53 protein-coding genes (2 of these 53 running past the window's edge) are annotated in these 57,671 nt (G+C 61.9%); 25 read left to right on the forward strand and 28 right to left on the reverse strand.

Going from position 1 to position 57,671, the window contains the following annotated elements:
• Nucleotides 1-690, reverse strand: the 5' portion of a protein-coding gene (locus AC1Q61_RS00285; RefSeq protein WP_039973226.1) for an ATP-dependent DNA ligase. It extends 357 nt beyond the left edge of the window; only the first 690 of its 1,047 coding nucleotides appear in the window; its start codon is at nucleotides 688-690; its stop codon lies beyond the left edge, outside the window.
• Nucleotides 691-799: 109 nt separating this feature from the next.
• Between AC1Q61_RS00285 and lppU the strand changes: the two genes are divergently transcribed.
• Nucleotides 800-1,417 carry an LppU family putative lipoprotein gene (gene lppU / locus AC1Q61_RS00290; RefSeq protein ID WP_007731384.1) on the forward strand — a complete coding sequence of 206 codons (618 nt, stop codon included), beginning with the start codon at nucleotides 800-802 and terminating at the stop codon, nucleotides 1,415-1,417.
• 88 nt (nucleotides 1,418-1,505) lie between these two features.
• Here the strand turns inward: lppU and AC1Q61_RS00295 are convergent, their stop codons facing one another.
• Nucleotides 1,506-2,657, reverse strand: a complete 1,152-nt coding sequence (locus tag AC1Q61_RS00295) for a magnesium and cobalt transport protein CorA (RefSeq protein ID WP_007731382.1) — start codon at nucleotides 2,655-2,657, stop codon at nucleotides 1,506-1,508.
• A gap of 302 nt (nucleotides 2,658-2,959) precedes the next feature.
• Nucleotides 2,960-3,577 (reverse strand): TetR family transcriptional regulator, encoded by a 618-nt coding sequence (locus AC1Q61_RS00300; RefSeq protein WP_007731377.1) that lies wholly within the window; start codon nucleotides 3,575-3,577, stop codon nucleotides 2,960-2,962.
• A gap of 100 nt (nucleotides 3,578-3,677) precedes the next feature.
• On the opposite strand from AC1Q61_RS00300, the gene AC1Q61_RS00305 reads away from it, so the two are divergent.
• From AC1Q61_RS00305 to AC1Q61_RS00360, 12 genes are all read left to right on the forward strand, one after another.
• A complete protein-coding gene (locus AC1Q61_RS00305; RefSeq protein ID WP_007731375.1) occupies nucleotides 3,678-4,592 on the forward strand; it encodes an SDR family NAD(P)-dependent oxidoreductase in 915 nt (304 codons plus the stop codon).
• Between the two features lie 49 nt (nucleotides 4,593-4,641).
• A complete protein-coding gene (locus tag AC1Q61_RS00310; protein ID WP_007731373.1) occupies nucleotides 4,642-6,243 on the forward strand; it encodes a PucR family transcriptional regulator in 1,602 nt (533 codons plus the stop codon).
• Nucleotides 6,244-6,387: 144 nt separating this feature from the next.
• Nucleotides 6,388-7,986 carry an ABC transporter substrate-binding protein gene (locus AC1Q61_RS00315; protein WP_007731371.1) on the forward strand — a complete coding sequence of 533 codons (1,599 nt, stop codon included), beginning with the start codon at nucleotides 6,388-6,390 and terminating at the stop codon, nucleotides 7,984-7,986.
• A 227-nt stretch (nucleotides 7,987-8,213) separates the two neighbouring features.
• Nucleotides 8,214-9,815, forward strand: coding sequence for an ABC transporter substrate-binding protein (locus tag AC1Q61_RS00320; RefSeq protein ID WP_030535172.1), 1,602 nt, complete (start codon nucleotides 8,214-8,216; stop codon nucleotides 9,813-9,815).
• A gap of 62 nt (nucleotides 9,816-9,877) precedes the next feature.
• The gene (locus AC1Q61_RS00325; protein WP_003940249.1) at nucleotides 9,878-10,891 is read left to right on the forward strand and encodes an ABC transporter permease; all 1,014 of its coding nucleotides are present in this window, start codon (nucleotides 9,878-9,880) and stop codon (nucleotides 10,889-10,891) included.
• Nucleotide 10,892: 1 nt separating this feature from the next.
• A complete protein-coding gene (locus AC1Q61_RS00330; RefSeq protein WP_225320135.1) occupies nucleotides 10,893-12,773 on the forward strand; it encodes a dipeptide/oligopeptide/nickel ABC transporter permease/ATP-binding protein in 1,881 nt (626 codons plus the stop codon).
• Nucleotides 12,770-13,561 (forward strand): ABC transporter ATP-binding protein, encoded by a 792-nt coding sequence (locus tag AC1Q61_RS00335; protein ID WP_003940215.1) that lies wholly within the window; start codon nucleotides 12,770-12,772, stop codon nucleotides 13,559-13,561. Before AC1Q61_RS00330 ends, AC1Q61_RS00335 begins: the two co-directional genes overlap by 4 nt.
• Nucleotides 13,558-16,917 (forward strand): serine hydrolase, encoded by a 3,360-nt coding sequence (locus AC1Q61_RS00340; RefSeq protein ID WP_042925001.1) that lies wholly within the window; start codon nucleotides 13,558-13,560, stop codon nucleotides 16,915-16,917. The genes AC1Q61_RS00335 and AC1Q61_RS00340 overlap by 4 nt, the downstream gene beginning before the upstream one ends.
• Nucleotides 16,914-18,077, forward strand: coding sequence for a M20/M25/M40 family metallo-hydrolase (locus AC1Q61_RS00345; protein WP_042925004.1), 1,164 nt, complete (start codon nucleotides 16,914-16,916; stop codon nucleotides 18,075-18,077). The genes AC1Q61_RS00340 and AC1Q61_RS00345 overlap by 4 nt, the downstream gene beginning before the upstream one ends.
• Nucleotides 18,055-18,876 (forward strand): GNAT family N-acetyltransferase, encoded by an 822-nt coding sequence (locus AC1Q61_RS00350; protein ID WP_007731362.1) that lies wholly within the window; start codon nucleotides 18,055-18,057, stop codon nucleotides 18,874-18,876. Before AC1Q61_RS00345 ends, AC1Q61_RS00350 begins: the two co-directional genes overlap by 23 nt.
• Nucleotides 18,866-19,999 (forward strand): o-succinylbenzoate synthase, encoded by a 1,134-nt coding sequence (menC, locus tag AC1Q61_RS00355; protein ID WP_030535169.1) that lies wholly within the window; start codon nucleotides 18,866-18,868, stop codon nucleotides 19,997-19,999. The genes AC1Q61_RS00350 and menC overlap by 11 nt, the downstream gene beginning before the upstream one ends.
• 123 nt (nucleotides 20,000-20,122) lie before the next feature.
• Complete coding sequence (locus AC1Q61_RS00360) at nucleotides 20,123-20,803, forward strand: 3'-5' exonuclease (protein ID WP_003940028.1); 681 nt, start codon at nucleotides 20,123-20,125, stop codon at nucleotides 20,801-20,803.
• 28 nt (nucleotides 20,804-20,831) lie between these two features.
• On the opposite strand, the gene AC1Q61_RS00365 is transcribed toward AC1Q61_RS00360, so the two are convergent.
• Together AC1Q61_RS00365 and AC1Q61_RS00370 are read right to left on the reverse strand one after the other, a co-directional pair.
• Nucleotides 20,832-22,259 carry an amidase gene (locus tag AC1Q61_RS00365; protein WP_003940167.1) on the reverse strand — a complete coding sequence of 476 codons (1,428 nt, stop codon included), beginning with the start codon at nucleotides 22,257-22,259 and terminating at the stop codon, nucleotides 20,832-20,834.
• 115 nt (nucleotides 22,260-22,374) lie between these two features.
• Nucleotides 22,375-23,241, reverse strand: a complete 867-nt coding sequence (locus AC1Q61_RS00370) for a helix-turn-helix transcriptional regulator (RefSeq protein ID WP_030535167.1) — start codon at nucleotides 23,239-23,241, stop codon at nucleotides 22,375-22,377.
• Between the two features lie 131 nt (nucleotides 23,242-23,372).
• Between AC1Q61_RS00370 and AC1Q61_RS00375 the strand changes: the two genes are divergently transcribed.
• The 6 genes from AC1Q61_RS00375 to AC1Q61_RS00400 all read left to right on the forward strand — a co-directional run bounded on the left by AC1Q61_RS00375 (nucleotide 23,373) and on the right by AC1Q61_RS00400 (nucleotide 29,426).
• Nucleotides 23,373-24,977 (forward strand): acyl--CoA ligase family protein, encoded by a 1,605-nt coding sequence (locus AC1Q61_RS00375; RefSeq protein ID WP_030535166.1) that lies wholly within the window; start codon nucleotides 23,373-23,375, stop codon nucleotides 24,975-24,977.
• A gap of 28 nt (nucleotides 24,978-25,005) precedes the next feature.
• Nucleotides 25,006-25,698 (forward strand): TetR family transcriptional regulator, encoded by a 693-nt coding sequence (locus AC1Q61_RS00380; RefSeq protein ID WP_030535165.1) that lies wholly within the window; start codon nucleotides 25,006-25,008, stop codon nucleotides 25,696-25,698.
• Between the two features lie 159 nt (nucleotides 25,699-25,857).
• Nucleotides 25,858-27,015, forward strand: coding sequence for an acyl-CoA dehydrogenase (locus tag AC1Q61_RS00385; protein ID WP_003939784.1), 1,158 nt, complete (start codon nucleotides 25,858-25,860; stop codon nucleotides 27,013-27,015).
• 87 nt (nucleotides 27,016-27,102) lie between these two features.
• Nucleotides 27,103-27,951: a 3-hydroxybutyryl-CoA dehydrogenase gene (locus AC1Q61_RS00390; protein WP_020909078.1), complete on the forward strand. Its 849-nt coding sequence runs from the start codon at nucleotides 27,103-27,105 to the stop codon at nucleotides 27,949-27,951.
• Between the two features lie 164 nt (nucleotides 27,952-28,115).
• Entirely contained in the window at nucleotides 28,116-29,009 is an 894-nt protein-coding gene (locus AC1Q61_RS00395) for an oxygenase MpaB family protein (RefSeq protein WP_492650755.1), read from the forward strand.
• Between the two features lie 24 nt (nucleotides 29,010-29,033).
• Nucleotides 29,034-29,426 (forward strand): RNA-binding S4 domain-containing protein, encoded by a 393-nt coding sequence (locus tag AC1Q61_RS00400; protein ID WP_003940158.1) that lies wholly within the window; start codon nucleotides 29,034-29,036, stop codon nucleotides 29,424-29,426.
• A gap of 3 nt (nucleotides 29,427-29,429) precedes the next feature.
• Here AC1Q61_RS00400 and AC1Q61_RS00405 read toward each other — a convergent pair whose 3' ends face one another.
• Nucleotides 29,430-30,059 carry a GyrI-like domain-containing protein gene (locus AC1Q61_RS00405; RefSeq protein ID WP_007731353.1) on the reverse strand — a complete coding sequence of 210 codons (630 nt, stop codon included), beginning with the start codon at nucleotides 30,057-30,059 and terminating at the stop codon, nucleotides 29,430-29,432.
• A gap of 123 nt (nucleotides 30,060-30,182) precedes the next feature.
• Here AC1Q61_RS00405 and AC1Q61_RS00410 point away from each other — a divergent pair, with 123 nt between their 5' ends.
• On the forward strand, nucleotides 30,183-31,367 hold the full coding sequence (locus AC1Q61_RS00410) for a metallophosphoesterase (RefSeq protein ID WP_020970747.1): 1,185 nt from the start codon (nucleotides 30,183-30,185) through the stop codon (nucleotides 31,365-31,367).
• Between the two features lie 6 nt (nucleotides 31,368-31,373).
• On the opposite strand, the gene AC1Q61_RS00415 is transcribed toward AC1Q61_RS00410, so the two are convergent.
• The 9 genes from AC1Q61_RS00415 to AC1Q61_RS00455 all read right to left on the reverse strand — a co-directional run bounded on the left by AC1Q61_RS00415 (nucleotide 31,374) and on the right by AC1Q61_RS00455 (nucleotide 41,132).
• Nucleotides 31,374-32,060, reverse strand: a complete 687-nt coding sequence (locus tag AC1Q61_RS00415; RefSeq protein WP_021332017.1) for a TetR/AcrR family transcriptional regulator — start codon at nucleotides 32,058-32,060, stop codon at nucleotides 31,374-31,376.
• A gap of 47 nt (nucleotides 32,061-32,107) precedes the next feature.
• Nucleotides 32,108-32,935 (reverse strand): potassium channel family protein, encoded by an 828-nt coding sequence (locus tag AC1Q61_RS00420; protein ID WP_428690955.1) that lies wholly within the window; start codon nucleotides 32,933-32,935, stop codon nucleotides 32,108-32,110.
• A 46-nt stretch (nucleotides 32,936-32,981) separates the two neighbouring features.
• Entirely contained in the window at nucleotides 32,982-33,899 is a 918-nt protein-coding gene (locus tag AC1Q61_RS00425) for a diacylglycerol kinase (RefSeq protein ID WP_003940547.1), read from the reverse strand.
• The gene (locus AC1Q61_RS00430; RefSeq protein ID WP_492650776.1) at nucleotides 33,896-35,476 is read right to left on the reverse strand and encodes an FAD-binding oxidoreductase; all 1,581 of its coding nucleotides are present in this window, start codon (nucleotides 35,474-35,476) and stop codon (nucleotides 33,896-33,898) included. The genes AC1Q61_RS00425 and AC1Q61_RS00430 overlap by 4 nt, the downstream gene beginning before the upstream one ends.
• A 92-nt stretch (nucleotides 35,477-35,568) precedes the next feature.
• Nucleotides 35,569-36,108, reverse strand: coding sequence for a DinB family protein (locus AC1Q61_RS00435; protein ID WP_097386903.1), 540 nt, complete (start codon nucleotides 36,106-36,108; stop codon nucleotides 35,569-35,571).
• A gap of 158 nt (nucleotides 36,109-36,266) precedes the next feature.
• Nucleotides 36,267-38,195: a molecular chaperone HtpG gene (gene htpG, locus AC1Q61_RS00440; protein WP_492650756.1), complete on the reverse strand. Its 1,929-nt coding sequence runs from the start codon at nucleotides 38,193-38,195 to the stop codon at nucleotides 36,267-36,269.
• 131 nt (nucleotides 38,196-38,326) lie between these two features.
• Complete coding sequence (locus AC1Q61_RS00445; protein ID WP_492650757.1) at nucleotides 38,327-39,460, reverse strand: acyl-CoA dehydrogenase family protein; 1,134 nt, start codon at nucleotides 39,458-39,460, stop codon at nucleotides 38,327-38,329.
• 9 nt (nucleotides 39,461-39,469) lie between these two features.
• Entirely contained in the window at nucleotides 39,470-40,642 is a 1,173-nt protein-coding gene (locus tag AC1Q61_RS00450; protein WP_492650758.1) for an acyl-CoA dehydrogenase family protein, read from the reverse strand.
• A 28-nt stretch (nucleotides 40,643-40,670) separates the two neighbouring features.
• Nucleotides 40,671-41,132, reverse strand: coding sequence for a MaoC family dehydratase (locus AC1Q61_RS00455; RefSeq protein WP_042925055.1), 462 nt, complete (start codon nucleotides 41,130-41,132; stop codon nucleotides 40,671-40,673).
• A 93-nt stretch (nucleotides 41,133-41,225) separates the two neighbouring features.
• On the opposite strand from AC1Q61_RS00455, the gene AC1Q61_RS00460 reads away from it, so the two are divergent.
• The gene (locus AC1Q61_RS00460) at nucleotides 41,226-41,864 is read left to right on the forward strand and encodes a TetR/AcrR family transcriptional regulator (RefSeq protein WP_042925028.1); all 639 of its coding nucleotides are present in this window, start codon (nucleotides 41,226-41,228) and stop codon (nucleotides 41,862-41,864) included.
• Between the two features lie 21 nt (nucleotides 41,865-41,885).
• Here the strand turns inward: AC1Q61_RS00460 and AC1Q61_RS00465 are convergent, their stop codons facing one another.
• Both AC1Q61_RS00465 and AC1Q61_RS00470 read right to left on the reverse strand, forming a co-directional pair.
• Entirely contained in the window at nucleotides 41,886-42,332 is a 447-nt protein-coding gene (locus tag AC1Q61_RS00465) for a MarR family winged helix-turn-helix transcriptional regulator (RefSeq protein WP_042925031.1), read from the reverse strand.
• 12 nt (nucleotides 42,333-42,344) lie between these two features.
• Complete coding sequence (locus tag AC1Q61_RS00470) at nucleotides 42,345-42,749, reverse strand: EVE domain-containing protein (RefSeq protein WP_019745260.1); 405 nt, start codon at nucleotides 42,747-42,749, stop codon at nucleotides 42,345-42,347.
• Nucleotides 42,750-42,894: 145 nt separating this feature from the next.
• Between AC1Q61_RS00470 and AC1Q61_RS00475 the strand changes: the two genes are divergently transcribed.
• Both AC1Q61_RS00475 and AC1Q61_RS00480 read left to right on the forward strand, forming a co-directional pair.
• Nucleotides 42,895-43,572 (forward strand): TetR/AcrR family transcriptional regulator, encoded by a 678-nt coding sequence (locus tag AC1Q61_RS00475; protein WP_042925034.1) that lies wholly within the window; start codon nucleotides 42,895-42,897, stop codon nucleotides 43,570-43,572.
• Complete coding sequence (locus AC1Q61_RS00480; protein ID WP_042925039.1) at nucleotides 43,569-44,489, forward strand: TIGR01777 family oxidoreductase; 921 nt, start codon at nucleotides 43,569-43,571, stop codon at nucleotides 44,487-44,489. The genes AC1Q61_RS00475 and AC1Q61_RS00480 overlap by 4 nt, the downstream gene beginning before the upstream one ends.
• Here the strand turns inward: AC1Q61_RS00480 and AC1Q61_RS00485 are convergent.
• From AC1Q61_RS00485 to prpD, 6 genes are all read right to left on the reverse strand, one after another.
• Complete coding sequence (locus tag AC1Q61_RS00485; protein WP_042925042.1) at nucleotides 44,447-44,962, reverse strand: MerR family transcriptional regulator; 516 nt, start codon at nucleotides 44,960-44,962, stop codon at nucleotides 44,447-44,449. The two genes, AC1Q61_RS00480 and AC1Q61_RS00485, sit on opposite strands and share 43 nt — an antisense overlap.
• Before the next feature lie 10 nt (nucleotides 44,963-44,972).
• Nucleotides 44,973-45,833 (reverse strand): SDR family NAD(P)-dependent oxidoreductase, encoded by an 861-nt coding sequence (locus tag AC1Q61_RS00490; RefSeq protein WP_492650759.1) that lies wholly within the window; start codon nucleotides 45,831-45,833, stop codon nucleotides 44,973-44,975.
• Between the two features lie 60 nt (nucleotides 45,834-45,893).
• Entirely contained in the window at nucleotides 45,894-46,676 is a 783-nt protein-coding gene (locus AC1Q61_RS00495; protein WP_042925048.1) for an enoyl-CoA hydratase, read from the reverse strand.
• A gap of 189 nt (nucleotides 46,677-46,865) precedes the next feature.
• A complete protein-coding gene (locus tag AC1Q61_RS00500) occupies nucleotides 46,866-47,987 on the reverse strand; it encodes a bifunctional 2-methylcitrate synthase/citrate synthase (RefSeq protein ID WP_020909098.1) in 1,122 nt (373 codons plus the stop codon).
• Complete coding sequence (gene prpB / locus AC1Q61_RS00505) at nucleotides 47,984-48,901, reverse strand: methylisocitrate lyase (protein ID WP_042448311.1); 918 nt, start codon at nucleotides 48,899-48,901, stop codon at nucleotides 47,984-47,986. Before prpB ends, AC1Q61_RS00500 begins: the two co-directional genes overlap by 4 nt.
• The gene (prpD, locus tag AC1Q61_RS00510; RefSeq protein WP_007732586.1) at nucleotides 48,901-50,403 is read right to left on the reverse strand and encodes a 2-methylcitrate dehydratase PrpD; all 1,503 of its coding nucleotides are present in this window, start codon (nucleotides 50,401-50,403) and stop codon (nucleotides 48,901-48,903) included. Before prpD ends, prpB begins: the two co-directional genes overlap by 1 nt.
• Before the next feature lie 167 nt (nucleotides 50,404-50,570).
• On the opposite strand from prpD, the gene AC1Q61_RS00515 reads away from it, so the two are divergent.
• Entirely contained in the window at nucleotides 50,571-51,992 is a 1,422-nt protein-coding gene (locus AC1Q61_RS00515; RefSeq protein ID WP_003939891.1) for a short-chain fatty acyl-CoA regulator family protein, read from the forward strand.
• 67 nt (nucleotides 51,993-52,059) lie between these two features.
• Nucleotides 52,060-53,055, forward strand: coding sequence for an endonuclease/exonuclease/phosphatase family protein (locus AC1Q61_RS00520; RefSeq protein ID WP_050656987.1), 996 nt, complete (start codon nucleotides 52,060-52,062; stop codon nucleotides 53,053-53,055).
• A 70-nt stretch (nucleotides 53,056-53,125) separates the two neighbouring features.
• Here AC1Q61_RS00520 and AC1Q61_RS00525 read toward each other — a convergent pair whose 3' ends face one another.
• From AC1Q61_RS00525 to AC1Q61_RS00545, 5 genes are all read right to left on the reverse strand, one after another.
• Nucleotides 53,126-54,364: an HNH endonuclease signature motif containing protein gene (locus tag AC1Q61_RS00525; protein WP_118606643.1), complete on the reverse strand. Its 1,239-nt coding sequence runs from the start codon at nucleotides 54,362-54,364 to the stop codon at nucleotides 53,126-53,128.
• A gap of 114 nt (nucleotides 54,365-54,478) precedes the next feature.
• The gene (locus AC1Q61_RS00530) at nucleotides 54,479-56,386 is read right to left on the reverse strand and encodes an alkyl/aryl-sulfatase (RefSeq protein WP_118606646.1); all 1,908 of its coding nucleotides are present in this window, start codon (nucleotides 56,384-56,386) and stop codon (nucleotides 54,479-54,481) included.
• A 63-nt stretch (nucleotides 56,387-56,449) separates the two neighbouring features.
• Nucleotides 56,450-56,776 carry an SHOCT domain-containing protein gene (locus tag AC1Q61_RS00535; protein ID WP_003939954.1) on the reverse strand — a complete coding sequence of 109 codons (327 nt, stop codon included), beginning with the start codon at nucleotides 56,774-56,776 and terminating at the stop codon, nucleotides 56,450-56,452.
• Between the two features lie 24 nt (nucleotides 56,777-56,800).
• A complete protein-coding gene (locus AC1Q61_RS00540) occupies nucleotides 56,801-57,229 on the reverse strand; it encodes a DUF6325 family protein (RefSeq protein WP_007732604.1) in 429 nt (142 codons plus the stop codon).
• Nucleotides 57,230-57,299: 70 nt separating this feature from the next.
• Nucleotides 57,300-57,671 carry the 3' portion of an MFS transporter gene (locus AC1Q61_RS00545; protein WP_003940393.1) on the reverse strand. The gene runs 900 nt beyond the window's last position, so only the last 372 of its 1,272 coding nucleotides appear in the window; its start codon lies off the right edge, out of view; its stop codon occupies nucleotides 57,300-57,302.

A 57,671-nucleotide genomic window follows, 5' to 3' on the forward strand; every position in this document is an offset into this window, starting at 1 on the left:
CGACCCGATACCTGGCTGACTCTTGTGGGGACGGTAGCCCAGCAGTACGACATCCGCGGTCCTGGCGTGTTTCACCTTGATCATCTCGCGCTTGTTCGGCAGGTACGGTCCCGCCAGCTTCTTGGCGACAACCCCGTCGAGACCCGCGCCTTCGAAGGTTTCGAACCAGGCCATTGCTTCGGCGCTGTCGGCCGTCGCTGCCGTGACGTGGCAACTCGGCCCGCCACCGACGCAATCGAGGAGCAACGCACGTCGAACCCCGAAGTCCTCGATCGAGACGTCGCGATCCCCGAGCGCCAATAAATCGAACCCGACAAATTGCGCGGGCGTCTGTTCCGACAACAATGCGACGCGGCTCGCGGCGGGGTGAATCCGCTCGGAGAGCGCTTCCCAACTCAGGCGCGTCACACCGTCGATCTCACGGGGAACCACCAGTTCTCCGTCAACCACACATTTTTCGGGCAATTCAGACTTGACGGCTTCCACCGCCTCGGGAAAGTACCGCGCCAAGTCCTTTCCTCCTCGCGATCCGAGCACCACTTCGTCACCGTCACGAAAGATGATTGCTCGAAATCCGTCCCATTTCGGCTCGTACGACCACGTCGGGTCACCGGACTCGGGCTGAGGCGGCACAGTGGCCGCAGCCTTCGCGAGCATCGGGGCAAGCGGCGGCATCAGGGGTAGCTCCACCTACCCATACTGACAGTCCGGTTGGCAATTCGACTACCGATGTATTGGAATAGGTCCCGAACAATCCACGAACCAACAGAATTATCCAAGAATCAACAAAGGGGTCCTTATGTCCGGAATCGTCCGGCGACTTTGCACTGCGGTGATCGCAACTTCTGCAATCGCCGCCTTCACCGTCGGTTGCGGTTCCGACATCGAGCCGAAAGCCATTGCGGAATCATCTTCCTCGGTTGCCGATTCGACCACTACCTCCGCGGCCCCGACCACCTCGAAGATCACCGGCCAGGAGGGCTCGGACGACGGCGGCGACGTCGACATCGACGTGTCGATCGGTGATTGCGTCAAGCTCGGAGGCACCACGACGGCCGCAGAAATCGACAACGCGGACTGCGGTAGCAAGGATTCGAACTACAAGGTGGTCGCCAAGGTTCCCACCTCTGATCTGTGTGCCTCCGACGTCGACTCGTACTACTACGAGACCCTCGCGGGTGACGAGCAGGGCGCTGTCTGTCTCGACGTCGACTGGGTAGTCGGCGGATGCATGGACCTCGGCAGCGGAATGGATGAGCCCGCCCGCATCGAATGCTCGGATACCAGCGGCACCAACGTCGTCGAGGTCGTCGAAATCCTGCAGAACTCCACGTCGATCGACGAATGCGGTTCGGGGGCAGACTCGGGATTCGAGCACCCGGAACGTAAGTTCACGGTCTGCGTCGCAACGCTCTGATTCGAGCGCCCTCCCGAAAAACACCTGTGCGCCTTGCCAACCGATCTCGGTTGGCAAGGCCCACAGCGCTTTCTACAGCCGGCGCTTTCTACAGCCAGCCCCGACGCTTGAAGATCGTGTAGAGACTTCCACAGGTCAGGAACATCATCGAGAGCGCAAACGGATAGCCCAAGTGCCAGTGCAGTTCCGGCATGTCGTCGAAGTTCATCCCGTACACGGTTCCGATGAGCGTCGGCGCGAAGAGAATTGCCGCCCACGCCGAGACCTTCTTGATCTCCTCGTTCTGCGCGTAGCTTGCCTGCGTCAGATTGCGCATCTCCTCGTTCTGGTTCTGCGACACCAGAGTTGCGTTCACCGTGAGGATGTTTCCGAGCAACTGACGAAAGCCGTCGGCCCGCTCCACCACAGTCGTCGCATGGTCGGTGACGTCGCGCAGGTATCGCTGGAGTTCCTCGTCCGTGTGGTACTTGTCGAACCCTGCCGACAACCCACGCAGCATTCCCAGCAGCGGACGCGTCGCCCGCTGGAATTCGATCACCTCACGGGTCAGTTCGTAGATGCGACGCGAAACTCCGGGATCGCCACTGAATACTTCGGTTTCGATCTCGTCGATGTCGTTCTGCAGTCCGGCCACCACCGGGGCGTACCCGTCGACGACTGCGTCGAGAATGGCATAGAGAACGGCCTCGGTACCCAACCGCAACAGGTCAGGATCGTTCTCCATGCGAGTCCGCACCGCCGACAGATCCGGCGATTCACTGTGACGGACGGTCAGAATGAAGTTCGGACCACAGAAGATGTGCAACTCGCCGAATTCGACCCGCTCGGTCTCGTCGCGGTACCGCGCAGCACGCAGCACCACGAACAGTGTCTTGCCGTAGCGCTCGAGCTTGGGGCGCTGGTGCGCGACGATCGCATCCTCGACCGCCAGTTCGTGGAGGTCGAAATGTTGTGCAGCGGCATACAACTGGGCGTCGTCGGGCCGGTACATGCCGATCCACGCCATCGACTGCGAATCCGGAAGGCATGACAGTGCTTCCGCCAGCGTGGACGGTGACGCTATCCGCTCGCCGTCGCGGTACACGCCGCTGTTGACGACGGTCGATTCGACGGGCGCCACCGCCTCGGGCGGGGCCGCCTTGACGACGGTGCGTGCGGCACGCGAGTGTCCGGGATGTGAGTCACCGAGCCCCGCGGAACGACGTGGCAGTACCGAACGTGAACGACGAAATTCGCGCATGCTGAACAGCTTTCGAGGGAAGAGTGAACGACGACGCTTGCTTCACAGCAAAGCCGAAGCCGATGAACACACGATGAAGCTGCAGCAAAATACCGGATCAACCCGGGCGGCTACAGCTTCAGTTGGTACTCGGAGGTTGGCCACGCACTACAGCCACACCTCCTCTTCCCTGAATTCCTACGCAAGTCCGCGCACGACGCCAACATGCTACCCCGACTGTCAGAGCACGACAAACCGAACGACAAGCCGCAGGACAGCACGAACCGGTCGGAGGAAACCCGCTCGACGAATGCAGCTTTCAGTCAGTTCGCAGCGCGCAATCCGCCGATCAACAGTTCGACGATCTGGTCCGCCAACGACTCCGTCTCCGCCAACGTCTGCCCTTCACGCCTTCGGTACCAGAGGTCGATGCCGTTGAGACTGCTGAGGAGGACTTTTGCCGCCATTCGAGGTGAGCCCGCACGAATGGAACCATCCGCGACACCTTCGGTCATCACGTCGACGAACAGATTCTCGTAATCGAGTCGCAGCGAATTCAGTTCCACGAGGACTTGCTGTTGTCTCGGTTTGAGCGCGGAGTTCATCTGGCCCCGGACGCCTTGGTGGATCGTGTGGTGGTACCCGAGATGTGTCATGAGATTGACCAGGTGGGCGTGCGACATCGCTTCGAGACGCGCGAGGCCGCTTTCTGCCCCGCCCATCCGAGACTCGACCTCAGCGCGGAGCAGGCTCATCCCGCGCTCGTAGATTGCCAGGTAGATGTCGAACTTGGAACGAAAGTGGTAGTAGACAAGACCTTTGGTGGCGCCGATTCGATCGGCCAGTAAATCTACAGTCGTGGCTGCGTAACCGTCTTCGGCAAAGGCGTCGGCGGCGCTGGTGATGATCGCGGATCGCACGTCCGGAAGATCACTACTCATTCGACTTCCACTCCCATTCACACTGCCTGCCGGCCCTTGACTGTTTCCACGCCATCGCATAGTAATACTGAGTAGTATCCCAGATCAGAGAGGTTTTCCAATGTCGTTGGATTTTTCCGGCAAGGTAGCGATCATCACGGGCGCAGGCGGCGGACTCGGCCGTTCACACGCATTGGCCCTCGCCGCACGCGGCGCACGCGTCGTCGTCAACGACATGGGTGGCTCGGTCAACGGCAGTGGCGGCGCTGATACCGCAGCAGCCAAGGTAGTGGCGGAAATCGTCGAGCTGGGCGGCGAGGCCATCGCGGACCACTGCGACATCACCGACGTCGACGCCGTTGCCGCCATGGTCGCGACGGCCGTGGACAAGTGGGGCCGCGTGGACATCCTGATCAACAACGCCGGAATCCTGCGCGACAAGTCGTTCATCAAGGCCGAGCTCGACGACTTCCGCAAAGTCATCGACGTGCATCTGATGGGTTCCGTCATCTGTTCCAAGGCAGTCTGGCCGCACATGGTCGAACAGAACTACGGACGCATCCTCATGACTACGTCGGCATCGGGAATTTACGGCAACTTCGGCCAGGCGAACTACGGCGCCGCGAAGTCCGGCGTCGTCGGCCTCATGAACGTTCTCGCCATCGAGGGCGAACGCAAGGGCATCCGCGTCAACTCGCTGGCCCCGACCGCCGCGACCCGCATGACCGAAGACCTCCTCGACGAGAAGACTCTCGCTCTGCTTGCACCCGAATCGATTTCACCCGGCGCACTGTTCATGGTCTCCGATGACGCACCGACGAAGACCATCCTCAGCGCCGGCGCCGGCGTCTTCGCGATCGCTCGCATGGAAGAGTCGCAGGGCGTCTACATCCCCGAAGGCGCACTCTCCCCCGAGGTCGTCGCCGAACGGTGGTCCGAGATCAGTGACATGACCGATTCCGTCCAGGTGCCCGCGGCGTTCGATCAGACCCGCCGGTTCGTCGAGAAGGCCGTGGCGGAGCAGCCCAGCAACTGAGCAGGGCAACCAGACAACTGATCGACCCCGCTCCCCCTAAGGTGTGGTGGTGACCACACCTACGGGAGTATCGATCGTCGACATCGTCGACAGACTGGGAATGACGTTCCTCAGCGGTGGCGACACCGTCGACGGCGCCCGCACTGTCAGCCGCGTGACCCTGCACGAAGGGTCCGAAGCTACCCAGGACAGTGCGGGCGCCGTCGTACTCGGCGCAGGTCTCGCAGGTTCGGCCGATATCGCAACGGCGGTAAGAGAATACGGCTCGGCAGGTGCGGTAGCGCTGATCGTCAAAGAGCCCCTGGACTTCGACGGCCTCGTCGAGAAAGCGGTGGCCGACACCGACGTCGCACTCCTCGGAATGGTCAAGGATGCAAGCTGGCTGCAAAGCGCGTCGTTGATCAACGAGATCCTCGAATCCGGCAACAACGGGGACCGCACGTCGGCCGCCGACGCCGACCTGTTCGATCTTGCCAACTCGATCGCTCAGGTATTGAACGGCCCGGTCACCATCGAGAATCAGTCGAGCCGGATCCTCGCGTTCTCGGCGGATCAAGCCTTCGGCGACGAGGCACGTAAGCAGAGTGTCCTCGGACATCAAGTGCCGCAGCACTATTCCGATCGGCTCAGGTCAATGGGGTATTTCAACAAGATCTACGGCTCTACCCTGCCGGTATTTCTACCGGGTATCGGGCCGGGCATCAGGCCCCGCGTCGGCATGCGAATACATGCGGCATCGCAGATCCTCGGTTCGATCTGGGTGATCTTGGACGAGGAGCCGAACGAATTACAGGTCAAAACGCTCGTCGAGGCTGCGGGCGTGGCCGCCATGAGTTTGCTTCGCGCCAAACTGGCCGCGGATTCGGCACGACGACTGAGGTTGGGCGAGGTGATCACGTTACTGAGTGGCGGCACTTCAGCGAAGGAAGCGGCCGAGCGACTGGGCTACGGCCGTTCGAAAGCAAACGTGCTTGCGGCCGGCTTCCGTAGCGGCGCCGGTGCATCGTTGGAGGCCGAAGCCGACGTCGATCAACTGGCCCTGACACTCAATACCTATCTCGACCAAGTATTTCCGCTGTCGGTGGCGGCAGCGATCGGCGGCACCGTCTACGCCGTAATCCCACACACCCGGCACCAGACCGACGACGACTACGTGCGTCGGATCGCGTCGGAGTTTGCAGACCGTTCCCGTTCGGAAAAGTCGGTGGTCATCGGAATCGGTGCGACAGTGGCCGACGTGATGACGCTGGAGAAGTCACGCGACGAAGCCGACCGAGCGCTTCGCGTTCTGAGGTCGACGTGGAATTCTTCGGGCCGGACCGTCGCGCGCGCCGACGACGTGCAGATCAATTCCCTACTTCTGCGCCTCTCCGACGCCCTGGCGGACGAGAACGAGACCGCATCGGGTCCGCTCGCGGTACTGCGTGAGTACGACCGCAGTCACGACATCAACCTTGTCGACACGCTCCGCGCCTGGCTCGACACGTTCGGCGACATTCCGGCTGCTGCGTCCTTGGTTCACATCCACGTCAACACGTTCCGGTACCGCCTCAAGAAGCTTGCCGGGATTGCCGGCATCGATCTCGATGATCCGGAAACTCGATTCAGCCTGATGCTCCAGCTTCGTCTCTTCCATCCGACAATGTTGTAGCGATCTACCAAGTCTCACGAAACATTCGTAAATCCGGACGATGTTCTCGTTCTTTTGTTGGGTGAAGATTCAAGCAATCGTCTTTTGCTCCTGACCCGACAGACCTCGCGTCACTCGGGCGGGACCACACCTTCCGGAGGCACCATGAAACAACGGTCCTACGCACTACTGGCTGCGGCAACTGGCACCGTTCTTGCCCTGACCGCGTGCTCAACGGGTGGCTCATCGGGTTCGGGTGGGGGTGAACCCGTCACGGACGGCACCTTCAAATTGGCTCTCGTGGCCGACCCCGGCGCTCTGAATCCGCTGATGACCGCCGCTTCGCCGGCGCACCAACTGGCGCGTCTGAGCTACGACTATCTGCTCCATCCGGATCCCGATACCGGCGTAACCAAGCCGTGGCTCGCCGAGAAATGGGAAGAGACAACCACTTCCGCGTCCTTCACCATTCGCGACGGCGTCACCTGTAACGACGGATCCGCTCTGACTGCCCAGACCGTCGCCGACAACGTCAATTTCATCACCAACGCAGCAAACAAATCCGCTCTCCGCGGGGTGTACGCACCGGCAACTGCAACTGCCACCGCCGACCCGGCGACCCGGACCGTAACGGTCACAACTCCGGAACCCTCTCCGTTCCTGCTTCTCAACCTGGCGCGAATACCGATCATGTGCGAGGCCGGGTTGAAGGATCCGACGGCGGCAAACAAGACGACCTTCGGGTCGGGCATGTTCCAGATGACCGAGGCAGTCGCCAACGATCATTACTCCTACGTTCGGCGCGACGGATACAACTGGGGACCGGACGGCACTACCTCCGACACTGCCGGTGTACCCAAGAATGTCGTCGCATCCATCATCACGAACAACAGCACAGCGGCCAACCAGGTGTTGTCCGGTGATCTGAATGCCGCTGCCGTCTCCGGCCCCGATCAGGACCGCATGAACGCCGCGAACTTGGATACCGTCAAGCAGCCTGCTCCAGCGGGCGAGATGTTCTTCAACCACAGTCCCGGCAATCCGACGAGCGATCCTGCCGTACGCAAGGCGCTGGTCCAGGCTCTCAATCTCGACGACCTCGCCGAGATCTTCACCGCCGGCCGCGGAACCCGATCGACCACGATGGTGTCCATCGAACCGCGGGCCTGCATCTACGACTCTGTCGCCGGAAACCTACCGGACTTCGATACCAGTGCGGCCGCAGCAACTCTCGAGTCTGCGGGCTGGAAGGTCGGCGCGGACGGTAAACGCAGCAAGGACGGCACACCGCTCCGAATTCGGATGGTCTACGAGACGTTCGGCGACGCGACCGATGCTGCCGCCGACGTCGCAGTCAACGCGTGGAACGACCTGGGCGCCACCGTTGAACTCACCAGTGGAGACTCGAACAAGATTCTCGATGTCGCACTCAGCGGCAAGGACAACACGGCGTGGGATGTCGCGTGGGAGCCGATCAACGTCGCGCTGCCCAGCATGCTGGTCCCCTTCCTCTCCGGTCCGGTGCCCGCTGCGGGAATGAACTTTGCGTCGATCTCCAACCCGGCCTACGACGCAGCCGTCACCAAGGCTTCCGGGCTGACGGGCGAGGACGCTTGTGCCGCTTGGGCAGACGCTGAGTCCGAGATCATCAAAGCAAACTCGGCGGTACCTTTTGCCGACAAGATCACGACTCTCTACTTCAACAATGCGGGTCTTGCATTCGGCCGCAATTTCATCGGTTCGGCCCTGCGCCTGTACCAGTAGACCGCCGGTAGCGACCGGGGAAATCGTCGTGTTTCGCCGGTCGCTGTCGGTATACGGACAGGTATTCACTGATCCTGACGGTTTTCGTGGGAGCGGACGAAAATCGACCCGATTTTCGTGAGGATCGACAGAGATGCGCGTCACGTCATGCGCCAAGATTTAGCAGTCAACACTCAACCGCGCCCTCACGTTTTTCGCTCGGGCCCCTGCTCCATCACGGAGGCACCATGAAACACCGCTTCTATCCAACACTTGCGGCAGCCGCAGGGCTCACGCTTGTGTTGTCTGCTTGTGGCTCGGGAGGCACGTCCTCGGGCGCCAGTGGCGGTGAACCGGCCACCGACGGGACCTTCCGTTTCGCCCTGCAGGCCGATCCGGGTGCTCTCAACCCGATCATGTCGGCCGCCTCGGCGACCGCCGAGTTGTCGCGTTTGGCGTACGACTACCTGATCTACCAGGATCCCGATACCAGTGAAGTCGGACCGTGGTTGGCGGAGAAGTGGGAGGAGACCCCGACCTCGGCGTCCTTCACCATCCGTGACGGGGTGACCTGTACCGACGGATCGACGCTGACACCGCAGACCGTCGCGGACAACATCAACTTCGTGGCCAACCCGGACAACGGTTCACAGTTGCGCGGGTCCTCCGTGCCGACCGGCGCCACTGCGACTGCCGATCCTGCAACGCGCACTGTCACGGTGACCACTCCGGCGCCGAGCCCGTTCCTTCTTCTCAACGTCGGTCGCCTGCCGATCCTGTGCGAGGCCGGATTGAAAGATCCGACAGCGTCGAACAAGAAGTCGCTCGGCACCGGCATGTTCGAAGTCACCGAAGTTGCCGCCAACGACCACTACACGTTCCAGCGTCGCGAGGGCTACAACTGGGGCCCCGACGGCACGACCTCCGACACCCCGGGCGTCCCCAAGACGGTCGTCGCCGCCATGTCGCCGAACGTGAGCACCGCCGCAAATCAGCTGCTCTCGGGTGAACTCAACGCAGCTCCGATCGCCGGTCCGGACAAGGACCGCGTCGCGGCAGCCAATCTGGACTCCGTCGGTCGGCCACTGCCGGCAGGCCAGATGTACTTCAACCAGATCGCGAGTAATCCCACCAGCGATCCCGCAGTGCGCAAGGCCCTGATCCAAGCGGTCGATCTCGACGACCTCACTCAGGTCATCACCGCCGGACACGGGGTCCGGGCAACCAGCCTCGTCGCCGTCGAACCGCGCGCCTGCGTTTACGACTCTGTCGCAGGCAACATTCCGGACTTCGACCTCACTGCCGCCAAGGCAACACTGGACGGCGCTGGTTGGACCGCCGGCGCTGACGGCAAGCGAAGCAAGGATGGCAAGCCGCTCAATCTCCGTCTCGTGTACGACGGCACCGACGATCCGCGCAACGCGGCGGCCGAACTTGCTCAGTCGGCGTGGTCCGAACTCGGCGCAAACGTCGAGGTGACCGGGGGCGACTCGAACAAGATCATCGACGTCATTCTGAGCGGCAAGGACAACTCTGCCTGGGACATCGCCTGGGTCCAGGTCAACTCCTCGCTGCCCAGCACCTTCACTGCGTACTTTGCCGGGCCGGTTCCCGCAGCAGGCAAGAACTTCGGATCGGTCAGCAACCCCGCCTACGAAGCAGCAGCCACCAAGGCTTCCGGTCTGACCGGTAGCGACGCTTGTGACGCCTGGGCCGACGCCGAGTCGGAGCTCACCAAGACGATCGCGGCCGTGCCCTTCGCAGACTCCGTCATGAACGTGTACTTCAACAAGGCCGGACTCTCATTCGGCAAGTCGCTCAACGGTTCTGCGCTGCGTCTCTACCAGTAGGCCGTCCGCCCACTCTGAAATATCTTCCCGCCCCAGCATCCCGCCCTCCGGAAAGACAGCCCATGAGTCAAACTATTGAAGCCGCGAAACCAGAAGCGGCGCCTCAGGCTCGAGCAAAGTGGCTCGAGTCCGACAGCTGGCCCGCATATCTTCTGCGTCGTTTCGGCACCTTCGTGATTTCACTCTGGGCGCTGGTGACTGCGGCGTTCCTGATGCTCCAACTGATTCCGGGAGACCCGGTTCGGTTGGCACTGGGAATGAACGCACCGGTCGAACTGGTCGAGACAACGAGGTCTCAGCTCGGTTACGACCTTCCCTTGTGGCAGCAGTACTTCCGATTCGTCGGCGGGTTGCTGAGCGGGAATCCCGGTGACTCGATCACCTTGAGGACTCCGGTCTTCGAGGTGATCGCGTCCCGCCTACCGGCAACACTCGAACTGGCTGTACTCACAGTCGTCACGGTGCTGCTAGTGGGCATTCCGATCGGCCTCATCTTCGCTGCACTGACCCGCAACGGTCGACGACGCGGAGTCGAGATCGGTTACACCGCAACGTCGGGCACCATCGCCGTGATCCCCGAGTTCATGTTCGGTACGGCGCTGGTCTACCTCTTTGCCGTCACGTTCCCTGTTCTGCCCGTCGCCGGCCGAGGTGGACCGGAAAGCTACATCCTCCCGGTCGCGGCCATGTCGATCGGTGCCATCGCCTCGATGTCGCGCATCGTCCGTGCAGAGGCGCTCGGCGTGTTGGACATGGACTACATCCGTACGGCGCGCGCCAAGCGAATGCCCGTGGCACGAATCTACTTCCGTCATGCAATGCCCAACCTCATGACGTCGACGCTGACGCTCGCCGGACTCCTCCTGGGTGGTCTGATTGCCGGCACCGTGCTCATCGAGAGCATCTTCGCCTGGCCCGGCATGGGCATGGCGCTGGTCAAGTCCATCACCGAGAAGGACTACCCGCTCGCCCAGACACTGGTCGTGATCTACGGCGCCATCGTCCTTCTCATCAATTTCATCGTCGACGTGGTGCTCGCTCTCATCGACCCACGATCCACAATTCGGGAGAACTGAGTTGAGCACCTCACCTACGGCCCCCACTGCGGCCCCCAAGACGCCCCCGCGACGACACTGGATCGTCGGAACGTTCCGCACCCCATTGGGAATCCTGGCCCTCACCTTCCTGACCGCTCTGATCGCCCTCGTCATCTTCGGACCGATGATCTGGGGTGACGCCGCTGTCGCAGCCAACCCGAAGGCACTCTCTCAGGGACCGAGTTCCGAGCACATCTTCGGCACCGACGCCGGCGGGCGTGACGTCTTCGCCCGCACGATGACCGCCGCGAGACTGTCGGTGCTCATGGCTCTCGGAGCCGTCGCACTCGGTGTCACAATTGGCCTGATACTCGGTACGCTCCCGACGCTCGCTCCCCGCTGGGTCGGACGAATGGTCGTGGCATTCCTCAACTTCGCCATCGCATTCCCCGGACTGCTCCTCGCGATCTTCCTGTTGGTCGTTCTCGGACAGGGTGCTGGCAGCGCGGTGATCGCCATCGGTCTCGCCCTGGCCTCGCCGTTCGCGAGGTTGACGTACGCACTGGCTTCGTCGGTCAACGGACGCGACTTCATCGACGCAGCACGCATCCTCGGGGTTACCAAGCCGGGGCTGCTGTTCCGCCACATTCTCCCCAATATCCGTGAACCACTCATCGTCAATGCCAGCATCGCTGTCGGCAGCGGCCTCGTGGTCTTCGCCGGACTCTCGTTCCTCGGCTTGGGCATTCAGCCGCCTGCATTCGACTGGGGCCGGATGCTCAACGAAGGTCTGTCGAAGATCTTCGTCAACCCGGCCACCGCACTCGCCCCCGGCATCGCCGTCGTGCTCGCCGGCTTGACCTTCACGCTGCTCGGCGAGGCCATTGCTCGCGGCGCGGGAGTTCGCAGCCCGATCAGCAGTCGCCTGCCGAAGTGGAAGCCGATCAACCGGAAAACTGCCCAGGCCGATTCGGCGCCCACCGACGAAGACGCGGTACTGACCGTCCGCAACATGTCCGTCGCAGTCCCCGCGGGTGACGACTGGCGTCGCCCCGTCGACAACATCAGTTTTACAGTTCACCGCGGCGAAACCGTGGGCATCGTCGGTGAATCCGGGTCCGGAAAGTCACTGAGTTGCATGGCAATCGCGCAGCTGACCGACCACCCCACCGTGGTCGACGCCGGGCTCATCGAGTTCGACGGCACCGTGCTGATGAAGGACGGCAAGCGGCCGGACGACGCGGCTTCGCGCAAGGTTGCCCGCCAACTCGGCACACGTATGGCGATGGTGTTCCAGGATCCGATGTCGTCCATGAATCCGTCTCTCAAGGTCGGATACCAGGTCGCCGAGATCGGTTGGCTCCACGAAGGTATGAGCAAGGCCGACGCGAAGAAGGCGGCAGTCGAGCGACTGAACGCCGTCAAGATCCCCGACGCGCCCAGGCGTGCGAAGCAGTACCCCCACGAGTTCTCCGGCGGTATGCGTCAGCGCGCGATGATCGCCATGGGTCTGATGGGTAAGCCCGCTCTGATCATCGCGGACGAACCCACCACTGCGCTCGACGTGACCGTTCAGCGTGAGGTCCTCGGGCTGCTCCACGAGGTTCGCGAAGAAACCGGCGCCGCAATCCTTCTCATCTCGCACGACATGGCCGTCATCACCGGCATGTGCACCCGTGTCCTCGTCATGTTTGCCGGCGAAATCGTCGAAGACATCGCAGTCGACGATCTGATTGCCGGCCGTGCAAAGCATCCGTACACCCGCGCGCTGATCGCCGCGGTCCCCACCATGAGCACCGATCGCGACAAGCCGCTTGCCACCGTCGACGAAGCCTGGCAGGTGGAGAGCCTCGACGCCGAGGAGAGCACCGCCGACATCGAGTTGGAAGAACTGTTGGCTGTTGCAGAGGAGATCCGATGAGCAGACTCGAATTCCGTGACGTCAACGTCCACCTCGGTAGCGGTTCGAAAAAATTCCACGCCGTCAAGAACATCAATCTCGACATCCCCTCCGGATCGGTGGTCGGTCTCGTCGGTGAATCGGGTTCCGGAAAGTCGACACTGGCGCGAGCAACTGTCGGCCTGGCCGAGCCCAGTTCCGGCCAGATCCTTCTCGACGGTGTGGACGTCGCTCACGCCCGCGGCGCGACGGCTCGTCTGCGCCACCGGATCCAGATGGTCTTCCAAGATCCGTACTCGTGCCTCGACCCGCGAATGACCATCGGCCAGTCACTCGCCGAGGCGCTGCGGTCCACCGAGCGTCGTGACAAAGCTCGGCGCAGCCGCGGCGACCGCGCCGCCGAGGTCGCTCGACTCCTCACCACCGTCCAACTGCCGGTGGAGAAGGCGCACGAATACCCATCGTCGTTGTCGGGTGGTCAGCGCCAACGCGTTGCCCTCGCGCGGGCTTTGGCAGCCGCACCGGCAGTTCTGCTTGCCGACGAAATCACCTCCGCTCTGGACGTGTCCGTGCAGGGCGCGGTTCTGAATCTGTTGGTGGATCTGCAGAAGCAGCTTGGTCTGACGGTTCTGTTCGTCAGTCACAACCTGGCGGTGATCCGCTACGTCTGTGACCACGTCGCAGTCATGCTCGGCGGCGAGATCGTCGAGCACGGGCCGGTTCTCGACGTGATCGATTCGCCCAAGGAGCCGTACACGGCAAAGCTGTTGTCCGCGATCCCGACATTCGGGGAGCCGATGTTCCAATGACAACGCCGACCACTCTCGACTCCCCCGCTGCCGTAGCCCGTGCCGAAGAACGTCGTTCGGCGAGAATCCAGGATTACGCGTCGGTGGTTACACCGACCGACATCGCCGTATCGGCGTCGGGACGCATTGCATACGTACGTACCGAAGCGAATCCGGCTGCGGATACCAACGAGCACTCGATCTGGTTGGCTTCCCCGCAACTACAGCTCACCGCGGGACCTGCCGACACCTCGCCGGCTTGGCATCCCGTTTCGACGCTGTTGGTCTTCGTTCGGCCGGATTCCTCGGGCACACCACAACTGTGGAAGGTCGACGCCACCGGGGGCCCGGCAACACAGCTGACCACCACGGCGCAGCTCCCGCTCGGCGCGGGGGCACCGGTGTTCTCTCCCGACGGCGCTCGGATCGCCTTCAGCGCCCCCGTCGACCGCACTGCCGCCGGATCGTCATGCCTCTTGGTGGCGAAGCGCCTCAACTACAAGGTCGACGGATCCGGTGTCCGGGGCAGCGTTCGGGCGCACCTGTTCGAGTTCGATCTGGCCGCCGGCTCACTACGGCAGCTGACGGACGGCGATTGGGACGCTTCGCATCCCGCGTACAGTCCCGACGGCACCGAACTGGCTTTCACCGCGGCGATGGACGGCGACGCCGATCTGACGCGGGCGAGTTCCGCCTGGACCGTATCGCTGACTGATCTCGCCTCCGCTCCGCGGATGTTGGGGCACGCACGCGGCATCGCAGGACCACTTGCATGGACACCTGCCGGCGACGCGGTCGTAGCCGTCGGTTGGCACACACCGATCATTCACAACAACGAACTTCTTGTCCTGCACCGCGACCAGCGAGTGGAAGACCGCAGCCTGACGTCCGGACTCGACCGAAACGTCATGCCGGGCGGGACCGGTTATCCCGGTGGCGCACCGAGTTTCACCGCCGACGGCGACATCGTCTTCTGCATCCGCAACCACGGCTCCACCGAACTGCACAAGGTCGATTTCGGATCAGGCTCCGTCTCACCACTTCTCACCGGCGAGCGGACAGTGGTCTCAGGCCTTGCCCTGACGTCCGGGCGAGCCGTCGTCGCGCTGGCAACGGCGACATCCTTCGGCGAGGTCGCCGTCATCGACCTCGAGACTCGTGCAGTCGAAACCGTCACCGAATTGAACACGGAACTGACAACTTCCGTCGCGTTTCCAGTCGCCTCCGAGCGTTGGTTCGACATCAGCGACGGCACCCGTGTTCAGGGTTGGATCCTGCGCGACCCGAACGTCACGGGCGCCGGTCCGCTGGTTCTGGACGTCCACGGCGGACCACACAATGCCTGGACCGGAACGCCGACCGTGATGCACGCATACCACGCGGAACTGGTCGCGCTGGGATTCACGGTCTTGATGATCAATCCGCGCGGAAGTGACGGCTACGGAAACGACTTCTTCGACGGTGTGCGGGACGGCTGGGGTGAGGCAGATCGTGCCGACCTGCTCGAACCGGTCGAAACCCTTGTCGCCGAGGGGATGGCCGATCCGAAGCAACTGGTACTCACGGGCTACAGCTACGGCGGATTCATGACGTGCGCCCTGACGTCCGTCACCGATCGGTTTGCCGTCGCAGTCGCCGGTGGTCTCGTTTGCGACATCGCGAACACAGCCGGCCCCTCGGACGAGGGCATCTTGCTGCAGACGGTCGAATTCGACCCGCAGTCATCTCGGGTACGGGAACTTTCGCCGCTGGGGCGAGTCTCCCAGGTGACGACACCGACGCTGATCCTTCACGGCGGCAGCGACGTCCGTTGCCCGGTCAACCAGGCCGAACAGTGGTTCGGTGGACTGCGTTTGGCCGGCACCCCGACCGAGTTGGTGGTTTTCCCGGACGCGTCACATGCCTTCGTGTTGACGGGTCGGCCGTCCCACCGACTGGAGTACAGCACTCGTCTCGTCGACTGGATCGAACGGCACCTCTCCCCCAAGCCCGCACTGACCACGGTCGATCCCGACTACTGGCAGTACCGACTCGACACCCTGAGTGCGAAGTACGGGGTGCCCGGCGCCTCACTGGGAATTCTGACCACAACCCGCAGCGGATTCTCCCGCACCGTGGTCACGTCCGGTGTCGTCAGTACCCGCACCGGCGTCGCGGCTACGCCCGACACGCTGTTCCAGATGGGTTCGATCAGCAAGGTCTGGACGGCCACCCTGATCATGCAGCTCGTCGAAGAAGGATTGCTGGATCTCGACTCACCTGTCCGGAACATCCTGCCGGACTTCGCAGTTGCCGACGCGGTAGCCACCGAAACGGTCACGACTCGCCACCTGTTGACTCACACCAGTGGCATCGACGGTGACGTTTTCATCGACGGCGGGCGCGGCGACGACTGCGTCGAGCGATACGTCGCATCACTGAAATCAACGGTGCAGCTCTTCGCCCCCGGCACCGATTGGTCGTACTGCAACACCGGCTTCGTGATCGCCGGACGAATCATCGAGGTTCTCCGAGGTAAGAGTTGGGACGCGGTTCTGCGCGAGCGGATCATCGAACCGCTCGGCCTGACCAAAACCACGACCCTGCCTGAGGAGACGGCACTGCACCGCGCTGCAGTCGGGCACGTCGGCGCTGCCGACGACCTCGAGCAGACACCACAATTCCTCATCCCTCGCTCGATGGGCCCCGCCGGTCTCATCAACAGCACCGCCGAGGACCTTCTTCTGTTCGCGCAGGATTCGATGCGCGAGGATCCGATTCTGCTTCAGCGGTCCACCCATCTGGCGATGCTCGAGGAGCGCCGCCAGATCGGTGACGTGTCGTCAGCGGACATCATGGGAACCACGTGGCTGCTGCATAATTGGGGCGGGGTACTGGCTCATGGCCACAATGGCGGAACTCTCGGCCAGCAGTCGTTCTTGCGAGTGGTGCCGTCGTGCGGTCTAGCCGTGGTCCTGATGGCCAACGGTGGAGCAATGGACGCTCTCTCCGGCGATCTTCTGGCTGAAGTAATCGGTTCCATAGGCGGCGTCAGTGTGACACCGGCATTCTCGCCTGGTGACCCCCACACCCGCGTCACGTCCTCACCTGAAGAACTCGATGCGCTGTGCGGCCTGTACCGCGATGCCGCAGCCGATTTCGTCTTGGAAAGGACCGGCGGTTCCCTGACCGCCCGCCGCACCGATCACATCGACCCTTCGGTCACCGCCGAAAGCGCAGAGTCCGTCTCTCTCAGCCTGATCGAAGTTCACCCTGGAGTATTCGCGACCCAACTACCTCAATCAGCGGGTTGGATCCGGATCACTTTCTCCGACAACGGGAGTACACAATTGCTACACGTCGGAAGCCGCGCGTATCCGCGAGTGAACAACCGATGACCATTCTCCGCGATCTGGCCGAGCGCCAACTTCCTCAGATCCTCGAGGACGCCATCGCGCTCATCGAAGTCGAGTCGCCGTCACACGATCTCGAAGCTGTTGCCCGCAGCGCGAAGTGGACGTCAGACCTTGTCCACGAACGACTCGGCGTGACACCGGAGTCGATAGTGACGGAAGGCCGTACCCATCTGGTGACCCGTTTCGGCAGCTCACCGACGCGGCTGATGCTGCTCGGTCATCATGACACCGTGTGGCCGATCGGCACCCTGACACGCCTGCCCGCAGCCGTCACCGACGGAGCGCTCCGAGGTCCGGGCGGACTCGACATGAAACTTGGTGTCGTTCAGGCAATCCACGCCCTCGCTATCGTCCGGGAGCTGCACGGCGACGATGCACTCGACGGAATCACACTCCTCGTGACCGGTGACGAAGAAATCGGTTCACCCACGTCGCGGTCCCTCATCGAGGAACTTGCGGCAGGCGCGGTACTGGTTCTCGAGGCCGGCGGTGACGGTGGCGAACTGAAGACTGTCCGCAAGGGAGTGTCGCTGTATCGGATCCATGTTGCCGGTCGCGCCGCCCACGCCGGGCTGGAGCCGGAAAAAGGCATCAACGCTGCAGTAGAACTGGCTCGTCTCGTGATCGCGATCAACGACTTGTCCTCGCCGGCGCAGGCAACCACCGTCACCCCGACTGTCATTTCAGCCGGAACCACAACCAACACCGTTCCGGCAGAAGCCTTCGTCGACGTGGACGTGCGCGCGACCAGCGCTGCCGAGCAGGAGCGCGTCGATGCGAATATCCGAGCCCTGCAGGCAATCCACCCCGCAGCCGTAGTCACGGTCTCGGGTGGCGTCAACCGTCCCCCTCTCGAAGCGACGATGTCCGCACCGTTGCTGGCGTTGGCGGAACGCGTTGCGCTCGAGCATGATCTGACTCCTCCCGTCGGCCTCGCCGTCGGCGGAGCCTCGGACGGAAACTTCACTGCCGGCATCGGCATCCCCACCCTCGACGGCCTCGGTGGCGTCGGCGGCGGTGCACACGCCGAGACCGAGCATGCGCTCGTGTCCGCAATCGCTCCGAGAACGGCGTTGGTTGCGGGCCTTATTCGTTCGATCACGTCTGAAGGGGGCCCTCGTGTCGAAAAGCAAAGCGGTTGAGTTTCGAGAACTGGTCGATACCCGCGAAATAGCCGATCTATCCGCCGTTTTCGACGAGATCTGGGCTACCAGTCCCGGACCGGCTCATTTCGGCACTGCGATGTTGGTTGCGCTTCACCACGGTGGTCACTACGTGGTGGGAGCCTTTTCCGAAGGCGAAATGATCGGTGGTTGCGTCGGATTCTTCGTCGAGCCTCTCGGCGAGGTTCTGCACTCACACATCGCCGGAGTACTACCGGGACACGCAGGCAAGGGAATCGGCCGCGCCCTCAAGCATCATCAGCGAGACTGGTGCATCGAGCGCGGCGTCAGGACGATCCGGTGGACCTTCGATCCACTGGTCGCACGAAATGCCTATTTCAACATTCAGCGTCTCGGAGCCGAACCGGCCGAATACAACCCGGATTTCTACGGGTCGATGGCAGACGGAATCAACGCAGGCGACGCCAGCGATCGTATGCTCGTCAGTTGGGACCTCGACGTCGATGGGTCTCCGAGTTCTACTGTGGCCGTGAATGATACATTCAAGGTGCTTCAACCCACCGAAGACGGTACGCCTCGAATGCTCCCGATCCCACCCGACTGCGTCGATATCGCAGTCGGAATACCCAGAGACATCGAGCATCTGAGAACAGTCGACCGCGCCTCTGCCTTTGCCTGGCGACACGCGCTTCGCGAGTACCTCGAACCACTGATCGCCTCGAAGGAATGGCAATCGACCGGCTTCGACCCCAGCGGCTATTACATGTTCACGAAAATCTGCGAGACAACCGGAGAAGAGCAAGTCCATGCACATTGAGTCCGTCGAATTGCGCGAACTGCGCATCCCTCTCGTCTCCCCCTTCACCACGTCATTCAGCACCCAGCTCGAGCGCAACACCCTCGTCCTGAAAGTGAGCGGCACCACCGACGGCCCCAACGGTCCGGTGGAGACCGTCGGCTGGGGCGAGTGCGGCTCGCTCAGCGATCCGTACTACAACTCCGAATACACCGCTGGTGCGCGGGCGATGCTTCGCGAGTATCTCGTTCCGACGCTGCGTAAGTCGCAGTCGGATCAGCCGCTCTCGGCCGAGACGGTCGGCAGCGTACTTCACCACGTCGTGGGTCACCAGATGTCGAAGTCGGCTATCGAAATGGCAATCCTCGATGCTGAATTGCGCGCTCGTGGACAGTCTTTCGCTCGGTACCTCGGTGCCACTCGCACTCGGGTGCCCTCGGGAGTGTCCGTCGGCATCCAGGACAGCATTCCGCAGCTACTCGAAACCGTCGGTAATTATCTGTCGCAGGGTTACGTGCGAATCAAACTGAAGATCAAGCCGGGCTGGGACATCGCTCCCGTGGCTGCGGTGCGCAAGGAGTTCGGCTACGACGTTCCTCTGCAGGTCGACGCGAATGCCGCGTACACCCTCGTCGACGCGCAGTTGCTGCGCCGCCTGGACGAATTCGCACTGCTCCTCATCGAACAGCCGCTGGCCGAGGACGATTTGGTGCAGCACGCCAAGCTTGCCCAGTCCCTCTCGACTCCGATCTGCCTCGACGAGTCGGTCGAGTCGGCCAAGGATGCGGCGGATGCCATCACGCTCGGCGCCGCTTCGGTCATCAACATCAAGCCGAGCCGCGTAGGTGGATATCTGGAAGCCAAGCGCATCCACGATCTCGCCTCGGCGCACGGTATTGCGGTGTGGTGCGGCGGAATGCTCGAGACCGGAATCGGCCGCGCCGCCAACGCAGCCCTCGCGGCGCTGGACGGATTCACGCTGCCCGGCGACATCTCGGCGTCCGATCGCTTCTACAAGGAAGACATCACCGAACCTTTTGTCATCGAGGACGGCCACATCGCCGTGCCGCAGGGACCGGGCTTCGGTGTGACTCCGCGCGAAGACGTCATGGATCGCTTCACGGTCGGAACCGAGATTCTGTAGGTCCGTCACACAGTCACGCAGCAGCCACCTCCACCGTCACCCCGGAGGTGGCTGTTCGTCGTTTGTGTCGGTAGGGGGGTGCATAGTGATTCGGACATGACGTTCTGCACCGAAAGGCCCCCGATGAGTAGCTGGTCCGATCGCCCGATCTGCGCGTTCGACCTCGAGACCACGGGGCGGGATCCGTCGACCGCTCGTATCGTCAGTGCCTGCGTCGCGGTGATTGACGGTTCGAGTGTCGAAACACGCACGTGGCTACTCGATCCCGGCGTCGACATCCCCGCCGGCGCCTCGGCTGTTCACGGCATCAGCACCGAGTTCGCGGCGCAACACGGCCAGGATTATTCCGAGGGCTACGAAGAGATTCGCGAGGCTCTGCACAATTCCTGGGCGCGCGATCACGCCGTCGTGGCGTTCAATGCCTCCTATGATCTGACGGTCATGCATGCCGAGGGTCTGCGCATCGGCAAGCCTGCATTCGTTCCGGGGTTGGTGATCGATCCGTACGTGATCGATCGGGCGATGGATACGTTCCGCAAGGGCAAGCGAACGCTTGCGGCCGTGTGCGAGCACTACGGAATTTCATTGGAGTCGGCGCACGAAGCCGAGGCCGATGCCAAAGCTGCGGCAGCGTTGGCCCGCGAGTTGGCCGTGCGGTTCCCCGACATCCTGGGGCTCGATCTCATGGTCGATCAAGCCGATTGGCACGCCGAGCGGCAACGCGATTTCGCCGAGTACCTTCTCAGCCAAGGGAGGGACGTGGCAGATGTGAACGGCCAGTGGCCGATTCGCATCATCGCCTGACGTCCTCCCCGGCTCGGACGACCGCGCGCTACGCCGGGACCGGCGGCCACACCGGCGCAATGGACCACGGACGGGCTGTTTCGAGCTGCGACGCAACCTGAATCAGCAGATCTTCACGGCCGAACGCGCCGACCAACTGCACGCCGATCGGAACGCCGGCCGAGTCATGACCCATCGGCAAGGAAATCGCCGGCTGACCTGAACTGTTGAACGGACTGGTCAAGCCGCTGTACCCGGCCGAATGCTCCCAGATCGACATAGGATTCGCCGTATCGAGCAGACCGAGCGGAGCTGCCGGCCGAGCCATCGTCGGAGTCAGCAACAGGTCGTGATCGACAAAGAACGCACCGATCACCTGGGCGGCCCGCTCGAGTTCCTGCAATGCCTTGACAACGTTCGTCGCACTTTCGGACTTCGCGCGGTCGTAGATCATCCGCGCCATCGGCTCGAGGTCGTCGTCGCGGATCGCGCGGTTCAGGGCGTCGAGTCGTTCGTCGACCTCGATCGTCATCGGAATGCCCATCAACACCGAAAGCCCGGCAGTGAGCGCATCGAGCGGAAAGTTCGGGGCACTCTCGGTGACATCGTGACCGAGTTCTTCGAGCAGGCCGGCAACACCGGTCGCGACGGCCGAGCACTCCGGGTCCACCGGTGTGCCGTCAGGAAGAGCGTTACTCAGACCGATCCGCAACCGTCCGGGATCGGCACCCACTTCCTCGATGTACGGCCGCTTCGGCGCCAGGATCACGTAAGGATCGCCCACTGTCGGCCCGGCGGACAGATCGAGAAGCAGCGCAGTGTCGCGGACACTTCGGGTGAGCGCGTGATGAACACTCATCGGCGACGAGAAGAGCGTGCGCGCCGGTGCCGTCGGAGTACGTCCTCGGCTCGGCTTGAGGCCTACCAGGCCGCAGGCCGATGCGGGAATACGGATCGATCCACCACCGTCGCTGGCATGCCCGCCTGGCACGATCCCGACGGCAACAGCTACAGCCGTGCCACCCGAAGATCCGCCGGGCGAACGATCAAGGGCGTAAGGGTTACGGGTGGGTCCGAACAGCGCAGGTTCGGTACTCGCGTTCTTGCCGAACTCCGGGGTGTTCGTCTTGCCGATGACAACCAGACCAGCCTGGCGGTAGCGCTCGACGAGCGTCGAATCTTTTTCTGCCACAGCGTCGGCGAACAATCGAGATCCATTGGTGCTCGGCAATCCTGCGACGTCCATGCCGAGGTCTTTGATCACGAACGGGACGCCCTGCAGTGGACCATCCGGCAGGCCGCCTGATACCTCGTTGCGCGCTTCCTCTCGGCGCTCACTGATCACCGCGTTGACTGCCGGGTTGCGCTCGTCGAGCCTGTCCAGACTGAACTCGAGGACTTCCTTGGCGGAGACGTCGCCGCTCTTGATCGCTTCGGCCAGGCCGGTCATGTCGTTGTTGTCGAACAAATCCTGCATCGATGCCCTCATCACTCGTGTCGAACTCTGCCGATAGTGAGGTCCGTCATATCAACCGGAGTGGCGACGCAGTTCCGAAATTCCGCTTGGCGGGACCGATCAGAGAATCAAGCCCTCACAGAATCAAACCTTGCCGCCGCGCTTCCACGACCGCTTCGTGACGACTGCGGACGTCGAGTTTTCCCATCAGATTCCTCATGTACGTCTTGATCGTTTCGACGCTCAGGGACAACCTCTCGGCGATCTCGGCATTGCGCAGTCCGAGAGCGACGTACCCCATCACCTCCCGCTCGCGTGGCGACAGGACAACGGTGTTCGCGACTGGAGTGTTCGCGGAAGGTTTCGGCGACGCCAACGCCCGCAACTTTGCCTCGACCGCGAGGACCTGCGCGCTGAGAGCCATGTCCTCGAGGTTCGCCGCGATCTCGCCGAGCGCCAGGACGCTCTCGGTCAACCCTTCGGATATCTGGGCATCGCGGTTCGAACCATGTTCCACCGCAGCGGTATCGAGCATCGCCACCCGACGATCCACTTCGTCGCGAATCTCGAATTCTCGGGCCAACGCGTACGACGATCGCATCATCGTCTCTGCGATCACGTCGCCGATCGGCAGGTTGGCACGCAGTCCTCCGTAGATCGCTCCGCGAGTAACCCCGCGTACGACGATGGGGACTGCCATCAAGGATTCAATCGCTTCGGTACCCACTTCATAGTCGTAGTCGTGAGTGATGTGCGACGAGTTCGCGTAGTCCTGGACCGCGCCCGGTCGTTGTTCTGCGATCGCCCGACCGCCGAGTCCGCATTCGGCGTCGATCCGCAGGTTTCGCAGGATGTTGCTGCGCGTGCCGACGTGACCGGTGATGGTCAGCGACCGGTCGCTGACGCAGCCGCCGAACAGAACCGGCAACTCGGTTTTGGGGTGCAGCCGACGCAGTTCGGCGCGCAACGCGTCGTCGTCGCTCGGTCTCAGTACCCTGCTCACTCTCACCTCCACGTACCCAATTCAGAGGGTAGCGGCACCTTTGGCTGGGCAATAGCGTGCATCCAGGCCATTTGTAGTGCCGATCACACTTATCGTGACACCAACCGTGCCACGTCGCCTTCGGAGGAACCGTGTCTGTCCCGACAGCTGTTGCAGCCAACAACACCCCGCTCAGTCCGCTGCGCTTTCTCGAGCGCAGCGCCGCGGTGTTCCCCGAGCGCACCGCCGTCGTTCACGGCGACCGGACCTACTCGTACCGAGAGTTCGGTGACGAGGTCGCGGCTCTGGCCCGCGTCCTGCGTGAACGCATTCAGCCCGGTGACCGCGTTGCATACCTGGCGCCGAACGTACCCGAGATGCTGTTCGCGCATTTTGCCGTCCCCCTCGCCGGCGGGGTCCTGATCGCCCTGAACTCACGCCTCGCCGGTCCCGAACTCGAATACATTCTCGATCACTCGGGAACCACGATCCTGTTCGTGGACTCCGAATTCGTCGGTTCGGTCACCTCGTCCAAGGCAAACGTGGGGAGCCTGCGTGAGATCGTCGAGATCCCGGACTCCACCGTCCCCTATCCGGACGTTCCCACCGGAATCGTCACCGGGCAGTACGCCGATCTGATTGCCGAAGGCGAAGCTCTCTCCGATCAGCCACTGCACTGGGGCGTCGACGACGAGCAGCAGTGCATCGCCATCAACTACACCTCGGGTACCACCGGAAAACCCAAGGGCGTCATGTACTCCCACCGCGGGGCGTACCTGAACTCGCTCGGCGAGACATTCCACAACGGCTTCGACGGAGCGACGAAGTATCTGTGGACACTGCCGATGTTCCACTGCAACGGGTGGTGCACGCCGTGGGCCGTCACTCAGGCCGCGGGCACACATATCTGCCTGCGCGCGGTCCGCGCCGATGCGATCTGGGACGCCATCGACAATCTGGGCGTGACACATCTGTGCGGCGCTCCTACCGTCTGCTCCACCATCGCCGACGCAGACCAGGCCCACAAGGTCGACGCCTTGCGCATCACCACCGCCGGCGCTCCCCCGTCACCGACGATCATCGGAAAACTCGAAGACATCGGTGTCACCGTGGTTCACGTCTACGGCCTCACCGAGGTGTACGGCCCCTACACGATCTGCGAATACCAGGAAGCCTGGGACGACAAGCCGCAGTCCGAGCGCGCCGCACTTCTCTCGCGTCAGGGAGTCGGCATGGTGCAGGCCGAAAATGCTCGCGTTGTCGATGCCGAGATGAACGACGTCCCCGCCGACGGCCAGACCATGGGTGAGATCGTGCTCCGCGGCAACAACGTGATGCTCGGGTACTACCGCGACGAGGCCGCGACAGCCGAAGCATTTGCCGGTGGTTGGTTCCATTCCGGCGACCTCGGCGTCATGCATCCCGACGGATACATCCAGCTCAAGGACCGCGCGAAGGACATCATCATCTCAGGCGGCGAGAACATCTCCACCGTCGAGGTCGAGCAGGCAATCATGAGTCACCCCGCGGTGATCGACGTGGCAGTCGTCGGCGTTCCGGACGAGAAGTGGGGCGAGCGCCCGAAGGCATTCGTGGTGCTGGGCAAGGGATTACAGGCATCCGCCGAAGACATCGTCGAGCACACCCGCACTTTGCTGGCCGGGTACAAGGTTCCCCGCGACATCGTCTTCCCGCTCGACCTTCCTCGCACCCCCACCGGCAAGGTTCTCAAGTTCCAGCTACGCGCCGACAACTGACGCCGACGAAACCTGGATACTTGCATCCATGACCGAGCGCTCCGATGTACCCGGAACTGACCCCGCACAGTTTCGGGTACACGTCGCGTCTCAAGCGATCCGGTTGTTCTCGGAGAACGGGTACGAAGCCACCACCGTCGAGCAGATCGCCGCTGCCGCCGGTGTGTCGCGTCGGACGTTCTTCCGGCAGTTCCGCTCCAAGGAAGACGTGATCTTCGCCGATCACGAGTCCCTCCTCGAACACGTCGCAGAGTTCCTCGCGTCCGATTCCGCCGACCCCTGGGCGTCCGTGTGCGAGGCCGCGGGACTGGTGTTCGATTTCTTCCGCAGGAACCGAGACCTGTCGATGCGGCGATACCGCGTCGTACAGCATGTTCCGGCTCTTCGCGACCGCGAACTCGTCACCGGATTCCGCTACGAGCGCCTCTTCGTCGACTACCTGCGCAGCGCTGTGCCCCGCGAACCTGTCCTCGAGGTTGTCGGTTTTGCCGCAGCTGTCACCGCGTGCCACAACTACCTCTTGCGAAGCATGATCAAAGGCGACGAGGACGCCACAGCTGATGCACTAAGTCAGGCATTGCTCGACGTTCGGCGGACGTACGGCGTGGCACCCGGGTCCAAGACCAGCACGCCAGAATCGAAGTCCGTGCTGGTAGTAGCCTTTGCCCCGGGCACGTCCGCTGATGAGATCAGCAGAAAAATCCACGAACAACTCGGCTGACACTGCTCGTGCACCGAAACTTCACACACCCATCCCTTGACCTGGCACTCAGTGCCGTGTTTGACTGGGGTCATGGGCACCGGTCTGTCCGCGAATCTCGCTGGTAACGCCGGAGCCGCACCGACCGCCTTCAAGCCACCTTCACCAAGGAGCGTTCCCATGGCAGGAAACCCGGATTTCAATCTCTTCGCACTGAACGAAGAGCACGACGAACTGCGGGCTGCTATCCGCGGACTCTCCGAGAAGGAAATCGCGCCGTACGCCAAGGACGTCGACGAGAACGCACGTTTCCCCGAGGAAGCGCTCACCGCTCTCAACGCGTCCGGCTTCAACGCCATCCACGTTCCCGAGGCTTACGACGGCCAGGGCGCCGATTCCGTCGCCACCTGCATCGTCATCGAGGAAGTCGCCCGCGTCTGTGGATCCTCCTCGCTGATCCCCGCTGTGAACAAGCTCGGCACCATGGGCCTGATCCTCAAGGGTTCCGAAGAGCTCAAGTCCAAGGTGCTCCCGGACCTCGTGAACGGCGGAATGGCGTCGTACGCACTGTCCGAGCGTGAAGCCGGATCCGACGCCGCTTCGATGCGTACCCGCGCAAAGGCTGACGGCGACGACTGGATCCTCAACGGCTCCAAGTGCTGGATCACCAACGGCGGCAAGTCCACCTGGTACACCGTCATGGCTGTCACCGATCCCGACAAGGGCGCAAACGGCATCTCCTCTTTCATGGTCCACAAGGACGACGAGGGCTTTGTCGTCGGACCGAAGGAAAAGAAGCTCGGCATCAAGGGCTCCCCCACCGCTGAGCTGTACTTCGAGAACTGCCGCATCCCCGGCGACCGCATCATCGGCGAACCGGGCACCGGCTTCAAGACGGCACTCGAGACCCTCGACCACACGCGTCCCACCATCGGTGCTCAGGCTGTCGGCCTGGCCCAGGGCGCACTCGACGCGGCGCTGGCGTACACCAAGGATCGCAAGCAGTTCGGCAAGTCCATTAGCGACTTCCAGGCTGTTCAGTTCATGCTCGCGGACATGGCGATGAAGGTCGAAGCCGCACGTCTGATGGTTTACACCTCCGCAGCACGCGCCGAGCGTGGCGAGAAGAACCTCGGCTTCATCTCCGCTGCGGCGAAGTGCTTCGCTTCGGACGTTGCCATGGAGGTCACCACCGACGCCGTGCAGCTGTTCGGTGGCGCCGGCTACACCACCGACTTCCCGGTCGAGCGCATGATGCGCGACGCCAAGATCACGCAGATCTACGAAGGCACCAACCAGATTCAGCGCGTCGTGATGTCGCGTGCGCTGTTGAAGTAAGGCACTTCGCGCCCCTGTGCGCCTTTCTGGTAGTTCTGACTACCGGAACGGCGCACAGGGGCTTGCCCCTAATTTTTGAGGAGAATTGTGGAACTCGTAGGCGTAATCGGCGGCGGCACCATGGGTGCCGGCATTGCCGAAGTTTGTGCAAAAGCCGGTAGCTCGGTACTGGTGCTCGAAACCAAAGAAGAATTTGCCGCCGCTGCTCGCGAACGGATCGCCAAGTCGATCAACCGCGGCGTCGCCAAGGGCAAGATCACCCAGGAAGACGCCGACGCCGCGATCGCACGCGTCCGCGTCACCTTGGACATGGAAGAGTTCGCCGATCGCGATCTGGTGATCGAAGCTGCTCCCGAGATCGAAGCTCTCAAGTACGAGATCTTCGGCAAGCTCGACAAGATCGTCAAGCCTGCAGGCATTCTGGCGACCAACACGTCGTCGATCCCCGTCATCAAGATCGCCAAGGCCACCTCGCGCCCCGGCCAGGTTGTCGGCGTTCACTTCTTCAACCCCGTGCCGGTCATGCCGCTCGTGGAGATCGTGGTCAGCCTGACGACGTCCGAAGAGACCGTTCTCGCCGTCACCGACTACGCCAAGAACACCTTGCGCAAGAAGACGGTTCGCGCGGGCGACCGTTCGGGCTTCATCGTCAACGCTCTGCTCATCCCGTACCTGTGCCAGGCTGTCCGGATGCTCGAATCCGGCTACGCCACAGCAGAAGACATCGACGAGGCCATGAAGGGCGGCTGCGGCTACCCGATGGGCCCGCTGACGCTGCTCGACACCGTCGGTCTCGACATCGCTCTCGCAGCAGCGGAGTCGCTGTACGCGGAATTCGCAGAACCGCACTACGCTCCGCCGGCGCTGCTTCGCCGCATGGTCGACGCCGGTCGCCTCGGCAAGAAGACCGGTCGCGGCTTCTACGAATACGCTTGAGTCCGACCGCTTCACTCTTCCGGCCCCTCACCTGTTGCAGGTGAGGGGCCGGAGTTGTTTTCGGGCAGATCTAGCCGAATCCATTGACAAATTCGCGCGGCGCAGCAAAAGTCATCATGTGACAACAACCGTTGTCACATGAGCGCAGGCGGAGGGTCAACCAGATGAGCAGCGATCCGGACACCGATACTCGTCGACCTAAGCCCCAGGCGCGACCAGAGCCCCGGGAACTACGAGCCGATCCGATCGGCCCCGGTTCCCTGACGTGGACACACTTCGGCGACGTTCGCGGTCTGCTGTATCTCGGACGCGCAGGCACGCTGCAGAACATGCACCCCGCGGTAAGTGGAGCGCTGCAAGATCATTCGAACTTCTTCGACAATCCGCTTGACCGCCTGTTCCGCTCACTTCCTCCCATCTACGGGGTCGTGTACGACCGGACCGAAGAGGGCACAGGCACGCTCGTTCGCAACTTCCACACCGATCTCAAAGGAACAGACGAAACCGGCGGGCGCTACCACGCCCTCGCTCCTGACACTTTCTGGTGGACTCACGTCACGTTCTTCGAGGTGATACTCGATTTCAACGAACGATTTGCATACAAGAAGTTCACACCGGAGCAGAAGGACCAGCTTGTCCGTGAGGCCGTAACCTGTTGGCGTTGTTACGGTCTCACCGATCGACCGGCTTTCGACGACTACGCGAGTTTTCGCACGTACTGGGAAGACATGCTCGACAACCACCTGATCAACACCCACACCACAAAATGGTCGACGCGCATCGCCGAGCACGACATCGCACCGGCTCCGAAGGTTCCGACGTGGCTGTGGCGTCTGACCTCACGCCCCACGATGGCCGTGGCGAACTGGATCGGCAAGGCACTGATGCCGGAGAAGGCGCGCGAAACTCTCGGATGGGAATGGACGCCGCGCGACGAACGAATGTACTTCTGGTTCGCCCGCTTCCTGACATTGACAGATCGATTCTGGCATCTGCTGCCGCTACAACTGCGGTACGCGCCGCGCGCCTACTCGGGCATCCGCGCGCAGGGTCTGTGAGCACTCGTCGGTAGGCTGGAGTGCGTGCCAGCTCATCTCCCTTCCGACGCGATCAGTGTTCGTGTGGACAGCTGGACGTGGGCGGTTCGGCTGTTCAAGACACGCTCGCAGGCGGCGACCGCCTGCCGATCGGGACACGTTCGGGTCAACGGAACGTCGGCAAAGGCAGCTCAGCAGGTGAAAGCCGGCGACGAGGTGCGGGTGCGTGTATCCGGCATCGAGCGCATCGTCGTCGTGGTCAAGCCGATCACGAAGCGAGTCAGCGCCGTGCTGGCCGCCGATTGCCTGCAGGACAATTCGCCGCCCCCACCACCGCCCGAACTGATCGCGTCCATTCCGCGACGTGATCGTGGCGCCGGCAGACCGACCAAACGCGAGCGACGCGACCTCGAGAAGCTGCGCGGCCTCGAGCCGTAATCACTACCTCGAAACAGGCTGACGCAGAACCGTCTTCAGTTTCTCGGGCGGCGTCCGGCGAGCGTCGCTGAGGTAGATCTCGTGATGATCGCCGTTGAAGCTCAGGCCGTTCGACGGGATGAACGTGTTGTGCAGCCGGTCCAGGGTGGGAGCTTCGTCGTCGTACGAGCCGACGTGAAGAATCTGGACGGACAGACCTTCCTCCAACTCGAGAAACCTGACCTTGTCGAGAGCGGCAATCTCCTTCTTGGCCCGCACTGCCTTGGCCCGGACTGCGTCAATCGACGCAGACAGTTCCGTCTCCGTGATCCACTCCGGTTGCGAGATCATCATCGTCCAATCCCACGACGACTTGTCCCGCGTCACGAACACCTCGGGGTCATCTGCCCGCCACAACCCTTCCAGCGGGCCCACGACGAAGTCGCGATCCAGTTCCTTCTTGCTCGCGAATTTGGTCGCGTAGGACACCGAATACAGCGCTTCGAGCGCCTCGGAGTACTCGGTGGCAGTGTTGGGATCACCGTGACCGTCGACGGCGAAGTAGCCGAAGCGCGGGACGGTCACGAGGGCAAAATCGCGGCGCCCGGGGGAATAGAGATCCTTGTATGCCTTCTTGACGTCGTACTTCTCCATGCGCCACCCACCTGATCACTGGCCGAGTTTCAACGTTCGGAAACCTATCCGAGAACACCGACATTCCGATAGCGGACCACTGTCCCCTTGTTAATAGACCAGTGGACCTTTACTCTGGACGGGGTGACTACACCCCAGGCGACCGACGTCGCTCGAGTTCCGCGCCGCAGACCGTTGCGGATCGTTGCCATATCCGCGATTGTCGCGTCGATCTTGGCTCTGTTGTTCGTGTACCCATGGTGGAGCTTGTTCATCCGGCCGGACTGGCCGACGGCGGTGGCAGTTTTCGGCACCGTTCTGTTTGCCGCCCTCTTGATCGCCCTGCCTGCGAGCATGGTGCTCAGCCACGGACACACCGACCGCGATCCAGTTCGCCTGATCGGCGACGCACTCCTCGGAATCATCTGGGTCGTGTTCGTGTGGACCCTGCTCGGCGAAGTTCTGAGGCTCGGACTGCTCGTCGGCGGCGTGGATGACCCGCTTCGATCGAGAATCGTCGCCGTTGCCGCACTGATCATCTCGGCCCTTCTGCTGATCTGGGGCTACCGGGAAGCCATGAGACTGCCACGGATCAAGCAGGTCGACGTCACCATCCCCCGCCTTGGTGCGGGGATGGACAAACTTCGGGTAGTCGCGATCACCGACACTCACTTCGGGCCGATCAATCGCGAGAAGTGGTCCGAGCGCGTGATCGCGGCAGTCAACGATCTCGACGCCGACATCGTGGCCCACGTCGGTGACATCGCCGACGGAACGGTAGAGCAGCGCCTCGGCCAAGCGACCCCCCTCGCATCGGTCGAAGCCGGGCTCGCTCGCGTCTACGTGACCGGCAATCACGAGTACTTCCACGAGGCTCAGGAGTGGCTCGACTACATGACCTCGATCGGCTGGGACGCGCTGCACAACCGCCACCTCGTCGTCACCAAGGGCGGAGACAGACTGGTCATCGCCGGCGTCGACGATGCGACAGCGTTGGGATCGAAACTGGACGGGCACGGCGCGAACTTCGACATGGCCCTGGCCGGCTCCGACCCCGAATTGCCGATCCTGATGCTCGCCCACCAACCGAAGCAGGTTACTCAGTCCGCTTCCGCGGGAGTGGATCTGCAGCTCGCCGGTCATACCCACGGCGGACAGATCTGGCCCTTCAACTTTCTGGTGAAACTCGATCAACCGTCGGTGCACGGGCTTACCAGGCACGGAGAACGTACGCAGCTGTACACCAGCCGGGGAACCGGATTCTGGGGTCCGCCCTTCAGGGTGTTCGCACCGAGCGAGATAACCGTTCTGACGCTGCACAGCGCCTGATCGTTCTCAGCTCGTTCGGGTTGCCGCTCGCGCCGACAACCCGACGAGCTGGTTGATCAGACCTTCACGCAGGCCGACTGCGAACATGTCGGAGGCTGGGGGCGCCTGCATCTCGTTCAGTACGACGACCATGGATTCAGTCGGCTCGGCAGTCGGCCACAAGCCGGCAACGATCACCAGGGTTACCTTGGCGAATTGAGCGGCGTCGCCCTCCGAGAGATGGGGCAGTTGCGAATGAACCAGCGACGCAAACCTTCCCGAGTTGACCGTCGCCCGCTTCTTGAAGTCACGGGCGAAGTCGACGGAGATGTTTCTTTCGAGGACACCGGCCATGACGCTCATCAACTCGCACAGCAACCGCTGTGAGACAAGCGATTCCGCAACCGCGGATGCCACATGAATTTCAGCGGCAAACGGTGAGTCGTCACTGGTCGGAGTCAACGACTCGGACAACCCGTCCAGCCACGCTACCCAGTTCTCGTCGAGCACTTCGAGAAAGATGGCCTCGCGACTGTCGAAGTACCGGAGCACGTTCGACTTCGCGAGGCCGACGCTCTCACTGAGCTCACGCAGACTGATGTCTGCGACTGGCTTGGACCCGAGCATCGCGCGAGCTGCGTCGAGAATCGCGCACCGACGTGCTTCGATCTGCTCGGGCCTGCGCGCGCGCTGGAATCCATGGGTCGCCACCATCACGCAAGATTATCAGACCATCGTTCTATTGTTTGCTGTACTGCGGGTCAATTGTCCGAAGGTGCATGCTGCGCCACGACTCCCCTCGACGCCAGTTCGCGACGCAGCGAATCGGTATCGACGGACGCGAGATCGACTCGGTGCGTGCGGGTGGCCAATGCTCGGACCTCCACGGACAGATCTGCCACCTGCTTACGCGTCGCGGCCTGCCCTGCCTCGTCCTGTTCCGCCACTCGCTCGACCAACCAGGAAGCGAGTGTGGCAGTCACGATGCCCAGCAATGCAATTCCGCCGATCATCAACGCTCCGGCGATCAGGCGCCCGGTTGTAGTGACAGGAGCCATGTCTCCGTAACCGACGGTCGTAACCGTCTCCATCGCCCACCACAACGCCGTCCCGTACGACGTGATGGCGGCGCCCTCAGCGTGCCGCTCGGCGTCGAGCATGGCCAGTGCCGCGACACCGATCAGCAAGGCCGTAGCCCCGGTGGCGTAAACAACCACTCGTCCACGCAAGCTTTGCCCGCTCGAGCGGTGGACTATTGCAAGCAGGGTGACCAATCGAAGGAGGCGCAAGGGACGCAGCATGGGTAGCACCACCATCGCCAAATCCAAGAGATGCCTGACGAACCAGCGACCGCGTGCAGGAGCCAACCACAGGCGAACTGCGTAGTCGACGGCAAATACGAACCACGCGGCCCACATGATCCATTCGGTCAGGCGATGCGGGAAGCCAGTCGGTTGCGCCAGGACTTGGTACGCGTACGCCACCAAGAACAGGCAGGCCGCAGCGGTCAAGGGGATGTCGGTGGTGAGCTGCCACCGCTCCGACGTCCACGCAGTGCGGCGGTGCACCGACCTCCTCGATTCGTTCATCCGAGAAGTCTTACACCACTGCTACCGCGTGACCGGCAGAACCAACTCAGATCCGAGTGTGCGTCAAGATGTTGAGCGCCATGGGAACTGCCTCGATCGTGATGGGCAACGGCCCCACCCGATCACCGTCCGCGTAGGCGATGATGCCCTCGGAGACCAACCGCACCTTCTTCGACCGATACGTCTGCACCGCATCCAAGGAGACGTGAGTTCCCTTGTACACCCGCGGAAACAGGCGCACCAGACGCAACCTCGAACCGTGCCCGACGACGGTCAGATCCAGCAACCCATCAGACTTCGACGCGCCCGGAGTGATGAGCATGCCGCCACCGTACGAGCGGCCGTTGCCGACAGCCACGAGCGTCGCGTCCACCGTGATGACCTCGTCGTCGAGTTCGATCCGGTACGGCAGCGGCTTCATCTTCGCCAACTCGGCGAGCATCGCCAAGTTGTAGCGCATCGGTCCCTTTGGCCACGACATCCGATTGGCCCGTTCACTGACCAGCGAATCGAATCCGCTGGCGATGATCGTTCCCGACCAGACGACGGAACCGTCGGCAAGCGTGATCTTCGCCAGGTCGGACTGCTGCACGACGCCGTCGGCGATCACGTCGGCGGCTGCCTCGGGATCGCCTGTGGGAATGCCGAACTCACGGGCGTGATCGTTCCCGGTGCCCGCCGGGATAAGCCCGATAGGAGTATCGGTCAACGCGGCAGCCTGCAATCCGATGCTGATGGCACCGTCGCCGCCGACCACCACCAGCGCGTCGGTGCCCTCCTCGATCGCACGACGCGCCAACTTCTTGGCGTCGTCGGCGTCGGTTCCGATAATCTCGGTGACGGCAACTCCCCGAGCACGCAGTCGCGCAACACCTTTGCGTCCGGCTGCAGGCGCGTGACCATGTCCCGCCATCGGATTGATCAGGACGGTAACCTTCTCGATCTGACTGCGGGTTTCGGTCACGGAATCAGCTTTCCAGGATTGAGGATGCCGGCAGGGTCCACTGCATTCTTCACTGCGCGAAGGATATTCGCGCCCAATTCGCCGATCTCGTCCTTCATCCACGGGCGATGGTCAGCTCCGACTGCGTGATGATGGGTGATCGTGCCACCGGCGGCGATGATCGCATCGCCAGCGGCAGTTTTCGCCTTGTGCCACTGAGCGATCGGATCCTCGGTCTGCGCGCTGACTACTGTGAAGTACAGCGAAGCACCGGTCTTGTACGTGTGAGAAATGTGGCACATGACGAGCGGCTGAGTCCCCTGCTCGACGAGAGCCTTGGTCAGCGCTTCGGTGACCGAGGAGCGCAGGTTCGCGAGGTTACCCCAGGTGGTTGCTGTCTCGAGGGTTTCACACAGTGCGCCGACGTCGAGCAGAGCGTCACGCAGATACGGCGCATCGAATCGCCCGTGTTCCCAACTGTTTCCGGGCTCCTCACCGAGCGAAGTCCCACCGTGAGCGGTGAGAATTGCTCGGGCCTCCGCCACCCGTTCAGCGGTGTGCGAAGCGGTGCCCTCGTAGGTGGTGATGCCGAGGCAACCACCCGCGAAAGCGTTCTCGCCGATCTTGTCGGTAGTCGCCAGATTCACGCCACTCTCGGCCTCGTCGGACAACCGCAATACTGTCGGAGCCGATCCTTCCTGGACCAGCTCACGCAATGCTGCTGCGCCGGTGGCGAAGTCGGGGAAGCTCCACCCTTCGCGCACGGTGGTCTCGGGCAGGCGGTGAACCCGCACACGCACGTGCGTGATGACGCCGAACGTGCCCTCGGAGCCGACAAAAAGCTCACCCAGATCGGGGCCTGCGGCAGATGCCGGCGCACGCCCGGTCTCGACCACACCACTCGGGGTGACAACAGTGAGGCCCTGAACCATGTCCTCGAAACGTCCGTATCCAGCCGACGCCTGCCCCGAAGACCGGGTGGCGGCAAACCCGCCCAGAGTGGCGAACAGGAAGCTCTGCGGGAAGTGCCCGACCGAGAAACCGTGCTCACGCAGAAGCTCCTCGGCCCGTGGGCCGGTGGTTCCGCCGCCGAACGTCGCGATGCCCGATTCCTCGTCCAACCCGACGAGCTGATCGAACCTGCGCAGATCGAGAGATAGAACTGCGTCGAACCCGTCACGAATGGGATCGAGCCCGCCGACGACGCTGGTGCCACCACCGAACGGGACCACTGCGATCCGGTTGGCAGAGCAGTATCGGAGAACCTGCTCGACCTCTGCGCCTGTCCCTGGAGTGACGACTGCGTCCGGTGCGTCCTGCGGCTCGGCACTACGACGACGAAGCAGATCCGGGGTGCTCTTGCCACCGGCCCGAAGGATTCGATCCGAATCCTCGGTGCTGACGTACTCGGCCCCGACCAGCCCAGCCAGCGCCTCGACGTGCGACTGAGCCAGGGCGGACGGAGTCACCTGAACGTCTTCGATGGCGAGGCGCGAGCGAGTCGGTGCGGACACACCGAGAAATCCGGTCAACAATGATGTGACTGCGTCCGACAGTTCACGCTTCTTGGCCGGATCGCCCCAGGCGTCCCACTGCATCGGCGGTTGCAAGGCAGACTTTTCGGTGCTCATAGACACTAGTGTTACATATTTGTGTGATGTGTAAACATCCCGGTTGATCGAGCTGTCGATCAACCCATCGTCTTGGATCCGTCGATGGCTTCACGAAGCATGTCTGCGTGGCCCGCATGCTGGGCCGTCTCGGCGATGATGTGCAGCAATGCGCGCCGCGCTGACCAGCGAGCGCCGGCTTCGAACCACGGAGCGCTCGGAAGTGGATGAGAGATGTCAAGGCTGTCCAGCGAGGCCACCAACTGGTCGGTCCTGGCCGCGATCCCTTCATACTCGGAAACGATGCTTGCCAAGGTTTCACCCTCGACCATCGCAAATTCGTTCGCCCGTTCCTGTTGCATCTCTTCCGACCACTGGGTCGGGTCGAAGTCCCCGCCAAGTCCGGCCGGCCCTTCCAGAATGAAGTCGACCCAACCCTTCTCCGCCTGACCCACATGCTTGATCAATCCGCCTAGGCACAGTTCGCTCACGGTCGGCCTCGAAGCAGCCTGCTCGTCGGTGAGGTCCTTGACCGTGAAGAGAAGGAATTCACGATGTTGACGCAGGCTCTGGAGGAGATCCGCGCGCTCGCCGGTGACGGTGGTGGTCGGTGCGTTCATGATGTTTTTCCTTCGCTCGTGGGTTCTTTGCCCTGTGAGAACTACGTTAGAAGTCATTGCGGACAGAAACGGTCCTCATTAGAAAACGATCAAAGAAAAAACTCCCGGCACTCACCAATGAGGGTGAGTGCCGGGAGTTCGAGCGAGCTAGAACGAGATCAGACTGTGCGGGCCAAACGATCGGCCAGCAGGCGCGTGAAGTGCGCCGGGTCGCTCAGCTCGCCGCCCTCGGCAAGCAACGCCATGCCGTAGAGCAACTGAGCCGTCTCAGTCAGGTTCTCCGCATTGTCGTTGGCGGCCTGCGCCTCCCGAAGACCCGAGACAAGCGGGTGCTCCGGGTTGAGCTCGAGGATGCGCTTGCTGTGCGGAACAGGCTGACCCGAAGCCTTGTACATCTTCTCGAGCGTCGGAGACATGCTGAACGCGTCGCCGACGATGCAGGCAGCCGAGGTGGTCAGTCGCGTCGAGAGACGCGTTTCCTTGATGTCGTCGGACAGGGTTTCGGTCAGCCACGTCAGCAGCTCGCCGAATTCCTTCTCCTTCTCTTCGCGCTCGGCCTCGGCCGCCTTCTTCTCGTCCTCGGTGTCGAGGTCGACCTCGCCCTTGGCGATCGACTGGAAGGTCTTGCCGTCGAAGTCCGAGACAGCGTCGACCCACATCTCGTCCACCGGGTCGGTGAGAACCAGAACCTCGAGGCCCTTGGCCTTGAAAGCCTCCATGTGCGGGGAGCTTTCGATGAGGTAACGGGATTCGCCCGTCATGAAGTAGATCTGTTCCTGGCCGTCCTTCATGCGCTCCACGTACTCGGCGAGAGTGGTCACGCCCTCTTCGCTGTTGGTCGAGGCAAACGAAGAGATGTCGAGCAGCGTCTTGCGGTTGTCGGCATCGGCCATCAGGCCTTCCTTGAGCGCGCGTCCGAACTCGGTCCAGAAGGTCGAGTACTTCTCGGGCTCGTTCGCCTTCATGTCCTTGATGGTCGAGAGGACCTTCTTGGTCAGACGACGACGGATGGCAGCGATCTGCCGGTCCTGCTGCAGAATTTCACGAGAGACGTTGAGCGAGAGGTCTTGTGCGTCGACCACGCCCTTGACGAAGCGCAGGTAATCGGGCACCAACTCTTCGCAGTCGTCCATGATGAAGACGCGCTTGACGTAGAGGTGGATGCCGGCCTTGCGCTCACGCATGAACAGATCGAACGGCGCCGTCGACGGAATGAACAGCAGCGCTTGGTATTCGAAAGTACCTTCGGCCTTCATCGGGATGACCTCGAGAGGCTCGTCCCAGGCGTGGCTGACGTGCTTGTAGAACTCCTTGTACTCGTCCTCGGACACCTCGTCCTTGGAACGAGTCCACAGAGCCTTCATCGAGTTGATCGTCTCGGTCTCGATGGTGACCTCGGGCTCCTCGCCCTCGGCCGGCGTCGACGTACGAGCGACATCCATGCGGATAGGCCACGCGATGAAGTCGGAGTACTTCTTGACCAGTTCCTTGATCTTCCATTCCGACGTGTAGTCGTGCAGGCCGTTCTCGGAATCCTCGGGCATCAGGTGCAGGGTCACGGAGCTGCCCTGCGGCGCCTCGTTCACATGCTCGAGCGTGTACGTGCCTTCGCCGGTCGACTCCCAGCGCGTCGCGTGATCTTCACCGGCGCGGCGGGTCAGCAGCGTGACCTTGTCCGCCACCATGAACGTGGAGTAGAAGCCGATGCCGAACTGACCGATCAGTTCTTCCGATGCCGCTGCATCCTTGGCTTCCTTGAGCTTACGACGCACCTCGGCGGTGCCGGACTTGGCGAGCGTGCCGATCAGGTCGACGACCTCGTCACGCGACATTCCGATGCCGTTGTCGCGGATGGTCAGGGTGCGTGCCGCCTTGTCGATGTCGATCTCGATATGCAGATCGGAGACGTCGACGTTGAGGTCTTTGTCCTGGTACGACTCGAGGCGAAGTTTGTCCAGCGCGTCCGAAGCGTTGGAGATCAACTCACGAAGGAAGCTGTCCTTGTTCGTATAGATTGAATGAACCATCAGATCCAGCAGCTGACGTGTTTCTGCTTGGAACTCGAGCTGCTCGGTATGCGCGGTCACTTCGATCCCTTTCTCTTCTCGGACTGATCACAGGGATTTTACTCGACCTCGAATACCGCGGGCCGGCCCCCGCACAGACAAGGGAGGCCACGCGACCTGCGCATGACCTCCCGTTATCTTCACCCACCGATCTACTCCGTGACGTCAACCATCGAATAGTTCGAGACGCCGCCGGCCAGCACCCTGAGGTGATCGTCCGATGCGCCCAAAGTGTGTTCGATGGCCACCAGCCGCGAGACGTAGTGCCCGACCGGATACTCGGCTGTCATACCGATACCACCGTGCATTTGAATTGCTTCCTGACCGATCTGATGCGCGGCACGACCGACAGCCAGCTTCGCTCGCGACGCGACGGTCGGATCGATCACACCGTCGGCGATGGCCATGGTGGCGTACAGACTCATGCTGCTCGCCAGTTCGAGAGCGACGTACATGTCGGCCGCACGATGCGTCAGCGTCTGGAACTTCGCGAGCGGAACACCGAACTGCTTGCGCTGCTTCAGATAATCCGTCGTCAGTCGCAGCGCCTCGGTCATGATTCCGATCGCCTCGGCGCACAGAGCTGCCTGCGCCCGGACCTCTGCTTCGACGATCGCCGCCGTGACATCGCCGCCCTCACCAAGTTGTTCGGCCGCGGCATCGGTGAACGTGAACTGCGCACCGCGACGGCCGTCGTGGGTGGCATACGTGCTCCGTGTGACACCTGAGCCCTCCGCATCCACCAGGAAGAGACCGGTGCCGCCGCCTGGAAGTGTGGCGCTGACGACCACGACGTGCGCGCTGTCGCCCTGCAGGACCGGGTTCTTGACGCCGGTGATAGTCCACCCCGATCCCGACTGCGTCGCCGTGGTCGTGACGGTGGCGACCGGCCAGCGCATGCCGGGTTCCGTATGCGCGAAGGCCGACAGAGTGGTCCCGTCGCTGAGCGCCGGCAGGAGCCGCGCCCGCTGATCTGCCGAACCGACAGCCGCGATCAAACCGCCGGGGATCAGAACACCACCCAAGTACGGCTCGGGTGCAAGCGCTCGGCCCAGTTCGGTCATCACGACCATGGTCTCGACCGGTCCAGCGCCCATTCCGCCGTCAGACTCCGCGAACGGCAGGCCGAGCAGCCCGAGCTCCGCGAACTGCTTCCACACCGCGGCATTCCATCCCTCGTCAGTAGCCGAGGTGGCGTTGCGCTTCTCCGCGTCGTAGCTGCGGTTGAGCAATTCACGCGTCGTGTCGCGAAGCATCGTCTGCTCGTCGTCGAGTTCGAAATTCATGTCAGATGCTCACAATCCGAGAATCGAGGAGGCAATGATGGAGCGCTGCACCTCACTTGATCCGCTGTAGATGGAAACCTTCCGGTAGTTCAGGTAGCGCGGCGCCGCTTGCTGCGCCCACTCCGGCGAGTCGATCTCGACCGTATTCACCGGCAACGAGTCCGGACCCGCAACATCCATCAGCAATTCCGTTGCTGCCTGCTGCAATTCGGAGCCGCGGAGCTTGAGCAGCGAGGACGCCGGGTTCGGCTTGCCGTCTGCCGAACTCGCCACAACTCGCAGTTGAGTCAGATCCAGCGCAAGCAAATCGTTTTCCAGCTCAGCCAACCGAGCCGCGAACAACGGATCATCGAGGAGGGTGCCGGTTCCGACGCGAACCTCCCGCGCCTTCTCTTTTGCCGTGGCGACAAGAGTTTTGGAGAACCCGACCCGCGTGACGCCCGTGCGTTCGTTGCCGAGCAGGAACTTGGCGTAGTCCCAGCCCTTGTTCTCCTCGCCGACAAGATTTTCCGCAGGAACACGGACGTTGTCGAAGAACACCTCGTTGACCTCGACGCTGCCGTCGATCAGTTTGATGGGACGAATCGTGATGCCGGGAGTCGCCAAATCGATGAGCAGGAACGAAATTCCTGCCTGACGCTTCTGGGCACTGGCATCTGTCCGAACCAGACAGAAGATCCACTCGGCGTGCTGCGCGAGAGTAGTCCACGTCTTCTGACCGTTGACGATGTAATCCGCGCCGTCACGGACAGCAGCCGTCTTGAGTGAAGCGAGATCCGAACCGGCTTCTGGTTCCGAAAAACCCTGGCACCACCAGATATCGGCGTTGGCCGTAGCGGGGAGAAATTTCTCCTTCTGCTCCTGCGAACCGAAGGCAGCGATAACGGGCCCAACCATGCTCACGTTGAACGGCAACGGGTTGGGTACCGACGCCAACTGCATTTCCTCGGAATAGATGTGGCGCTGAACCGGAGTCCAGTCCTTGCCACCCCATTCGACCGGCCAGTGTGGAACCGCCAACCCGTGTGCGTTCAGAATCTGTTGACCCGCAACGATGTCCTCACGAGTCAGCTTTCCGAATCCGGCTGCACGTGCTCGAAGTTCGGGCGAGAATTCGGTGGTGAAGAACTTTCGCATCTCCTCGCGGAACGCAACTTCCTCAGTGGTCAGTTCGAGATTCATGTGGAGTCTGCTTTCTTCTTGCAGGATTTCAGAACAAGATTCGCGCGACGGTCTGCGCAACGACGGCAGGTTTGCCCACGCCTTCGATCTCGACGGTGTTGGTGATCTGACTCTGTAGTGAACCGTTCGGCAACTCTTCAATCGCGGAGAGCACTGCAGTGTTTCGAACCTTGGCTCCGACCGGCACCGGACTCGGGAATCGAACCTTGTCGGACCCGTAGTTGACGACCATCTTCGCCCCATCGATGCGGTACACGGACTTCGACAGAAGCGGCAGGAGCGAGAGAGTCAGATACCCGTGGGCAATCGGACCGCCGAAAGGTGATTCACGCTTTGCCCTTTCGTCGTCGACGTGAATCCACTGATGGTCACCGGTCGCGTCGGCAAATTGATGGACCATCTCGCGGGTGACCTCGACCCACTCGCTCGAGCCCAGCGTTTCACCGACCGCCCCCAGGAGATCGGCCTTGTTCTCGAACACCCGCGTCATCTGATCCTCCACGTTCCCGAACACTGTTAGGTTAATTGGATAATAAACTCACGGTGTAAGGTTGTCCAGTACTTTCACACGAAAGGGTGTGCGATGGCGCGACCGCGGATTCCACTACTGAGCAAGCCGATCATCAGGGACACCGCCCTGAAATTGGTCGACGAGCACGGTTTGACCGACTTCTCGATGCGCAAACTCGCCACCGTTCTCGGCGTGCAAGCACCATCGCTGTACAGCCATTACGCCAACAAGGACGAGCTACTCGACGACGTCGCGAACGTCATCATGGAGTCCGTCGACGTGAGCGGCTTCGACTCTGACGATTGGCGCGGTGCGCTTCGCACGTGGGCGCGGTCCTACCACGCTGCCCTGGGCAAGCATCCCAATATCGTTCCCTACTTGGCCTACGGTCCGAGCGTCAGGCCCATCGCCCTTGACCGCGCCAACGCCATCCACGGCGGGCTGGTGCGCGCCGGATGGCCGCAGCGCACGGCAACGCTGATCGGCGCTTCCGTCAAGTACGTGGTCATGGGCGCTGCGACAGCGACGTTCTCCGGCGGATTCGTGGACGATCCGGCGATCTACGCCGAGCGTTACCCGCACCTCACGCGAGCACATCTGTTGCGCGAGCGTGCTACGGAAATCGATGGTGCCAGTTTCGAACTCGCGCTGGAATCCCTATTGGACGGGCTGGAAGCCAAATATGCACTGCTGCAGACCACTTCAGAGTAATCCCCTGAAAACTGTAGGTCGCTACTTTCGGTCAAGCACGCCGAGCATCGCAACAAAGGCCGCCTGACGATCCCCGAGAGCGGCAAAGAATTCCCGATCCGATGCTTCGACCGCACGATTTGCCTTGCCTGCCAGGGCCGCACCCGCCTGGGTCACCACCACCGAGCGTGCCCGAGCGTCCGTCGGGTGTGGACGTCGTTCGACCAATTTCTTGGATTCGAGGGTCCGAATCACCTGTGACGTCATCATCGCGTCGGTGCGCGCATACTCGGCAAGATCGCGTTGAGTTATCGGCGTCTCTGCATCCAGCCAGGTCAGTGCTGCGAGCAGAACGAACTGCACGTGAGTCAGGTCGAAAGGCCGCAGCGCCGCGCGAATCGAGGCCTGCCACGCGTTGGTGACACGCCACAACATCAGACCCGGACTGTCGCCAGCATCCTCGAAGTCGGTTTCCAGTTTCTTCACCACAGCGTCAGTGTGTCAGCTCGTTGTCGAGCGCAGAATCTCGACGTCGTTGCCATCCAACGGAATCAAGCCTCGGCGGAGCTGATACCCCCAGTTCGGTGTCGAGGTCAATGCCAATCGACTCCGTACGTCGCCGAGAGGAACGGGCGTGAACGGCTCGTATCGCACTCGACGCCGAAACGGCTTGAAGCACCCCTCGTCCGCCTGCCAGATCTCACCCTCTTCGATCACACCGAGGGCTGTGAACTCGCGCAACGGATCTCGATCACCAATGGACTCGACCGGCGAATAGTAGACAAGCACATCGCCCGCCTTCATCCGCGCCAATCCGGACCTCTTCCCGTGCCCGATCTGCGCGATCCCAAGATCCACTGCGCGACGCACATGTTCGGCAGAGACAACCCCTAACCAGGCGTTCATCGCCGACCACCAGGCGAACCGAGCGCAAGTTCAATCATGATTTTAGTATGCGCGCTTATTATATTCCTCGCAACAGATCGACTCTTGAACGTGTTCAACTTCAAGGCGTACGCTGAACTTGAACACGTTCAAAGGAAGGGAGCCCATGAGCAGTCGCGGGATCGAAACCAGGGAAAAGCTGGTGGCAACAGCTTTGCGGCTCTTCCGCGACGAAGGCTTCGCAGCGACGACCATGCGCAAGATCGCGACCGAAGCGGAGATCTCCCTCGGGAATGCCTACTACTACTTCGCCAGCAAGGACGAACTGGTTCACGAGCTGTATCTCGTCATCCAACGTGATCACCGAGAGCGTGCGCTTCCACTCCTGCGGCAGGGTGGCTCACTCGCGGAAAATCTCGCGATCGTTCTGCACACCGGACTCGATGTCATGGGGCCATATCACGGGTTCGGTGGCGCGTTTCTGCACGTTGCCCTACCAACCGCATCGCCGTCCAGCCCGTTCTCGGCCGAGTCGAGCGATGCGAGATCGATGGCCGTCGAATTGATGCGCGAAGCACTGGCGGCGTCGAAGCAGAAGACGCCGGCGTCCTTGGAGACCCAGCTCCCAACACTCTTGTGGCTTAGCTATCTGGGCGTGACGCTGCACTGGGTCACCGACTCGTCTCCGGGGCAAACTCGTACCCGATCCCTCGTCGACGGCCTGGTCCCGATCATCGCGAAAGCGCTCACCCTCGCCCGGCTGCCAGTGGCACGAGGTCTGGTCGGCGATGTCGCCGCCCTGATGACAAAAGTCGTTTCTGCAGAGGGGAACACAAAACCATGAAGACCGTTGTTGTCTGTGGTGCGTCGGGTTACGTAGGCCAACACCTTCTTCGAACGCTCGAATCCAACGGGGTCGACGTTCGGACGATCGGCCGGGGAGGAACGAGCGATGCCACGTGGTCCGACGAGCACTGCGTCGCCGATGTACTCAGCGGCACGGATCTGCTCGTCAACCTCGCCGGCCGCTCCGTGAGCTGCCGCTACAACAAGCGCAATGCCGACGACATCTTCTCCTCCCGAGTGGAAACGACTGCACTGTTGGGTCGTGCGCTGACCCGCACGCCGCAGCCACCCTCACTCTGGGCGAATGCCAGTACCGGCACGATCTACCGAGACGCACGAGATCGACCGATGGACGAGAAGAACGGAGAGCTGGGAAAGGGATTCTCCGTAGCGGTCGCGCGAGCGTGGGAACACGAATTGTTCTCAGCCCCAACGCCTGTTCGCAAAGTGGCACTTCGGATGTCGATCGTCCTCGGAGCCGGCGGTGGGGCGATCAATCCGTTCGTCAACCTCGCCCGAATGGGCTTCGGCGGACGAATGGGCGACGGCCGACAGATGTTCAGCTGGATTCACATCGCCGACGTCATTCGCGCGATCATCCACGTCTACGAGAATCCGGAGATCTCAGGCCCGGTCAATATCGCATCCCCGTATCCGGTAACCAACACCGACATGATGCGGATGGTACGAGCGAAACTTGGCCGACAATATGGGTTTCCGACGCCGGGCTGGATGCTCGAGTTCGGCGCACGAATCATCCGCACCGAGGCTGAACTGGTAACGAAGAGTCGCTGGGTTTCACCAGGGGTGCTCGCGGACAGCGGCTTCCAGTATCAATTTCCGACGTTGGAGTCTGCGCTGAACCAGATCGCTCAAGAGACCCCGCGAGGGTTGCTTCCGGTTTCACTCGGCTGAATATCCTGCTCTCCGGTCCGCCCGCCGTACGTCGCAATCTTGTACTCCGTCGCAGCCAAAGACAACGTGAGCTCCTTGATCTGCCGACGAACGGTGTCCCGGTGTTCGAGCAGCATGTCGAGCCTCTCCGGAACTGTCCCTTCACCGGCGTCGACCAGTTCGACGTAGTGCTGCAGGTCGCGAATCGCCATACCCGAGATGCGCATGCGGGTCAGAAACACCAGCCTGCGAACAGATTCCGGACCGTACACACGATGTCCGCTCGAGTCACGATCGACCTCGACCAGACCGATCTTCTCGTAGTAGCGCAGCGTATGTGCCGAGACATCCAGCAGGTCCGAGACTTCGGCGATCGACATCGGCTCCTGAACGTCCCCTGCATCGACGAGTCGGTGAATCACCTCGATCGACATTGGCCCGTCCACTTCCCCAAGTGCCTCGAGTGCCTTACGCATCAAGTCTTCCGTAGCCATGACTCTCAGCCTAGAACGGGCGGACAGGGCCGGCAGCATCCGCGAAGTCTGCACTGCGAGCCAGGTCGGCCCAGACGCATACCTCGGCGAGATTCTTCCGATACGACGCGGAGACACGCTCCACGGCTTCCTTTCCGAGTGGCAGACGAAGTGGCACATTCTCGCTGTGCACAAGCGAGGTGATGATCTCTGCTGCTTTCTCCGGATCACCCTCCTGAACACCGTCTGCGGCCGCCATGTCCCGCAGAACGGGATCCAGCAAATCACGGTATTCCGATGATGATTCGGCGAAGCTCAGAACGCCAGGCGTGTTGAATGCTGTACGGAATCGGCTGGGCTCGACGATCATCACCCGAACGCCGAACTGCGCGACCTCACCGGCGAGAGCCTCCGACCAACCTTCGAGAGCGAACTTCGACGCCGAGTACGCCCCGACGCCGGGAAACGACATACGGCCGCCTTGACTGCTCATCTGCACGATCGTCCCGCTGTCCTGCACTCGCATCGACGGGAGGACGGCGCGCACCAACGCGGCGGGTCCGATCAGGTGCAGTTCCATGAGATCCCGCAAGGTCGAATCGTCCACCATCTCCGCCGCGCCGACCATCCCACGACCGGCATTGTTGACCAGCACGTCGATGCGACCAAAACGCTCGAGCGCATATTCGACGACGCCCGGAGCCGCTGCGGTATCTCTGACGTCGAACGTCACCGCCGAGAACCGATCCGGATTCGCCGACGCAATATCTGCAACGGACTCGGGACGACGAACTGCAGCGACTACCGCGTCCCCCGATCGAAGTGCAGACAGTGCGAGTTCACGGCCGAAACCCTGAGAAACTCCAGTGATGATCCAGGTCTTTGTTGTCATGGTCGGCAACGCTAGGGGTTAGAGCGCGCTCCAACGCAAGCCTGTGGTTCTACCGCCGAACTACACGCCGGCCCAGAGCGGTCGTTCCCCGCGAAGGAAACCGTCGACGCCGGCTTTGAAGTCGTCACTGCTGTAGATCATGCTCATCAGATCATCGTTGTCGGCAATCACTCGGGTTCTGATGCGTCGCAGGGACTCCCGAATAGTCCAGACGGTCATCGGGGCGGCGGCAAGTAGATCGCGAGATACCTGGGCAGTCAGGGTCGCGAACTCGGACTCTGTTGCACAGTCGCTGAGGAAGCCGCTCCGCAGAGCCTCGCCACTCGACATCACCCCAGCCCGAGCGATCAACGACATCAGACGCGAACTGCCGATCCTGTCCGCCAGCAACGCCACGGAATGGATCGACAACGAGTTTCCGAGTGTGCGCGCGATCGGTAGGCAGAAGCGTGACCCCTGCGTCGCGATCCGCACATCGCACGCTGCCGACAGCAACAGCCCTGCTCCCGCGCACACACCGTCGATGACCGCGAGGGTGGGAACCCTCACTTTCTCGAGTTCGGTCAGTACGCCGACGAACCGGCTTTCGTAGTCGAGCCCGTCCTGAAAGCTCGAGAAGGTTTGAAAGTGGCCAATGTCGGAGCCCGCCGAGAACGCCTCTCCCCCAGCACCTCGGAGAGTGAGTAACCGAATCTCGCGGTCGGAGTCGGCGCGCCGGCAGGCTCCGGCAATGGCGTCGTACATCTGCGGGGTCAATGCGTTGCGCTTTTCCGGCCGGTTGAACACGACGTCGAGGGTCTCGCCACGACGGATGATCAAGATTTCTTCGTGCGTTTCAGTCATGACACTCACGTTATTTCCGGTAGAGAAAAGCCGAAACACATTGCACTTGAATATCTTTGCGAATTCTCGATGCAAAGTTGCAGATAGTGCGAACGGAGAAGCGTCGACGAGGCCAGGAGACGGTGATGCCAGAACCGAACCTCGCCGACGCAGTATCAAAGGGGCGTCATGCCACGACAGCAAAAAGTGTCATGCCACGACTGTGCGCTGTGGCACGCCCGAATACTGGCTCAGCGGCCTGATCAGTGCATTCGACTGCCCCTGCTCGATGATGTGCGCCGTCCATCCGGTGATGCGGCTCATCACGAAGATCGGCGTGAACATCTCGACGTCGAAGCCCATGAGGAAATATGCAGGGCCCGTGGGGAAATCGAGATTCGGCTTGATTCCGGTGGCACTGACCATGGTCTTCTCGAGGATCTCGTACATCTGCACCCACTTCTCGCCGTCGGTCGCTGCCGCGACGTCGAGGAGGGCCTGCTTCATGGTCGGAACACGCGAATCACCGTTCTTGTAGACGCGGTGCCCGAAGCCCATGACCTTCTCCTTGGCAGCCAACTTCTCCGACATCCAGGCTTCGGCGCGGTCGGGGTCGTCGATCTCGAGCATGTCGTGCATGACAGCTTCGTTTGCACCGCCGTGCAACGGGCCCTTGAGCGTGCCGATAGCAGCGGTCACTGCGCTGTAGATGTCCGAAAGTGTGGACGTCACAACACGAGCGGCGAACGTCGAGGCGTTGAAGGAGTGCTCCGCGTACAGGATCAGCGAGACCTCGAAGGCCTTCACGATCGCCGGCTCCGGAACAGCACCGAAGCACATGTTCAAGAAGTTCTCGGCGAAACCCAGGTCCGACTGCGGCGCGATGGGATCCTGACCGCGCCGGCGGCGGAAATCGGCTGCGACGATGGTCGGCAGCACAGCCGTCATCCGCAGCGCCTTGGCCAGATTGGCCTTCTCCGAGTTGTCGTCCTCCGCCGGATCCTCGGCGCCGAGGTAGCTGATCGCCGTGCGGACAACATCCATGGGGTGGCAGTTGTCCGGCATCTTGGTCAGGAGTGAGAGCAGTGAGCGGTCGGCACGACGGGCCGCACGCTCACGCAGGCAGAGTAATTCGAGCTGCTCGGGAGTCGGCAGTTCGCCGTACCAGAGCAGGTGCGCAACTTCTTCGAAGCTGCAGTTCGCGGCAAGGTCCTGCACTGCGTAACCGCGATACGTCAACGAATTCGTCTCGGGCACTACCTTGGAGATAGCCGTCGTATCGACGACAACTCCGGCCAAGCCCTTGTAGATCGTCGGAATCTGTTCGGTCATGTCCTACTCCCCTCCAAGCTGAAATTGAAAATGCCACTGTCGAATTCGTTGTAGCGCTCGTACTCGAGAATCTCGTACAACCTGCTGCGATGCTGCATTTCGCCGAGCAGTCCTTCTTGCGTGCCCTCCGCAAAAATCTCGCGCAGACCCTTTTCGATAGCGAACATCGCCAGCCGAAGGGTGGTCACGGGGTAGATGACGGCGTTGAAACCGATCTCTTCCAACGTCTTCGCCGAAATGAGATTCGACTTCCCGAACTCGGTCATGTTGGCGAGGAGCGGAGTGTCGACTGCTGCGCGGAACTTCTCGAAGTCGGCCTCGGTGGCAAGAGCTTCGGTGAAGATCAGATCGGCACCGGCATCCACATAGGCCTTTGCTCGCTCGATCGCCGCGTCGATACCGTCGATTCCGGCAGCATCGGTGCGCGCGCAGATGACGAAGTTCGGGTCACGACGCGCCGACACTGCAGCACGAACACGGCGAACCATGTCTTCGGTGGGCACAATTGCTTTGCCGTCGAGGTGCCCGCAGCGTTTGGGGTTGATCTGATCCTCGAGGTGCAGACCGGCTATTCCGTCGTCCTCGAAGATCGTGACCGTGCGGGCCGCGCTCATAGGTTCACCGAAACCGGTGTCGGCGTCGACGAGCGTCGGGAGGTCCGTGACGCGCGCGATCTGCTTGCTGTGGCCGGCGACCTCGGTCAAGGTGGTCAGTCCGATGTCGGGAAGCGCCAATCCGGCGGAGTACGCACCACCTGAAACGTAGACACCCTCGAACCCGATTTCCTGAATCAGTCTGGCTGTCAGCGGATTGATTGCACCCGGGAGTCGTTGAATCTTTCCGGACGTCAGCCCCGCCCGGAAGGCAATCCGCTTGTCGGCTGCAGACGTCGCTGCTGCGATGAGGCCCGACATCAGAAAAGTCCCTTGGCGACCTTGGGAGCCCGAGCGAGAACGTCTTCGGAAACGGTGAAGGTCAGCTGATCGAGTTCGCCTGCCTTCAATTCGGCGGTGCGCTGAGCCGCATCGAGGAAGCGGTCCTGTTCGCTCGGCTCGATGACGCCCTCGGCGAGGGTGCGGAATTTCGCGACGTACTGATCGCGAGCGAACGGACGTGCGCCGAGCGGGTGCGCATCGGCCACCGCAAGCTCGTCGACGATGACTTCGCCGCTCTTCAAGGTGATCTCGGCGCGAGCACCGAAAGCCTTCTCGTCCGGATCCGTCGAGTGGTAACGGCGTGTCCATTCGGGATCTTCGCGCGTGGAGATCTTGTTCCACAGCTCGATCGTGTCCGCGCGCTGTGCACGCTCGGACGCGTAGGAATGTTCGTGGTGCCACGTACCGTCCTGTAGCGCAACGGCAAAGATGTACATCACCGAGTGGTCGAGGGTTTCACGCGAGGCGGTCGGGTCGAACTTCTGCGGATCGCCGGAACCGGTGCCGATGACGACGTGGGTGTGGTGGCTGGTATGCAGGACGATCGAGGCGATCTGGTCGAGATCACCGACACGAGAACGCATTCGGCGAGCGAGGTCGATCGGCGCCTGGCTCTGGTACTCCGCGGAGTGTTCTTTGGTGTACGAGTCGAGGATGGCGCGCTTCGCCTCACCCGAACCGGGCAGCGGAACGTGGTACTCCTTGTCCGGGCCACCGAGTAGCCAGGCGATGACGCCGTCTTCGCCTTCCCAGATCGGTGACGGTGCGCCCTCACCGCGCATCGCGCGGTCGACCGCCTCTACGGCAACCTTGCCTGCCAGCGCAGGCGCGTACGCCTTCCAACTGGATATCTCGCCCTTGCGGGACTGACGTGTCGCCGTCGTGAGGTGCAGCGCCTGGCCGATTGCCTGGTAGACCGTCTCGGTGCCCAGGCCCAGCAAAGTTCCGATACCTGCCGCAGCCGAGGGGCCGAGGTGTGCGACGTGGTCGATCTTGTGCTCGTGCAGGCAGATAGCCCGAACCAGGTCGATCTGGATCTCGTAGCCGGTCGCCAGACCACGAATCAGGTCTCGACCGTCACGGCTGGTGTGCTGAGCGACGGCGAGGATCGGCGGGATGTTGTCTCCGGGGTGCGAGTACTCGGCGGCGAGGAACGTGTCGTGGAAATCGAGTTCACGAACCGCGACACCGTTGGCCCAGGCGGCCCATTCAGGCGAGAACGTACCGGGGATACCGAACACGGTGGAGCCCGGCGTATACGGATGCGACTGTGCTTGCGCCCGCGCATTCACCACGGGACGGCGCACCAGGGAAGCTGCGGCAACTGCCGCGTTGTCGATGATCCGGTTGACGATCATGTCGGATGTGGCGTCGGTGACGTCGACGGAATCCGTCGCAACTTCCGCGATCTTCCACGCGAGGTGGTCTTCCTTGGGGAACTCTTCGGCAGAGCGGTGAGTGCGTACGAGATGCGTCTTCATCGGTCCTCTTCTCACGTTCTTCGGTATCTATTTGCACGCTACGCAGCTCATTCACCTCGGGATAGGCCCTCGCAATTGCCTATTTGTGCAATGACAATGCTGCAATGTTGCGAATGTTGCGAATAGCTTCTCGGTAGGGTGAACGCGATCGGCACCGAGGAGATTCGATGAAGAAGATGTACGCGGGAGCGCGGCTGCGACGGCTGCGGGAGGAACGAAACCTGTCACAGTCCGCACTGGCGAAGGCACTCGAACTCTCCCCCAGCTATGTCAATCAACTGGAGAACGATCAACGACCGCTGACGGTGCCCGTCCTTCTCAAGCTCAACGCCGAGTTCGATCTCGACGTGCAATTCTTCGCCTCCGATTCCGACGCACGCCTGGTTGCGGACGTTCATCACGCCTTGGCCGAAACTTCGGAATCTGGAGACGTATCTCTGGCCGAGGTGGACGAATTGGTGGCCCGCATGCCGGCGGTCGGACGCACCCTCGTGATGTTGCACCGCCGCCTTCACGCCGCGACAGAGCAGTTGGACCAGTTCTCGACGCAGTTGTCCGGCGAACCAGCGTCCGATGTGTCACTCGTACCGATGCCCTACGAGGAAGTTCGGGACTTCTTCTACGACCGAAAGAATCACATCGCCGTTCTGGACGACGCTGCCGAGCAGATGTTTCTGGACAACGGATTGTCCGTGGGCGCAGTGGATTTGCAACTGGCACGACTACTTCGCGATCAGCACGGCGTCACCGTGACGATCCGTACCGACGAACCCGACAAGCTCGGGCCCAAGCGTTACTACGATCCGAACAAGTCGGTCCTCACACTCGCCCGTCGTCTGTCGGCAGGACAACGCGCGTTCCAGATCGCAATGCAGTTGGCCTTCTTCACGCAGGCCGACGTGATCGATTCCCTTGTCGCCGAGGATGAATCATTGAGCGCCGAGTCCGCAGCGCTGGCTCGCGTCGGACTCGCACACTACTTTGCCGGCGCACTGCTACTCCCGTACACCCAATTCCTGCAATCCGCTGAGGCCTTGCGGTACGACATCGACCTGCTCAGCCTCAAGTTCGAGGTCGGCTTCGAGACAGTCTGCCACCGGTTGTCCACTCTCCAACGACACGGCCAACGCGGCATCCCTTTCTTCTTCGTCCGAACCGATCGCGCCGGAAACATCTCGAAGCGTCAGTCTGCTACCGCCTTTCACTTCTCCAGAGTCGGAGGCAGCTGCCCGCTGTGGGTCATCCACGAGGCATTCGCGAGCCCAGGTCGCATCCTCACTCAGGTCGCGAAGATGCCCGACGGCCGGACATACCTCTGGGTGGCGCGCACTACCCACAGCGGCGGACTCGGGTACCTCGCACCCGAGCGCAACTTCGCCGTCGGACTCGGTTGCGACATCGGCTACGCCGATCGCATGGTCTACTCACACGGAATTCAGACGGACGACCCCGCGACCATCGTGCCGATCGGCGCGGGGTGCAAAGTCTGTGACAGGCCAGCGTGCTCTCAACGCGCCTTCCCCCAACTCGGCCGCTCGATCTCCGTCAGTGAGAACAGCAGCAGCCACCTTCCGTATCCGCAACAATAGGGCGCAAACAATAGGGCGCACCGACTCCACCTGCAGTTTCCCGGAGCTATGACGCTCTTCTGCTTCCATGGACGTCATGCAACCCGATGCCGTGACCCCTCGTCGACTGGTTCTTCGCCGCCTTTCGGCCGTGGCCGGTGTGGCCGGCATCGTGACTGGTTTGGTTGCCTTGATCGCAACTCAGTTGGACGTCGATCACAACATCGTGATCGTTCTGGCGTCAGTGGCGCCCTTGTTGATGATTGCTCCGCTGATCGGTGCCGTCGTCTCGGGTATCGGGCGTCAGTGGATCGTGTGCGCCGCCTCGATCCTCGTCCTTGGGTTGTTCGGATGGTCTGTGAGCCCGCTGTACATCGGCGGAACTGGGGAGTCGACGTCTGCGAACGGTCCATCGATTCGAATCATGCAGGCCAACTTGATGGTCGGTGCAGCGGATCCGGAGTCGCTTGTGGCGATGGTCCGCGAACGCGAGGTCGACGTGGTGACGGTCCAGGAGTTGACGTACCAGGAAGCCGACGCGCTCAAAGCCGCCGGGCTTGACGAGGTTCTGAGCCACCAATTCCTCGTCCCGTACACCGACGGTGGTGGCGGGGCAGGAATCTACAGTCGCTTTCCACTCTCCAATCCGCGTAGCCTCGACGGATTCTCACCCGAAACGCTGTCCGCAGAACTGAATGTCGGCTTGGCGCAGCCAGTCACATTGTTCGCCGTGCATCCGGCACCGGCGTACATCTCACCGCCTTCGGTGTGGGCGGACGAGCAGCGAAGGCTTGGGTCTTACATGGACAAAGTCGCCGGACGGGACAACGTGATAGTGAGCGGCGACTTCAACGCGTCGTACTCGAACAAACAGTTCCGGAATCTTCTCACGAACGGATACACCAGCGCCGCCGACCAATTGGGTTCCGGCCTGATCCCGACCTATCCGACCGACAAGCGGTATCCGGCGGTGGTCGGTATCGACCACATCATCACGAAAGGCGCCGTGGCGACATCCTTGGAACGGATCGAGATCGAGGGATCCGATCACCACGGCCTGATTGCCGACATCACGTTGTCTTGAGTAAATACTGGATTGAGCAAGCACCGGGGCATGGTTGTGCCCCGGTGCTCACGTCTTCAGTTGTCGCGATTCACGCCGCGGTGGGCGGACTGTTCCCGCCGATGCGCCGCTGGAACGAATCAATCGACATCGGTGGATAGAACACTGTTTTTCGGTCGGGGCCGATCTCGACCCGCCACTCCGTGTGGTGCAGTGTCCGATGATGATGACCACACAACAAGACCAGATTATCGAGATCCGTTGGGCCACTATCACCCCAGTGAACAATATGATGGGCATCGCACCACCCCGACGGCGTCCCGCACCCTGGAAACGCACACCCACCATCACGAACCGCCAACGCCCGCCGCTGGGGTACCGTCGCGGTCCTTGCTTCTTTGCCACAGTCGAGCGGAACACCATTCTCATCCAACAAAATCCGCGTCACGGTGCAGTCGCACGCCAACATCCGCGCAGTATCGATGCTGATCGGACCCACCCAATCCGTCCACGCGAAACCCAGTTCTTCGGTCGACGGCAACAAATCCTTGAGCGCCTGCATATCCGTCAGGTCTTTCGCGCTGGCCGTGACCGTGACGTGCGGTTTCACGCCGCCTTCGATCGGACCCAACCCCGCCCGCTCGTACCGGCGCAACAATTCGCAGAACCCGTCCGCCCGCCGCAGTGCCGGAGTGCGGGTGTCTTTGACACCGTCCTTCTCCGGCGTCGGAGCCGACAGACTCGACAACAACGTGATCAACCGTGCCCCGTTCACCGCATCCAGATCACCCTTCACCGACACGCGCCCGTACAAGCCCTTCGACGCGTAGAACTCGTTACGCTCCGAATCCTCACCCACCGGAACGCCGTCCTCGCGTTTTCCGTACTGCTTCTCGATCCGCCGGATCGCCGCCCGCACCGCATCACAATCAGCGATGTTCTGCGACGCCAGGCCAAGCAGGATCCCGCGGGCCTTGTCCACATCCGCCGGCGTCATGTTCTTGGGTGGATGCTGACAAAACGACGCCACCTGACGGGCTTTCAACGCATCCACGTCACCACGATGAAACGCATCCGCCACAACAGGTTCGAGCATCAACAACCGCGCCAACCCGACCAGCAGACTGCACTCACCGATCTCCAAATTCGTCGAACCATGCAACCACAGCGCGATCGCCCGAAAACCCTTCCCACCGAGAACCTCACGGGAAAACATCTCCACGATCAACAACACCAACCGCGACTGCAACTCGTGCCGGACACGCACCAGATCCAGAACCTCACTCTTGAGGTCCTCACCATCCAGCTGCCACGCTCCCCGACTATCCATGCCGAAAGTTTAATCGAACATACTTTCGAGAACCAGAGACAAAACGGACAACTTCAAAAAGGTGCGCGACTCGAGACCTGTTGAAGTACAGGCTCGTTCACGACTGATACAGCGCTAGGTCGGAGTGACTATCGCAAAGTTCGGATCCGGCTCGTCGAGGTATCCGGCAAGTTCTGCGAGCTTCGCCGGGTCGCCGGAAACCGAGATGGTTCCATTCGCAATCTCGGCACCCAAGTCCACACCACCGAGCAGCACACCGAGTAAGTCGCGCCGACTCAAACTGAACATCGCATCCACAGACCCAGCATCTGCAGACTCACCTTCCACGTCGAAATGGATCAGAACTCCGTTGCTGAGTTCCGTTCGGTGAACGATGTTTTCGTCAGTGATGTTCCAATCGACGACGATGTGCGAGCCCGCTGCGCGCACTCCATCCACGCGCAGCGATACTGCATCGAAGACTTGACTTACCGACAGCGCTGCGGTGATGTCGGGCGCCGCGGCAACCGTGGGCGTCCCCACTGAGCCGTTGCGCAGTTCGTATGCACCGGTGAGGTAGAAGTTCCGCCAGGTGCCGTTCTCGGCGCCGTACCCGAGTTGCTCGAAGGTATCGGCCTGCAGATTCTTGGCCTCGACGTTGTCCGGTTCAGCGAAGACCACGTAGTTCACCACCTGCGCAACCCAGCGAAAGTCGCCGCGCTCGTATGATTCCCGAGCTTTCCGTAACACTTCTGCTGATCCGCCCATGAACTCCACGTGACGCTTGGCCGATTCGACGGGTGGATGCTCCCACAGATGCGCAGGGTTACCGTCGAACCAACCCATGTATCGCTGGTAGATGGCTTTGACGTTGTGACTGACGGAACCGTAGTACCCGTGCGTGTGCCACGCTTGCGCCAATGCAGTTGGCAGCTCGATCGATTCGGCGATCTCGAGACCGGTCCACCCCTGATTGATTCGACGAAGTGTCTGATCGTGAAGGTACCCGTAGAGGTCGCGCTGCAATGACAGGAACTCGGTGAGCCGTTCGGTCCCCCACGTCGGCCAGTGGTGGGACGCAAACAGAACGTCGGATCGTGAGGCGTAACGATTGATCGATTCCGTCAGGTACGCAGACCAGACGTGAGGATCTCGTACCAGGGCACCGCGAAGCGTGAGCAGGTTGTGGAGAGTATGAGTTGCGTTCTCCGCCATACACAGTGCGCGCAAATCCGGGAAGTAGAAGTTCATCTCGGACGGGGCCTCGGTTCCGGGCGTCATCTGGAATTCGATCCGAACGCCGTCGATCGTCTCCGTGTGACCTGTCTTCGAGATCGACACCGTCGGCGAAATGAGCGTCGGTGTGCCGGTTGAGGTGGTCTGCCCCAACCCGGCTCCGACGCTACCTCGGGGACCTCGGGGTAAGGCCGCTCCGTACATGTAGGCCGCGCGTCGAGCCATTGCCGTTCCCGCATAGACGTTTTCCTCGACCGCGTGCTCCACGAGCCCGGTGGGTGCGACGATCACGCATCGCCCGGCGGCGACGTCGTCGTCGGTGGTCACTCCTTTGACCCCGCCGAAGTGGTCGATGTGCGAATGCGTGTAGATCACCGCGACAACCGGTCGATCACCACGGTGTTCCCGGTACAACGCGAGACCAGCGGCAGCGGTTTCCCGGGAGATCAGTGGATCGATGACGATGATTCCGGTATCTCCCTCGATCAACGTCATGTTCGACAGATCAAGTCCGCGAATCTGATAGATCGAATCCGTCACCGCAAAGAGTCCCTGCTTGGCGACCAACTTCGACTGACGCCACAAGCTCGGATTGACCGTTGGCGGGCAGTCCTCGTCAAGGAACGCGTAGGAATCGTTGTTCCACAGGACTTTTCCGTCCGAATCGGAAACCAGCCCCGGATCGAGTGCGGCGACGAAACCCCGCTTCGCCTCGGTGAAGTCGGCGTCGTCGGAGAACGGTAGAGTCTCGGCGACTCGGGCGTTCGCGGCTTCGATTGCGGCCGATGCCGCACGTGGGTCGATCATAAGTCAGCCTTTCACGCCGAATTGCGGCAATGCGCATTGCCGCAATTGAAGAGAACAGCAGGGCTAGCTCAGCAACTGCGCCTTTGCCGCCGCGAACTCGGCATCGGTCAACACGCCGGACTGATGAAGCTGTCCCAACTCCTGCAGCTTGGAGACCAGATCGTCCGCGCCTGAAGGGGGAACGGACTGCACGGGGGCGACCTGCTGCTGCGGCGGCGGCTGTTGCTGCTGGTACTCCTGCTGATATTCCTGCTGCTGCTCGCTGGCCTTTCGTTGACTCCGTCGATCCATGGCGTTGGACGTCGCCTTTGCGGTTCCAGCCACTACCGCCGTGCGCGCCACCGTGCCGAGCAACCCCGGCCGCCCTCTGCGTCCACCTCGAAAAACCATGCCGAACTCCTTGGGTAATTGTCGCTACTGAAATGCTGCTTCGACCGCTGCGACGACTACCTCGCGCGGTATCTGAACGTGAAGGACTACGTCGCCGCCGCCACCGCGAACCGTCGACGCGAGCTCACGCGCCCACGTCTGCTCGTAGACGATGACTGCGGCGGACGTTCCTGGTTCGAGTGACTCACGGACCACGTCCAGGTCCTCGTCACTGATCAATGCCTTGGCTTCGATGGACAGAATCGCCAGTCCGATGTCGGTGAGATCTTCGTCGACATCGATCTGCGACACCTGTCCGTCCGCGTCCTTGGCGATGTACACGAGGTCGAGCAGAGTGACAAAACCTCGTTCCACCACGTTCTGCAGCGCGGCGACAGCTTCAGGATCCACAGTTGAACCTGGGAATGCCAGCACCACGAGCTCGACCGGTCCGATGTTCATTGCGTCGTTCATCCATCAAGCCTGGTGGCTCGGACGCTTGGGAACCTCACCCGCAGGGGATGAATTACCCGATGCGATCGAGTTATTTGTTGCGACGAATGACTTCGCGAATCGGCCGTACGTGTACGCCTTCTGCTGCGAGGGCTCGCCGGGCTTTGCCTCGGGTGACGAGCACACCGACGATACCGAGAATCCAAACTGGATATTGCACCATCCAGGCGACACGGAATCCGTCGAACGTGTACCCGCCCATGTGTCCGAGGATGACGCCCATCACTTGAATCACGATGAGGGAAGCGAGGAATCCCCCGATGTTGACCATGCCCTGCGCGGTGCCCATCGCCGAACTCGGATTGGATGTGCGCGCGTAGTCGAAGCCGATCACCGAACCCGGCCCACCCACCGAGATGACGACCACCAGGATCGTCAACAACCAGAGCGGAGACGGTTCGCT

This window comes from Rhodococcus sp. MPR-R1B (genome assembly GCF_058793255.1).

Coding starts and splice junctions, on each gene's coding strand:
- lppU (WP_007731384.1), top strand. CDS start 800: ATGTCCGGAATCGTCCGGCGACTTTGCACTGCGGTGATCGCAACTTCT.
- AC1Q61_RS00295 (WP_007731382.1), bottom strand. CDS start 2,657: ATGCGCGAATTTCGTCGTTCACGTTCGGTACTGCCACGTCGTTCCGCG.
- AC1Q61_RS00300 (WP_007731377.1), bottom strand. CDS start 3,577: ATGAGTAGTGATCTTCCGGACGTGCGATCCGCGATCATCACCAGCGCC.
- AC1Q61_RS00305 (WP_007731375.1), top strand. CDS start 3,678: ATGTCGTTGGATTTTTCCGGCAAGGTAGCGATCATCACGGGCGCAGGC.
- AC1Q61_RS00315 (WP_007731371.1), top strand. CDS start 6,388: ATGAAACAACGGTCCTACGCACTACTGGCTGCGGCAACTGGCACCGTT.
- AC1Q61_RS00320 (WP_030535172.1), top strand. CDS start 8,214: ATGAAACACCGCTTCTATCCAACACTTGCGGCAGCCGCAGGGCTCACG.
- AC1Q61_RS00325 (WP_003940249.1), top strand. CDS start 9,878: ATGAGTCAAACTATTGAAGCCGCGAAACCAGAAGCGGCGCCTCAGGCT.
- AC1Q61_RS00335 (WP_003940215.1), top strand. CDS start 12,770: ATGAGCAGACTCGAATTCCGTGACGTCAACGTCCACCTCGGTAGCGGT.
- AC1Q61_RS00340 (WP_042925001.1), top strand. CDS start 13,558: ATGACAACGCCGACCACTCTCGACTCCCCCGCTGCCGTAGCCCGTGCC.
- AC1Q61_RS00345 (WP_042925004.1), top strand. CDS start 16,914: ATGACCATTCTCCGCGATCTGGCCGAGCGCCAACTTCCTCAGATCCTC.
- menC (WP_030535169.1), top strand. CDS start 18,866: ATGCACATTGAGTCCGTCGAATTGCGCGAACTGCGCATCCCTCTCGTC.
- AC1Q61_RS00360 (WP_003940028.1), top strand. CDS start 20,123: ATGAGTAGCTGGTCCGATCGCCCGATCTGCGCGTTCGACCTCGAGACC.
- AC1Q61_RS00365 (WP_003940167.1), bottom strand. CDS start 22,259: ATGCAGGATTTGTTCGACAACAACGACATGACCGGCCTGGCCGAAGCG.
- AC1Q61_RS00380 (WP_030535165.1), top strand. CDS start 25,006: ATGACCGAGCGCTCCGATGTACCCGGAACTGACCCCGCACAGTTTCGG.
- AC1Q61_RS00385 (WP_003939784.1), top strand. CDS start 25,858: ATGGCAGGAAACCCGGATTTCAATCTCTTCGCACTGAACGAAGAGCAC.
- AC1Q61_RS00395 (WP_492650755.1), top strand. CDS start 28,116: ATGAGCAGCGATCCGGACACCGATACTCGTCGACCTAAGCCCCAGGCG.
- AC1Q61_RS00405 (WP_007731353.1), bottom strand. CDS start 30,059: ATGGAGAAGTACGACGTCAAGAAGGCATACAAGGATCTCTATTCCCCC.
- AC1Q61_RS00415 (WP_021332017.1), bottom strand. CDS start 32,060: ATGGTGGCGACCCATGGATTCCAGCGCGCGCGCAGGCCCGAGCAGATC.
- AC1Q61_RS00420 (WP_428690955.1), bottom strand. CDS start 32,935: ATGAACGAATCGAGGAGGTCGGTGCACCGCCGCACTGCGTGGACGTCG.
- AC1Q61_RS00430 (WP_492650776.1), bottom strand. CDS start 35,476: ATGCAGTGGGACGCCTGGGGCGATCCGGCCAAGAAGCGTGAACTGTCG.
- AC1Q61_RS00435 (WP_097386903.1), bottom strand. CDS start 36,108: ATGAACGCACCGACCACCACCGTCACCGGCGAGCGCGCGGATCTCCTC.
- AC1Q61_RS00445 (WP_492650757.1), bottom strand. CDS start 39,460: ATGAATTTCGAACTCGACGACGAGCAGACGATGCTTCGCGACACGACG.
- AC1Q61_RS00450 (WP_492650758.1), bottom strand. CDS start 40,642: ATGAATCTCGAACTGACCACTGAGGAAGTTGCGTTCCGCGAGGAGATG.
- AC1Q61_RS00455 (WP_042925055.1), bottom strand. CDS start 41,132: ATGACGCGGGTGTTCGAGAACAAGGCCGATCTCCTGGGGGCGGTCGGT.
- AC1Q61_RS00460 (WP_042925028.1), top strand. CDS start 41,226: ATGGCGCGACCGCGGATTCCACTACTGAGCAAGCCGATCATCAGGGAC.
- AC1Q61_RS00470 (WP_019745260.1), bottom strand. CDS start 42,749: ATGAACGCCTGGTTAGGGGTTGTCTCTGCCGAACATGTGCGTCGCGCA.
- AC1Q61_RS00475 (WP_042925034.1), top strand. CDS start 42,895: ATGAGCAGTCGCGGGATCGAAACCAGGGAAAAGCTGGTGGCAACAGCT.
- AC1Q61_RS00480 (WP_042925039.1), top strand. CDS start 43,569: ATGAAGACCGTTGTTGTCTGTGGTGCGTCGGGTTACGTAGGCCAACAC.
- AC1Q61_RS00485 (WP_042925042.1), bottom strand. CDS start 44,962: ATGGCTACGGAAGACTTGATGCGTAAGGCACTCGAGGCACTTGGGGAA.
- AC1Q61_RS00490 (WP_492650759.1), bottom strand. CDS start 45,833: ATGACAACAAAGACCTGGATCATCACTGGAGTTTCTCAGGGTTTCGGC.
- AC1Q61_RS00495 (WP_042925048.1), bottom strand. CDS start 46,676: ATGACTGAAACGCACGAAGAAATCTTGATCATCCGTCGTGGCGAGACC.
- AC1Q61_RS00500 (WP_020909098.1), bottom strand. CDS start 47,987: ATGACCGAACAGATTCCGACGATCTACAAGGGCTTGGCCGGAGTTGTC.
- prpB (WP_042448311.1), bottom strand. CDS start 48,901: ATGTCGGGCCTCATCGCAGCAGCGACGTCTGCAGCCGACAAGCGGATT.
- prpD (WP_007732586.1), bottom strand. CDS start 50,403: ATGAAGACGCATCTCGTACGCACTCACCGCTCTGCCGAAGAGTTCCCC.
- AC1Q61_RS00515 (WP_003939891.1), top strand. CDS start 50,571: ATGAAGAAGATGTACGCGGGAGCGCGGCTGCGACGGCTGCGGGAGGAA.
- AC1Q61_RS00520 (WP_050656987.1), top strand. CDS start 52,060: ATGGACGTCATGCAACCCGATGCCGTGACCCCTCGTCGACTGGTTCTT.
- AC1Q61_RS00525 (WP_118606643.1), bottom strand. CDS start 54,364: ATGGATAGTCGGGGAGCGTGGCAGCTGGATGGTGAGGACCTCAAGAGT.
- AC1Q61_RS00530 (WP_118606646.1), bottom strand. CDS start 56,386: ATGATCGACCCACGTGCGGCATCGGCCGCAATCGAAGCCGCGAACGCC.
- AC1Q61_RS00535 (WP_003939954.1), bottom strand. CDS start 56,776: ATGGTTTTTCGAGGTGGACGCAGAGGGCGGCCGGGGTTGCTCGGCACG.
- AC1Q61_RS00540 (WP_007732604.1), bottom strand. CDS start 57,229: ATGAACGACGCAATGAACATCGGACCGGTCGAGCTCGTGGTGCTGGCA.